This window comes from Fibrobacter sp. UBA4297 (assembly GCF_002394865.1).
In the GTDB taxonomy this organism is placed as follows: domain Bacteria; phylum Fibrobacterota; class Fibrobacteria; order Fibrobacterales; family Fibrobacteraceae; genus Fibrobacter.
Map to the genome: position 1 here is coordinate 1 of NZ_DGUZ01000018.1, position 57671 is coordinate 57671.

Below are 57671 nucleotides of genomic sequence, written 5' to 3' on the forward strand. Positions count from 1 at the left end.
ACCGGTCTTGTTAAGCGGGTCAACGAACCAAGCCTTTATAAAACTGAGAACGTCACTCCCCAGATGTTTGCTCTGAAAATCAAGGCTTATGCCGAGCCTGCCAATCATGACGGCCGGATAGCTGCTGTAAATCTTTTCGCGAGGGATGTTCTTTTCGACCTTCTTCTTACGGGACCCCGGAATTTTCTTGATGCTGTCATTGGAGAGCGTAAAAACCGCCACTAGTTGGGTCGGGTCTTCAGCAAGGGAAAAACAATAGTTCTTGCAAAGCAGTTCTTCGCTCTGCAAAAAGGCATCTTTTGTGAAGAAATCATCCAAGTCGTTGTCCCCGCACTTGAATGATTTGCATAGGGCGGCCTTGCCTTGAGTATAGAACCCAAAGCGGCAATTCTGTTGGAGAAAGTTCATTACTTAAATTCTCTAAAGTCGGCCTTGGAGAGAATGTCTCTAGCCTGTTCAATTTGCTTGGAAAAATCAATGGAACCGCGACGCTTTTCGCTTTCTTCCATCATGAGGTCAAACCTGTCCGACGCTTCGCCGGTCAGTATCGGTACCGATGCGATTGCTAGTGCCATGATGACCTCCATTGTTGAATTGAACTGTAGTCAATATACATTTTTCCTCGTGCTGGTGCAAGTGGTGAAACTTGGGTCAAATGGCTTATTTGAGGAAAATGAAGCCTTTTGACCGTACTAGAGCAAAAATATATTTCTAGTGTGTCATAAAATGACAAAATGGAAAAGAAACGGAATTTTGTCGTTTTTCACTATGCGTTTTACGCATACTGAGCATAAAAAAAAGGTATTTTGCGGGATTTGCGCATTTATTTATATTAAATGTGAAAATTTATAAGGAACAAACCATGAAACTAAGGACGATTATGACGATGCTTGGTATGGGTGCGGTGCTTGCCGCATGTGATTGCTGCCCGCAGGGCGAGGCAAAGGCGCTTTCGCAGGACAAGGAACTGCGTGCCGTGATGGACAACTTCACGCAGAACGAGGTTCCGGCGGCGACTCCGCTTGTAGAAAAGCGCGAGGTGGAGTTGATTCGCCTGGTGTCGCTTGTGACGCAGCAGTCGGGCGCTCTTTTGCAAGAAGAAGTGGCGACGGCGCTTGCGCAGGGGCTTACTCCCAAAGAGATTCTCGAGGCGATTTACCAGTGCGCCCCCTACACCGGGTTCCCGCGGACGGTGGATGCGGTTGAAATTGCCCGCAGCGTGTTCAAGGCGAAGAACGTGAAGGTGGACGAAAACCGTGCGACGGTGACGACGCAGTCCCGCTTGCAGGCGGGTGCCGACGCGCAGGGAACGCTGTTCGGCCAGACTTTCCGCGACATGGCGAAGAACGGCAAGAGCGGTATGCCGACCATCAATTACTTCCTTGCGAGCAACTGCTTTGGCGATTACTACACCCGCAAGGGGCTCGACCTGAATACCCGCGAACTCTTGACGATGGCGATTCTCGTGAACCTGGGAACGGAGCCGCAGCTCAAGGCGCACATCGGCGCGAACCTCAAGATTCGTACGGCCGAATACGTGGAACAGGCGATTTACAACTGCTTGCCGTATTGCGGTTATCCGCGCACGCTGAATGCATTGCGACTGCTCAAAGAAGCGGTGGCTGAGACGAAGGTCGCTGAGCCTGTCGAAGCGACGGCGGGTGCGGTTGGCGCGGCGGTCGCAAAATCCATGCCGGGCAAGGACTGGAGCGTGTTCCCGGTGGGCAAGCCGAACGACGCCTACGCCAAGTATTTCGTGGGCAAGAGCTATCTCGACATGATCAGCAAGGAACAGGTGGGTGTGGGGAACGTGACTTTTGAACCGGCGTGCCGCAACAACTGGCACATCCATCATGCAAAGAAGGGCGGTGGCCAGATTCTCATCGCGACGGCGGGCCGCGGCTACTACCAGGAATGGGGCAAGCCGGCAGTGGAACTGAAGCCCGGCGACGTGGTGAACATCCCGGCTGGCATCAAGCATTGGCACGGGGCGGCTCCGGATTCCTGGTTCCAGCATTTGGCGATTGAAGTCCCTGGCGAAGGCGGTCGCAACGAATGGCTTGAGCCCGTGAGCGACGAAGACTACGGGAAGTTGAAATAAAATAATTTTCACATGAGTCATTCTCCAAAGGAGAATTCATACAGCCTGCGACTTTTTTATCCGCAATGGAAATGGTGTATAATGGAGAAAATTTATGAAGTTCGCTAAACTTTTATCTTGTGCAATTTTGTGGTTCTCGGCGGTGCCGCTTGCGGCGGCACCTGCGCCCGACGGCTTCGTGCTTATCAAGGGCGGGACTTTCAACATGGGAAGCCCCACAAACGAGGACTGGCGCGTCAACGACGAGACGCTCCACAAGGTGAAGGTCTCCGATTTTTACCTAGGCAAATACGAGGTGACGCAAAAGCTTTACCGCGAAGTGATGGGCGAAAATCCCTCCAGTTTCAGGGGTGACGACTTGCCTGTCGAAAACATCACGTGGCTCGAAGCGGCTCGTTTTTGCAACAAGTTAAGCGAACGCGATGGGCGCACTCCCGTTTACGCTATCGAAGGCGATGCGGTCAGCTGGAATCGCGAGGCGAACGGCTACAGGCTCCCTACCGAAGCGGAATGGGAATACGCGGCCCGAGGCGGCACGACCACGCCGTTCTACACAAAGAAGGCTCCCGGTGCCGACGACGTGAATTTTTACGGGCATTACCCGTATCAAATCGAGCAGAACTATTTCAACGACGAGGTCCTGGAAACACGCCCCGGCGTTTACCGCGGGAACACGCTCCCCGTGGGTAAGTTCAAGCCCAATCCCTTCGGGCTTTACGACATTTACGGGAACGTGGGCGAATGGTGCTTTGACTTTTACGGTGATTACGGTGTTTCTGCGGGCTCGACAAGCGTGGCGGTCGATCCGGCGGGCAAGCCTTCGGGCACAAGGCGCGTGCATCGCGGTGGCGGCTGGAACGATTTCGGTAAGAACCTCCGCAGCGCCTATCGCGGAGCCATGCAGCAATCCAGCAAGAGTTACAATGTGGGGCTCAGACTCGCCATGAATGCGGGTGCAGGCGTCAAGGGAACATTTGTGACTCAAGAAGCGGCGGGCTTTAAGGGCGAAAAGGCGCAAGCGGCGTCGAACCCGAAAGGCACTTCCCGCGCGCTAATCGTTTTCTATTCCTGGAGCGGGAATACCCGCGGCGTGGCCCGCGAAATCAAGAAGCAGACCGGTTTCGACATGGTGGAACTTGAACTCGTGAAGCCCTATTCCGACGACTACAACACCGTCTTGAAGCAGGCGCAGAACGACCAGCACAAACAGGCGCGCCCTGCCCTAAAGAAAAAGCCCGACGCAAAGAAGTGGGCCGATTACGAAACGATTATCATCGGTTACCCCAACTGGTGGGCGAGTATCCCGATGCCTATTGCGACTTTGCTCGAAAGTTACGACTTTACGGGCAAGCGGATTCTGCCATTCTGCTCCCACGGTGGCGGGCGCTTTGGCCAGAGCATCACCGCGATTGCGAAACTCGCGCCCAACGCAAAAATCGGCGAAGGCCTTTCGGTGCATTATTCCGGCGGTTCGAACCTCTCGAAAGATGTGGCCAAGTGGCTCGAGAAAAACAGCGTGAAGACGAAATAATGTATATTCCCTAATATGCCTATTTCCGCCAAAATCCGTATGCCTCTTGATATCGCGATGACGGTCGCGACGCTCATGCTGATGGGCGGCAATTACTTCTTTGAATCGACGGCCGTTCACGAGATTCTGGGCGTGGTGCTGCTCGCTTTGTGGGCGGTGCACATCACGCTGAACCGGCGCTTTTTTCTTTCGTTGTTCAAGGGCCGCTACAACGCATTCCGTATTCTGCAGGCGATCGTGAATTGCGGGATTCTTTTGTGCGCAATTTTCCTGATGGTGAGCGGAATCATGCTTTCGAACCATGTGTTCGCATTCCTCGGAATTGAATCGGGCGCAAACTTCGCCCGCACGGCGCACCTGCTCGCAAGCCACTGGTATTACGTGTTCATGTCGCTCCACATCGGGCTGCATGTGAGCCTGATTGCAAACCGTTTGGGACTTGTGGGTGCATTCAAGTTAAAGACAGCCCTAATTGCAACTCGCGTGGTTACAATTCTTGTGGCGGGTTACGGAATTTACGCCTTCGCCATTCGCGGGCTTTGGAAATACTTGTTCTTGCAACAGCCCTTCTTCTTCTTTGATGCGGAACGCGGCTACGCCCTCTTTTTCGCGGACTATATCGCCATCGTCGTGCTGTTCGCCGTTGCGGTGCATCTCTTTAATGCAATAATTTCAAGCCGACAATCCCGGATAAAATAAGCAAAACGCAAATGGCTTTCGGGATAGAGAAATGCTCCTGAAATAGATAAACGCCCAGGGCGAACGTTCCCACCGTGCCTAGTCCTGTCCATATCGCATAGGCGGTGCCGAGCGGCAGTTTCTTTACGGCGAGCGACAAGAATACGGCGCTCAAAAGGAAACCGATTACCGTGATGACTGAAGGGACTGTTTTGGAAAAGCCCTCCGAGTATTTCATGGCGCAGGCCCAAACCACTTCGAGAACGCCCGCCACAGCAAGCATAAACCATTCCATTTCTTTACCTCCAGGAATCTTTATCTTCAAAGACCTAACGATAAAGAATGCGTGTTCCCCCATTACCCGGTGGCAATAGGGCGCGGTTCAAATTATGGAATAAAGATAGCTATTCTCTTTAAAAAATTCTATCTTACTCACCGATGAAGCCCGTTAAACAAAATATTCTTTCGATGATTGCAGTCGCGTTGTTCGCGATTCTTGCTGCCGTTGTCGAGGGTTCTTTTGTTTACGATTACGGAACCGAAATGGGGCGGGCTTCGGAATATGGCAAGGTCTCCGCCGACAATGTGCATGCCGAAAGTCCGCTGTTCCTGTTGCGGGAATCGACTGCCGAGGCCATGCAGTTTACACGCAGGTCGGGCCAGCAGGTGTCCTTGCGTGCATCGCGCGGCAACGGCCTTCAAGGCTATGGCGGGCGCAGTTCGGCAACGCCCAAACAGGGTACACCGTTTGCGACTAAGATCGCGCGACCAACTGTTTGCGCCCAATGCGGCTTCCCTTTGCCGCTAGTTTATCAGAAATCAAAAGAGTATTACGTTTATACGCTAGAGCGAATGCTCTGTTAGCAAGTTCTTTCTCCGAACACTCAGTCACAGGTAAATTGCCGCGGCCCCTGCCGGGGTGCGCGATTACATTCATTTTAAAAAAGAGAAAGAACATGGAAAACATTTCCAAGATGGAGATGGCTAACGCCCTCTTCAACAAGCCCTATATCAAGACCGAAAAGAAGTTTTTCGGTTTCAAAACCAATGTCACCTACACTAAGACGAATTCACCCGTAGTGGGAACTTGCCTGGACTACAGCCCTACGGAGGGCCAAAAGGTCAAGGAAATTGTCGAGGCTTCTTCAAGCGCCTTGGACGCGGTCGTTCAAAAAACTGGCCATCCAAAAACAGGCGACAACGGTAACTTCCGCCTGAATCTCTGCTATTCGCAGGACCGCGAATTTGCGGCACTGCACCTGCAGCAGTTCTCGGGATTCGAGTACCATACCGTAGGTGAAATCCGTTTTGCCGAAGGTGAAGAAGCGCATAAACTTCTCGCCGTTTTCGTGAAATAAACGGACATGTCGTCAAAAGGCCCCCCTCGGAAAAACGAGGGGGCTTTGATGCCGATGCCGCTATCGCATAACCAATCGCATTAATCGCTTATTTGAAATCAATTCCTTCAAACACGATTTTGTCAACTTCTAGATAAGTTCCGCTTCTCATAAAAATGCTAAACAGACCGATTTCGTGAGAAATCTCTTTCCACTCCACTTGATAGGAGCTTTCTTCAAGAACTTCCCTACCGGGGTGCAAGATGATTTCATTCCAATTTTCAGCCGCTTTGGCCTTCCATAACGATTTTTTAAAGGTATTTTCTCCAACTTCACGGTAATGTTCCAAAGCGATATTCAATTCACAGTCGCCTCTTACCGTAAGGCGAATCGCCGTGAGATTGCTCAGGTCGAAAAATCCTGTATCAAGTCCTAGATGAGTTCCGAGCAAAACGAAGCCTGTATCTATTGCGAATTTAACAGCGAGATACTTCCCATGATCTTTATCTTCTTTTAATACGGATGAGAAACTTTCAGCACTATCAGGTATTGCAAAATTCGCTTTGCCAACAGCATTAAAATACCATCCGTAGTTAGGATAAGTTTTAGCGAGGTTATTCAAACTATCTCCATCGTCAAAGTCTTCGAAAACATACTCAACAGACTTTCCTGGAACAGGAACGAGCGTATCTGCGGATTCATTTGGCGCAAGCGCCACTTCTGCGATGGTCGAATCTCCAGCAACAATAGTAAAGGACCCTGCCGGCACATGCGCAAACACATACTCGCTACCGAAGCGGTTTGCAAAATAGGGGGTCGATTCCAGTTGAACATTTTCTAACAAGTCTTCGATTTCTTGGGTCGAAACGCCAGTACGTACAATGAGCGAAGCCGAAGGCAACAATGCAATTTCCTGAACCGAGGTATCTGCAAAATCGACCGGCGACCAACTCATGAATGCGGAATCTTTGCCCGCAAGGGCTTCTACAAAACAGCCTTGGTCTGTGCAGATGCCGAGTTTGTCATTAAAAGAAACTCGTCCGCTTGAATCCGAAAGGGCGCTATCAATGACCGAGAAGGCATCTTTTGAATACACCTTCATTTGTGCGCAAGCGAACGGCTTATTTAAACTGTCAACGACGTTGAAGGCAATTCCATTTGTCGTTTCACTTGTGGCACCTGCGGTGTTGCTTTCGGAACACCCTAAAAACAGCGACAGGCAAAGCATGCCGCAAAACGAAAGGTAAACCGATGTTTGTATACTTTTTTTCATCGTTCTTCCTTTTTCATCATCGGGAATAACTGAAAATTTAATTGATATACGCTGTCGCAAATTTGCGGAGGCATCGCATTGACAACGTTTATGATAGCTTTTCGTGTCTTGGCGAGGATTTCGCGTATCTTTTCTATTTGTTGCGAATCAAGCGCCATCGTAAGCGTACTGATATCGCGCTTTTCTTTGGGTGTGTTTTGGATGGATTTGCCAGCCAGATCCGCGATACTGCACTGATAGTCGCTAATACAAGCGCTCAGCCAGTGTTCCATAGTCTTGAGATGAGCGTCGGTCGGAACCACACGACCATCCTTGTTGGCGCGAGCAAGTCCGAGCTGCAACAAAGCATCGACAGCATTTTCCACCTGCGAGGCGGAAAGCTTCGGAATGCAACATTCTCCGAGAGCGCCTGCATCTTGCGGACCGCGGTAATCGAACACGTCAAGCGCAGAGCGAATCATCGGATAATACCATTGTTGAAAATAGCGATAGCATGCCTCATCAAGTTCTCGGCTGGCTGCAGGTCGCATTTTTTGAAGAGTCTCGAAATGTCGACGAACGTCCTCGTCGTTTTTAGCCTTGCTGTAAGCAATCATTTCACGGAAGTATTCTGCCTTGGCATCTTTGAAACGAAAAAATTTAACGAAAACATCTATACATTTCGGAGAAATATGGCGTTTCCCCTGCATTATTTTCAAAAGCAGACTTGCATCCATGCTAACCGCAGCAGCAAACACTCGGTAACTGAACGAGGGATCCAGTGATTTTTCGAGTTCATAGAACTCCTGCAAGAACTTGCGGTAGTCTGAATAGTCATAGATGTTGATTTTGTTTTTTGCAAACATAAAGCGTCTCGCCAGATATAAAAATGCTCTACCTAAAAATCGTTTCTTTCACAGGCGTTTCATAAAAAAAATATACAATTCGTAGACATTTTTGTCCACACCATTCGAAAAAAATAATTGATAAATATACTTGGGGAATATAATTTCGTGAAATGGAGGAACCCTAATGATTAAAAGAAAAAACTTCCTTATTTTGATTCTTGCTCTTTCGAGTATGGCATTTGCAACTAAGTACGAAGCTGAAGCAGCGACTCTTTCCGGAGGAGCAAAAAATGTCAACGCATCCGGAGTTTCGGGAACGGGTTATGCCGACTTGCAAGAAGGTAATATTTCTTTTAATGGTGTCACCGCACAGAGTGCGGGCAAGTACCAAGTGACCATCCATTACAAGGCCGGAGATTTCAAAGCAAATTACCTAAAAGTAAACGGCGCAACCGCAGGCACCATCGACTTTAACGCCACCACTTCGTGGGCGGATGTCACGACAGTCGCTACACTTAAAGCCGGGACAAACACAATCTCTATCGAGAAATACTGGGGCTGGATTAGCGTGGACTATATTGATGTCGAACCTTATCAATCCTCCCCTTTCAAAATATCCGCAACACCGGTTACCCCGAACGCCACCGAAAGCGCTGTCAAGCTCTACAGCTTTTTGCGTGAAAACTTTGGCAAAAAGACGATTAGCGGCATGATGACCGGAGACATGAACGGTTTCTCTTTGGGTGCCGATTTTAAGACGCACGACGATGTAAAATACACATTCACTCGTACGGGAAAGTACCCGGCTCTTGTTGGGCTTGATTTCTTGTTTGCGAGCGGCCCGAAGGCAAATGAAAGTTGGAACAAGGAATACACGGACAAAGCAATTTCCATTGCAAAAGGCCTTTGGAAAGCGGGCGGCATCCCTGCATTCACTTGGCACTGGAAAGATCCGCTAGACAAAAAAGATGCTTTCTATATTCAAAGTGCAGCAAACGGAGGCGAATACACCGATTTCGATTTCTCTACAGGTTTCAAGCCAGGCACCACTGAATGGAATACCGAAAGTGCTGCTTACAAAGGAATCGTAGCCGACATTGACCTCATCGCCGATTACTTCCTTGAATTGCAGAAAGAAGGTGTAGCGGGAATCTTCCGCCCCTTGCATGAAGCTGGCGGAAAGTGGTTCTGGTGGAGTATTAATTCCGGAGAACAGTTTGCAGCCCTCTATCGCCTCGTCTATGACCGCATGGTCAAAGTCAAGGGTGTAAGAAACATGATTTGGGTCTATAACCCTGAAGGAAGTACCGTAAACTCTTGGGATCCGGGTAGCGAATACTATGATGTTCTCTCCATCGACATCTACAATAGCGCAAACGACCATTCCAGTAACGCAAGCGCCTTTGACAAATTCAAAAACGCATCAAAAAGCACGAAAATTATAGCCCTCAGCGAAAACGGCCCCATTCCCGATGTGAACAACATGCATACCGACGAAGCCGTATGGAGTTGGTGGATGCCGTGGTACAGCACCTGGAGCGGAACTTGGCCCGGCCAAACAAAAGATGGTGTATGGAAAAGCAACATGAATGACGAGCGTATCATTACTCTCGAAGACATGCCAGGTTGGGACAAGTACATAGCAATAATCAAGCCTGACACAAGTACCACCAGTATCGCAACCATGCCACGCATGGCCGGGACTGCAACCACCGTCGGGATTTTTGACATGAACGGTCATTATTTGGGCATCAGCATGCGAGAACTTCCGCAAGGGCACTATGTTGTACGTAGAAAGATTCAAGGACACATTGTGAATACGGTGTATTTCAAGAAATAAAATTATTGGGCGGCGTAACAAAAAAAGCATTACGCATTCACGCTAAATCGGATGTCGAAAACACGACATCCGTTTCTCATTTCACCATCGCCTTGACAAGCTGTTTCTCATTCCCTAACAGCGGATACTGTTCTACGACTTTCCCGCGTTCCATGCGTATCACGGATTGACAACTATTCAAAATAAATTCAGGGTCATGGGTAATTACGAGCAAAGTTTTTCCGCTTGCAGCAAGCTTTTTAAGCGTTGCAGAAACAGCAAGCATTTGTCTATAATCAAGGCCACTTGTCGGTTCATCGAAAACAACAATTTCGCAGCCGCTTGAAATTCCGCTCGCTACAGCGACACGCTGTTTTTGCCCGCCCGAAAGCGCCATCGGATGTTCATTCGCATATTGCTTAAGATTGAGTCCATCAAGAATTTCAAGAGCAAGTTTTTCATTTTGCGGTTTCATGCCCAGCAAGACTTCATCCAGAACGCTTTCGGTAAAAAGCTGGTGGTTCACGTCTTGCATAATTAGGTAAGTACCACGTTTGCGTGCTGCACGCTTTTGATGCCAGCTTCCCTGCAAGCCGCACAGCACTTGGGCAAGCGTCGATTTGCCAGCACCGTTATGACCTATCAACGCTGTAATTTGTCCGCACGGGAGCTCAAGATGGTCAATATCGAGAATTGGATGCTTGCGATGGTAAGAGAAAGTGAGATTGCTAAAAATAATAGATTGCTTCGCTTCGCTCGCAATGACGTCACAAGGCTGGTAATCCCGTCGCAATTGTGAACACGAGAGATAATGGATCCTATCGCCTTCGGCTCCAGGATGACTTCAATCTGTGATTTGCCGTCAGCTGTTTTGTACAATAAAATATTTCCGATAGCTTGAGAATAGGTTTTACCCTAAAACCAGCCCAAAATTGCACCGTGGAATTGCAAAGTAGCTAGAATAATTTATATTAGGGAAGATTTCTAGCTAGGTGGACAAGATGTTAAAAACTGCTCTTCGGTTCGTTTATCTTTCTATTTTCTCGCTCGCAATGTTGCAGGCGTGTGGCGATGATAGTGGAAGTTCCAGCAATCCGAGTGATTCCGCGTATGAATCAGACCTTGTTGTGGCGACATACGATGACCTTCCGGTGTGTTCCTCCAAACGCGAGGGTGCAACAGCTTATGTGAAAGACGAAAAAACCGCTTACGTATGTGAAAACGGTAATTGGAAGGATGATTCAGAGAAGGACACTGAACCTGCTAAAGTATCTAGTAGTAGCAAAGCTAAATCTTCGTCGTCTTCGAGTAAAAAGACATCTTCGTCCTCTTCTGTCGCTCAGGGCGATGCGAAACAATCCAGTTCTAGCGAAAAGACAGGGAAGTCTAGCGGCAGTGTGAATGCGGATTCGTCGAGTTCGGCAAAGTCTTCGGCAAGCATCACACCTTCATCGTCATCCTGGAGCGAGGCGATAGGATCCAGCAGTAGTTCTACGAGGTCTTCGAGTTCTAGTGTCCAAAAAAATTCGTCCAGCAGTGAAAAAGCGAAGTCTTCGTCGTCGAAAGATGAAAAGGAAATCAAGACATCGTCGAGTTCGGTAAAGTCGGAATCTTCGTCTTCTGTTGAAAAGCCTCAGTCGTCCAGCAGTGAAAAGGAGGAATTCTCGTCATCAAGTGAGTCTAGTAGCAGTTCCGTAGAGGTGCAGCCGACATCTAGCGAAACAGAGTCAAGTTCTAGTAACGGTGAAGACAAGATAAATTGTTCGGCACTCTTGGAAGGCAAAACGGGTTGGAGCTGGGATGTGCCGAAGGAATGCCGTTTCAATCCTGATATTGACTATGGTTCCATGACCGATGAACGTGACGGTAAGGTTTATAAGACGGTGAAGATTGGCGACCAAACCTGGATGGCGGAAAACCTGAATTACGCCGACAGCGTGAAGACAGCAAGCCTTAAGGGCAGGAGTTGGTGCTTCAACAAAGTGGCGGCAAACTGCGACGTGGCCGGTCGCCTTTACAGATGGGCGGCGGCAATTGATTCGATGAAATTGGCGAACGATGTGGATAACCCGCAGAATTGCGGCGACGGCATGATTTGTACCCTGCCTGCGAGGGTGCAGGGCATTTGCCCCACGGGCTGGCATCTACCCAGTCAGGCGGAATGGAACGTCCTGATCACGGCGGTGGGCGGTCAATCGACCGCTGGTAAGGTTCTCAAGTCGCAGAGCGGCTGGAATAGCGACGGCAACGGTGGCGACGGCAACGGTACGGATGCCTTCGGGTTCAGCGCCTTGCCCGCCGGCTTCAGGACATCCGTCGATGTCAGATACACCTCCGATGGCGGCAACGTGAACTTCTGGTGTTCTACTGAGGGCGATAGCAGCGCCGCGTACCGCATGTACATGGCCCGCAACAGCAAACAAGCGACCCTGGGCTCCCGCTACAAAGACTACGGATTTTCAGTTCGTTGTCTCAAGGACTAGCAATGAGGCGAGTGCAGCACAGAAATGCTTGCATTTCTCATTGTCGAGGCATCTGCACTACGAAGGGCTCTATCAAGCGCCAATCATCGTCTTGATAAGTCTTTTTTCATTTCCGGCAAGCGGATATTGCTCTACGATTTTTCCGTGTTCCAAGCGAACAATCGACTGGCAAGAATTCAAAATAAATTCAGGGTCATGGGTAATTACGAGCAAAGTCTTTCCGCTTGCAGCAAGTTTTTTAAGCGTTGCAGAAACAGCAAGCATCTGCCTATAATCAAGGCCACTTGTCGGTTCATCGAAAACAACAATTTCGCAGCCGCTTGAAATTCCGCTCGCTACAGCGACACGCTGCTTTTGCCCGCCCGAAAGTGCCATCGGATGATTTTCCGCATATTGCTTAAGATTGAGTCCATCAAGAATTTCAAGAGCCAACTTTTCATCTTGCGGTTTCATGCCGAGCAGGACTTCGTCCAAGACGCTCTCGGTAAAAAGTTGATGGTTCACGTCTTGCATAATTAGGTATGCGCCGCGTTTGCGTGCTGCACGCTTTTGATGCCAGCTCCCCTGCAAGCCGCACAATACTTGGGCAAGTGTCGATTTGCCAGCACCGTTATGGCCAATCAGTGCTGTAATTTGTCCGCATTGAAGTTCAAGACGGTCTATATCGAGAATCGGATGCTTGCGATGGTAAGAGAAAGTGAGATTGCTAAAAATAATAGATTGCTTCGCTTCGCTCGCAATGACGTCACAAGGCTGGTAATCCCGTCGCAATTGTGAACACGAGAGATAATGGATCCTATCGCCTTCGGCTCCAGGATGACAGACTGAATTCAACATTTTCAGATTCATGCAGCGCAGTCCGAGGCTTGCCGCATATTCTAGGCCTTTGGCTTCGAGTTCCGCAGGCGTCCACTCTTCTGCAATTTGCCCGTCTTTCACATAGCAAATTCTGTCGGCGACATCACGCAAATAGTAAAGGCGATGCTCCACGATAACGACCGTCTTCCCCGCCTTTTTCCATCGCGATACAATTTCCTTCAAATCCGCAATCGTCTTGAGATCCAAATTCGCAGAAGGTTCATCCAGCACAAAAATTTCAGGCCCCGTAGCAGAAACAGATGCGCACGCAATTTTCTGTTTTTCGCCGCCCGAAAGATTAAAAATGCTACGGCCCAGCAAATGCTCTAAATGAAATTCCTGAACAACATTCTCCACGCGCTGTTTGATTTCTTCGGGATCCATTCCCAAATTTTCGCAACCAAAAGCAAGTTCGCAATCCGTATCGATGTTGAAAAATTGCGAACGCGGATTTTGGAAAACAGAACCCACGACTCTTGAAATTTCGGCTAGCGTCATATCGGAGGTATTCTTGCCACCGAGCAACACATCGCCATCCATCGTTCCCGAATGGTAATGCGGAATCAAACCGTTAATGAGCTTTGAAATCGTCGTCTTCCCGCAGCCCGACTCCCCCGCCAGCACAACACACTCGCCCGAACGAATTTCCAGATTCAAGTTTTTGAGAATCGCATCGTCAAGGGAATCAGAGTAAGAGAAGGAAATGTTTTTTAGGGAGATGTTCATAAGTTGGGAAAGACAATTAAGATGGATTGCTTCGCTACGCTCGCAATGACGTAACAGCACTAATTACGGAGTAAAAACATTACAACAACTACAATACAATAAGCGCACACAACAAAATCCGCCCAGCGGAATCCAATCGTTGCAATGCAGGTGCGTTTTGTTTCTGCCGAGAGCCCACGCGTCACCGCAGCAATCGAAAGTTCATCACCAATTTTCGTAACAGATACCAAAAGCGGAACCAGCCGATATTCAAGAAACGCCACTGGACTTTTTAAAGTTCGCAAACTGAACAAGCGAATTCCGCGCATTCTCATGGCATTGCCAATCGCACGGGATTCATCATACACCGTCGGGAAAAATCGAATCATCACAATCAAGGGTATCGTCACCTTGTTCGAAACATGCATTCGCGACATGCATGCCAAAAATTCATTGACCTTGGTAGTTGTTATCACATAATAAAGCACAGCGCAGGCCGGCATAATACGGTACATCAAAAACAACGACGCAAGAATTATCGTACCCGAGGTACCAATATCCAATTTTTTCACAAAATCAAAGAAAAAGCCAGCAGTCAAATAAACAAAAAAGAAAGCGCAAACAAATTTCCATTTTTTTTCAAGCAATAGCAAAATAGATGTCGCAACAACCATCAACAAACTATAGAATAGTGGAGCGGTAAAAACCATGCCGTTTGCCACCACCGCTAATAACAGTTTTGTGCGCGGATCTAATGCAAACGCAAGATTCCTAGATTGCTTCGTCACTTCGTTCCTCGCAATGACGCCATTTTGCAAGTCCGATGCGTTCAAAATGCTTTTTCATCATGCGACGAGCAATAAAGCCACCCACCACAGCACCTGCGGCACCAAATCCAAAAAGACCAATCAAAGGCCAATAGCTGCTAGAAAGCTCCGCCAAATGAGCAATATAAGCCTTATCACAAATAGAACTGCAATACGCCAAATATTCTTCGGTCGAAGACCAAAGTGGAATCATCATCGAAGAAGGTACAAAACTAATCATCACATTAGCAAGCAGACATCCCACAAAATTCTTGTGGAACAGCTTTAAGCAAAGGCCCGCCAAAACGCCATACACCACGCAAAGCAAACCAAAAGAAATTCCGTGACCAGAGATTGTCATGACAATTCCGAAAAGCGTGCAAAGTAGCACACAGCAAAGTAAAGGTCTTTCGACTTTCGAAAAGAAAAGGAATAGCGGGACGCTCGTCACCAAGCTCACTACGCATGTGGAAACCACAATAAACGCAGGAATAAAACCGATACTCGCTCCAAGTCCAGAAAGAACAAGGTAAAGTGCACCAAAAATGCCCACGTTCACGAGGTCACGCACCAATGTATTCGAAGATTTTTTACCAGTAGTTCTCATAGCCGCCAAAACTTGAAAAATCTCACAAAAAAAGCTACTCCATTTAGACGCAGTTTAGCCCCGCTTAACTTTTCACACACATACTATATCAACCCTTGCTCCTAACGCGTCCGATTGGAGTAGAAAAGCATAACGTGTTATGTTATTTTCGGGCAAAATTTTGGGGAGGAAACATGCAAGTTTCTCGCGTTAATAAAGTTTTCGCCCGTCTGGGGCGTTTTCAAATCAAATTCCGTTGGCTGATTTTACTTGTAACAATTCTTGTAACTTTCATTGCATGTCTCGGGCTTCCGCAACTGCAAATGACCAGCAGCGAAGAAGAATGGTTTGACGATTGGGATAAAGTCAAAATCGACCAAGCGCACTTCAATGACATTTTCGGCAGCGATGACGGCTATATGGTGATGGTCCGTGCTAATGATGTTTTTGCGCCCGAAGTTTTAAGCGCCATCGACCGACTTTCAAAACGCCTCGAAAATGAAGTCCCTTACGCTGACCGCGTCGTTTCACTCACGCATAACTTATCCATCCCCATCGCAAATGATGAGGGCTTCGAAGTCATCGACCCATTCGAAAGCGGCATCCCGACAGATTCAGCACAACTCGCCGCCAAGAAATCGCTCATCATGAGCCGAGAATCGCTGGTAAACAACATCGTCTCTGACGACGCCAAAGAAACATGGGTCATTCTCTCGTTGAAATCATACGAAGGCGGCATCGATTTCGGCAAAGACAGCATCGCACCTTTCGCCCGCAACGTCATCCTCTCTGACGAATTCAAAAGTGACAAGTTCGAGATGCTCCCAACCGGCATGAGCTACACCGAAATGGAAGAGAACGAAGTTATCTCGCGTGAATGCGCCATACGCATCATCTTCGGCTTTACCGTCATGCTCGCATGCCTTATTTTATTCATACGCTCTTTGCGCGGAGTCATCGTCCCCGCCATAGCAACCGTCGGAGGAATCGCCTCAGTGCTCGGCGTAAACGCTTGGCTCGGCATCATCGGCGATGAAAGCATGGTCGCACTCCCCGTACTTTTGGGCATGGCGCTTTCGGTCGGCTATTCCATCCATTACATTAATTCATTCCGCATGCACTTTAGGCGCACGGGCAACCGCCGTGAATCTGTGATAAACGCCGTCGAAGAAACAGGCTGGCCGATTCTCTTCACTGTTATCACTACCGTAGCCTCGCTGATTTCGTTCCTGTTCGCAGGCATCCGCCCGATCCGCTGGATTGGCGGCATTTCAGCAGGCATCGTGTTCATGGTTTATTTATACGTCATCATCTTGATTCCGATTCTCATGAGCTTCGGTAAAAATACAAAGCCCGACCCAACGCAAGTGAAAACGGCAGGCGCCACCAAGGCCGACATTCTCTTTGAATTTTTCGGTCGCAAAGTTTGCAGGCACAGCGGCATCATCGCCGCAATTTCCGCCGCCATAATGTTGTTGCAAATTCCAGGCGTGATGAACATCGATGTAAACATGGACTACACAAAAACGATGGGCGAAAAAATTCCGTTTGTCACAAGGCTTATGGACATGCTCAGCGGAAAACTCGGAAGCCTTTACGATTTCAACGTGATGGTCGAATTCAACGAAAGCGACGCGCTTAAAAATCCCGCCAACATGAAACGCATCGAAGCCCTCGAACAAAAACTCGGCACGCTCCAGCTCGCAAAAATTTCAGGCGACAAGCCCCGCGTGCAATCCGTAACGCGACTTGTGAAAGAAATGAACCGCACGCTGAACAGCGACAGCACAGAATACTACAAAATTCCCGACGCGCAGGACATGCTCACGCAGCTGCTGTTCCTCTACGAAATTTCAGATGCCGACGCACTCTTTGAACGCATGGACGAAGACTACAAAACAACATTTATCCACATAGAACTTTCCGGATACGAAGCCAAGAAAATCGTAGAAGACCTCGATTCCGCAAAATCGTACGCCGCGCAAATTTTCCCGGACGCCAAAACTTCAATCGTCGGTGAAGTCGTGAACTACGCCGAAATGAACGGCAAGCTCGTGAACGGACTATTGCGTTCGTTCGGCGGTTCATTCGTGATTATCGCCATCATGATGATTCTCGCATTCGGGAGCATCAAGGCAGGCCTCATCGGCATGATTCCAAACGTGGCCCCCGTACTTTTAATCGGTGGAGTGATGGGCTATTCGGGAATGCCGCTTGACATGATAACAATGATCGTAATGCCGATGATTTTGGGCATCGCCGTTGACGATACCATCCACATGAACAACCACATCAAATTCGGTTACGAACGCACGGGCAATTACAAAAAAGCGCTGTTACTCTCTTACCGCGAAATCGGAAAGACGATGGGCATGACGACATTCATTCTCTGCGCAATGTTCTTCGTGTTCATCTTCAGCCCCATGGGCGCATTGCACAACGTCGGATTACTCTCCATCATCGGCCTTGCCGCCGCCCTCGTCGCCGACTACACGCTTACCACTGCGCTTGTGTACGTCACCAAGCCGTATGGAAAAGAGAAACGAAAGAAAGCTTAACAGGACGCACAACCGTTCGCGAGCATCGCTCGTCAGCATGTCATGCCCGCCTTGAGCGGGCATCCCCATCTAAAAAATCGCAAAAAAGGTAGCCTTTCGGCTACCTTTTTGTAAACATTTTGAGTTTTTTTTCGCTTTCGATTCGAAAAGCTCCGGTCTTCACTTTCCACAAATTTGTTCTTCCGTAAGATTGAATCTACGAACGAGAGTCTCTAAGGGAACCCCATCTTCATAAAGTCCCCTAGCCGTTTTAAGCATTTCTTCTTCAGCTTTTTTCCGTTCTTCGTCCACTTCTTTGCGAGCTTCAGCAAGCCTTTGACGAAACACATCACCGGCACTAACAAAGCCGTATTTTTGTCCAACACTTACAAATGCCATATCCAGCTCCTTGAGAACACCTTCATCAACGTACTCTTTCAAATATATGTTTATTTTTTGCAATAGACAAGACGCCTCATTACGGTGCATTTTTCGCAAGGAATCATGGAATTGAGGCAAGACCTCTAACAGCTTTTCCTTATTGAACGCATACTTCATTGCGACAACGCCCATTCCAGTTGCAACGTCTTCGCATGTCAAACAGTCGCTATCGGGTATATCCGCCATATTCACAAAAGCGCAATGGAAGGGCAATACAGAACCACGAAAATACTCCGGATAACCCTCTTCAAGTCTCTTAAGTGGATTCCAATTTTCCCGTCCATTATAAAAGATAATTGCCATCGTCGGAATTCCGCTAAATGCACGATTCTTATCATAAATCTTCATCACAGAATTGACATAACGAGCAATCTGATCAAGAACATTTGGATCCCGTCCCGATTTATGTTCTAACAGAATTCCAACCAAAATCGGAGCACCTGTCGACACATTCACACGAAACGCCAAATCCGCTTCACCCGTATCGTCAACCTCTGAATACGAATCTGGAATACGGACAAGAGTATCCATATTTATAGTCGATATGAATTCGCCAACATCAAGATTTACTTTGCCAGCAAGTTCCAATAGATTCCTAAGATGTCCAACATCAGAAAACAGCCAACGGAAAAACGGATCGTGGATTCGCCTCGTCGCATTATTTTCTTCGCTCATATAATTCCTTTCTCAAGAAGAGAATCAACACAAACACCTGAGTAAAAACTCAGACTTCATTTAGCAAAGGATATAAGAAAGGATATAAATAACGATATAATAAAAATCAGCCACATTTAATCGGCTGAAATCAATGTATAAAACTAAACAGATAAAAACAAGAGGTCAAAGAGTTTTTCGTTCATTTTGCAAACAACCGTTTGCAAAAGATTCTTCAAGCATCCATTTAACCTTTTACGCAACGTACAGAACAAGCATTTTCTTGACTAAAAAAAATAGTAATATAGATTCTTTACATCATCTTTGTACATACAAAGCGACAAACAACGCAAGAATCAACATTCCTCAATAATTACAACCGAATAAAATCAAAAAAAATATTCCCTAAAGCAAAGGGAATACTTAAATCAAGAAGGAGATTCCCGCTCGGAGGCGGGAATGACAGTTTTTTCGGGCATGACAAAAATTTGTGACGATTACGACACTTTCAGCTTTGTCATGCTTTTTGCACAGATGCCCATAGTCGATACGTTGTGCAAGAATGCAGACGTCGTCGGAGAAAGCAGGCCGAAGAATCCGCCTACAAGCAAACTTGTATTGAACGTGATGATAAAGCGGTAGTTTTTCATGATGCGTTCCATCAGCTTTTGGCTCAATAGGCGCAGTTCCACGAGGTCTTCGAGATTCTCGCGACGGAGCGTCACATCGGCGGTTTCACGAGCAATGTCACTGGCATCGCTCATGGCAACAGAGACATTCGCTGCAGCAAGAGCAGGAGCATCGTTGATGCCGTCGCCCACCATAATCACGCGCTTGCCTTCGGCCTTCATGCGTTCCACATAATGGTGCTTGTCTTCTGGCAAGACCTGCGCAAAGAACGTATCGATTCCCAGATGTTCCGCAACACGTTCTGCCGCATTCAAGCTATCGCCCGTCAGCATCACCACATTCTTGATGCCACTTTCACGCAGCCCGCGAATGGCATCCGCAGCTTCTTCACGCGGAGGGTCGCCAATGCAAATCGCACCCGCCAACTCGCCGCCAATGCCCAAGTAAATCACGGATGCGGCACCCGCCTGTTCGTCAATAATCGCTTGGTTCGCTTCAGAAACATTGACCTTTTCGTCTTCGATGACAAAGTGCTTGCTTCCGATAACCACGCGCTTGCCCTTGAGCGAAGTTGCGATACCATGCGCCACGATGTACTGCACATCGGCATGTTCTTCGGCGTGATTGATATTGCGTTCCATTGCCGCCTTGACAATCGCACGAGCCATGCTATGCGGGAAATGTTCCTCGATGCACGCCGCAATTTTCAAGATTCGCTTTTCGGAATATTCGCCGAACGGGATAATCTTTTCGAGACGCGGTTCTGCCTTCGTGAGCGTCCCCGTCTTGTCGAACACAATCGTATCGGCAAGCGCAAGCTCTTCCAAGTACTTGCCGCCCTTCACCGTCATGTCCATATCCGCCGCTTCTCGTAGCGCAGAAATCACAGAAATCGGCGTTGAAAGCTTTATCGCACAAGAGTAATCCACCATCAAGATAGAAACCGCACGCGAAATATTCTGCGTCAACAAGAGCGTAAGCCCAAAGCCAAGGAAGCTAAATGGTACAATGCTATCCGCCAAATGTTCCGCACGGCTCTGTACGCTAGCCTTCAAGTCTTCGCTACGGTCGATCAGTTCCACGATTTTCTGGATTTTCGTATTGCTGTTGACCGCATGGACTTTCACGAGAATTGCACCTTCTTCAAGAACGGTCCCGGCAAAAACGATTCTGCCGGCAGTCTTCATCACCGCCTTGGATTCACCCGTCATCGTCGATTCGTTTACAAAGGCTTCGCCTTCAATCACGCGACCATCCACAGGAATCATGCTCCCGGAACGGATGCGGACCAAGTCATCGACCTGGACGTCCTTCATATCCACCAATGTATCCACGCCGTCTTTTACGACCCAGACCTTATCGACCTTGACAGCGAGGCTACCCGTCAAAGCCGTGCGCGTACGCGCCTTGGTATAATCTTCCAGCAAGCCCGACACGCCCAAAAGGAACATGACCGTACCTGCGGATTCATAATTTTTCTGGAGCAGGCTAGCACCAATTGCAGCCCCATCCAAAACATCGACGGTGAGCTTTCCGCTCATGAGCGTCGAAATTCCGCGAGCCACATAGCGCAACCCGCGAACCACCGTAATTGCCGTGCGAATCGGAAGCGGTAAGAACCAACGCGACAAATAGCGCCTTGCAATCATTCCCGTGAGGCTTGCTTTAAAGCCATCGTCCAAAGCTTGCAACTGGTATTCCGTTTCGCCATCGCATTCAGGCAATTCTTTGGGGTTGAGTGCACTTACAAAATCAAGAATCTGCTTACGGCTCGTCTCGAAATCGCCCGCCTTGGCGGAATATTCAAAAAGGAGGCCGCCATTGACGCTACGCACCACAACACTTTTAACGCAAGGCTCACTTAAGCAAGCCTTGTGAATGCGCGCTTCATATTCACGTTCAAAAGCGTACGCCCCAGCACGCAAGCGAAGGCGACCCGGCTTATCGTAAACGATTCTGAATCTCATAAGCTTTCGCTTCTTACTTGTCGAGACCTGCTTCTGCCTTGGCGTCGTTGCAAATGTCGCTAGCTTCGTCCTTCATGTCCTGGAATGCGGCCTTGGCGTCAGCAGTGAACTTCATGCCATGAGCAAGTCCCTGAACAGCGAGTTCGCGGGTTTTCTTGGCCTTGAGCACTTTCTTTGCAACTGCGGAACCCACAGCACCAGCAATGACAAGCCAGAATTTTTCATTTTTGAACATAGACATATCATTCTCCTTATTAAAGAAAAATCAGCGGAGCACTTGCTCCGCATTTAAAAAATAGATACTCCCCTCTCCGTCTGCAAATTACAAATAAATTAATTACAAAACCTTTACAACCCCGCTCCTCAGTTAAGTTTCACGAGATTGACGCTAACATTGTTAGTAAACTTCTAACAATGTTAGACTCTCTAATTTTGTTAGAGAGTCTAACATCTCATGGATCATCGAGACTCAACAACTACGAAAGTGCAAGAACCTTACCGAGTTCACGGCACTTTTCCTTGCCAGCATCATCCGGAGCGCCTTCAATAGCGAGTGGATCATCAACAATAACAAGGCCCGCATTTACAGCATCTTCTTTCCACGGATTCATCCATTCGCCACCACCCCAGCCGTAAGAGCCGAACAAAACAACCTTCTTGCCCGAAATTTGCGTTTTCAGCTGATCATAAAGCGGCTGGAATTCACTATCCTCAAGTTCTTCGGCTCCCATCGCCGGGCAACCCAAAGCAAACTTGTCAAATTCCTGGGCCTTATCGGCAGAAAAAGCAGACGTATTGAAAAGCGTCACATCGGCACCTGCTTCCTTTGCGCCAGCAACCACTTCATTCGCCATAACTTCGGTGTTACCCGTACCTGTCCAGAAAATAACAGCAATTTTGTTCATTTTATGTTCCTTTTGTTATCGGTTAGTTTTCAAATCTTTTCTGTCATGCCCGCCTCCGAGCGGGCATCTCCTTTCATCAACTTGCAACTGTCAACTGCTCTAAAGTTTCACCAAGTTCAAATCGTTCTCGTAAAATCTTTTGGCATTTTTTGTATACTTCAAAAATATGCATGGAATTCGGCACGTCGTTATAAACCTTCCAGCAACCAATCAACTTGTAATTTTTACCGCCATACGTAATAAAATCTTTCACATCGTCAAGTGGGTAGCCCAAAAACACGCCCACTTCGTGCGGAAAGCACACCGAGCGCGTCATGCGAACCTGAAAAAAATTCAATAGCGATTCAGCATCAAAGCAACTGTAGCCAAAACCTTTCAAAAAATTACGTACTTCGCAAGAGCATCCCAAATTCTGTAAAGCGCTATTCCGATAAACATAAATAAAATAACGTCCACAGCGTTCAGCAATCACGCGAGCAATAACGCCCTTAGGGTTCAACGCCTGATTCCAACGAGCAAGGATATTGCAAAGTAAAACACCATCCGCAACATCAACACAAAAGAGATTGCCCAACTTGTGCCCCGCAAGTGTCGGGGCACATTGTCGAACCAAGCAGGAATCAAGGTTTCTATCCATGAACAACCTAAGATTTAGTATAAAGTCAAAAATCCCGCCGTTAGCCTTCGCCACGGCGGGATAACCTATCTAGCATATATGAGGTAACGAAATCTATATGCTAGCCGAGCTTCTATGGCAATAGTCTCTGAGATGTATTTTAGAATTTTTCATTCTCTATCTCAACTCCAAATAGACTCAAAACAATCCTTAAAGTTAGATTAATCTAATAAAATTTGTCTATACAAAAATCCCGCCCACGACATGCATCGGAGCGGGAAGTTTTATCCTATGGCAAAATCTTAGAATGCGAACACAGTTTCGAGACCGAAGCCGAGGCCCGTGTCATCGCCAGCGTCGTCACCAACAGGGATGTCGAGCTTAGCAAAGCCAGTTACTTCAAGGCCTTCAACCGGAGTGAAGTAAGCACGGACACCTACGTTGAACGTAGAAAGGTCATCGTCCTTATCAAGAGTGTTCGTATGGAATTCCAACGGGAGGCCAAGAGCGATGGCGTCGTTAATCTTCACACCCGGTTCGCCATAAACGAAGAAGTATTCAGGAATTTCTTCGCCATGGACGGTCGGATGCTTGTCGTCGAAAATTGCATAGAGCACAGAAGCCTTGACATTGAACGTGCCGAGATCAAGAGCCGGTTCGAAAAGCAATGCGTGAGTTGCCTTTGGAGTCTTTTCGCCAAGGGCATCAATATGTGCACCGTAAACGAAGTGGAATGTGAAAGCATCGAACTTCAGGTTAGCATCAAGACCCGTGTGCAATTCATTGTGCTTTGCTTCCTGATAAGATTTGTAATCAAAGAACGGACGCAACACATGTTCGCCAAGGCCGAGTTCGTAAGCGAGGTGGAGGTCATAGGCAACACCTACGCATTTTTCTTCACCTTCTTCTTCAACACAAATCTGATTGTCGTTGTCGCCGCGACCAAAGCCGAGGCCAAAAACAAGTCCGTTAAAGTCAATTTCAAATCCTCGGATATCGTGTTCAGCCATACCAGCGGCGTTATCAGCCGGGTCGTCATAATCGTAGAAGTTGAGGAAGGCGCCTTCCGAGAAGGTCAAGTCACCGAACTTCACGGCAAACTTGTCATTCGGAGCATACTGGACAAATGCGCCATTGTAAATAGCAGCCGGGTCCGTCGTTTCACCATCAGCTTCCAACTGTGCAGATGCAGACCACTTTTCATTAAATTTAACATCTACGTTCAAATCAAAAGTAGAAGCGTAGCTATGGCTCTTTTTGTCTTCATTAACTACGTCGCCCGTATATGCATCAAATTCTACTTCACCAGAGAACTTGACTTCCGGGCCCTTAGATGCAGCTTCAGCTTCCTGAGCGAGTGCCGGAACGGCAAGGATAGATGCAGCAGCAAGACCAAACAAGAGGTTGGATGTTAAACGAGTCTTCATTTTTCACTCCTATGACGGATTCTTTTGATTTTTTGTAACACTCCGTCAAGCGTTTTACATTTTGTGTTACAAAACTCTAGGCTTTTCGCCCTTTTTACTCTTCTTAAAGCAAAGAGCGTGCCAATTATTTTTCAGTTCGTTCCATTCAGAATCATTTTTTTCTGCGCCCATTGTTAGTTTCTCCTATCTTTGTTAGTTTAGTCTAATTAAGAGCGTTTAATTAAGGGCTGGCAGGTTTCGGGCCTACCAGCCCTTAATAATGATTCTTGACTCAAATGCAATTAGTCTTCGAAACGCCCTTTCTTATTTGCGCTCATACCAAAGAGCTTAAGGAACACGAATGTTGCCACAAGCACGATGATCGAGCTTACAATCCAGAATACATTGCCACCGACCGGCACCTGGTAGAGGAGCACCGCGACAGCCCAAGCGAGGATTGTCTGTACCACAGCCATCAACACACCAAGTCCAAGGCCGATTTCGCGAACCACGACACCCATCGCAGCAAGGCACGGCACATAGAGCAAGATGAAGATGAGGAATGCAAACACCTGCCAGTTAAATCCATCGACCGGGTTTCCGTTCTTGTCCGGGTTGTGGAAGTAAGAGCGGAGGTTGGCATAGATGTCAGCCGTTTCGCTCAAGTCGCCTTCTTCGAGAGCGCCGATTTCATCTTCGCTCAGCGTGAGGCCTGCGGCGGCAAGCTTTGCAAAGACTTCTTCGCGAGCCTTGTCGGCACCTTCATCTTCGCTGAAGGTTTCGATAGAAGCGTATTCTTCGCAAGTAATCGCTTTTGCATCAAGAATCTTATCAAGCGTGACCTTCTTGAGTTCTGCGGCATTCTGCGCTTCGAGTTCACCAGAAGTTCCGAGAATGTCCGTGAGAGAGCCGAAGACTTCACTCAAGTTTTCCGGAATCGTGCCGAGAGCTTCCTTGAATGCACCGAGAATATCCGGAGCACCACCTTCTTCCTCTTCTTCGGCAGGGCATTCGTCCACGCCAGCGATGAGGGGCTTTTCTTCAGCGACCTTTTCAGCAGCTACTGCACTGTCTGCAACAGCAGAGTCAGCAGCGACTACATCACTTTTCTCGTCTTTCGTCTCTCGTCTTTCGTCTGCAATGGGGCGTTGCGGGGTGTCCCCGCTAGAAGGGGTAGCGGACGCCGCGTCAGAGGCGGGAGCGAGGGGAAGGCTTTCCCCTTCAACCACTCTTTCGTCTTTCGTCTTTCGTCTCTCGTCTGTAACAGCATCGCCAGGGCCAGCCATGGAGTACAACGAGTTCATCGTACCAATCACAGCTTCCTTAGCAAGGAGGCCAGTGAAGAGCGACACAGATGCAGGCCAGTTGTTCGATTCCACACCGAACGGTTCAAAAATCGGAGTAATCGCCTTGCCAATTGCAGAGAGCAAGCTGTTTTCGGAATCCCCATTGCCCGCAGTGAATTCCGTTTCCGTCTTAATCTTGGATTCGTCAATCACGACACCTTCAGGGATCGGCACTTCCTTTTCGTCCTGCACCATGGCGTAGCCTTCTTCGCTCTTCACGATTTCGGTCTTTTCGCCATTGATTTCGGTGTAGAGTTTGTCCACAAAACCAAAGCTGTTGAGGAAGCCAAGTATTGCAACCGCAATCGTAATCACCTTACCGGCGCGAATCACGTAGTCACGCAAACGGAGCCAAGAGTGGATCATGAGCGACTTGAACTTCGGCAAGTGATAAGGCGGCAGCTCCATCACAAAGTTGCTAGCCTCACCCACAAACAAGGAGCGACGAAGAATCAAGCCGTACACGATCGCAAAGAGAACGCCCGCGAGGTAGAGGGCAAACACGACCGTTCCTGCCTGCGTTCCGAAGAACGCTGCCGCAAACAACGCATACACCGGGAGGCGAGCGCCGCAGCTCATGAACGGCACAAGGAAAATCGTGAGGAAACGTTCACGCTTGGATTCAAGCACGCGAGAGCCCATAATGCCCGGCACGCCGCAACCAAAGCCAACCATCATCGGCACGAATGCACGGCCAGGCAGTCCGAGGAATCGCATAAAGCGGTCCGCAACAAACGCCGCGCGAGCCATGTAGCCCGAGTCTTCCAAGAACGAAAGGCAAAGGAACATGAAGAAGATGACCGGAATGAACGTCGACACCGTCTGGATACCGGCACCGATACCGTCGGCAAGAATTGCAGACACAAAACCCGGTGCATGGAGCACATCCGTAAGCAAGTAGCCAAGGCCATCCACAAAAATGGCGCCAAACAGCACGTCAAAGAAATCAATGAAAGCAGAACCGATCGTCACTGCGACCCAGAAGACCAGGTACATGACCAAGAGGAAAATCGGGAGAGACGCCCAGCGGTTCAAAAGCACAGAATCGAGCTTGTCAGACCAGGTTCTCTTAGAACGGTTCGAAAGAATCGTCTTACCTGCAATTTCGTGAGCCAAGCTGTAACGTGAATCCGCCATCGCAAATTCGCTTTCTTCGCCGAGAATCTGCGTGACTTCGGCCTTGTTAATCTGCACCTTGGCTTCGGCAAACTTGTCCGCATAGCTCTTTTCGTTGCCCAAGTACATGAGCGAAACCCAGCGGGCATCCGCATCCAAAAGCTTTGCAACCGGCTCAACCTTCGGTTCCAAATACTTCACGGCATTTTCGACATTCTCACCGTAATGGATCGCCTTAGGAGTCATCTTTTTGCCAGCGACAACATGAGCCATTTCGCTGATGAAGTTCGTGATGCTTCTTTCGTTCACGGCAGAAAGCGGAATCACCGGCACACCGAAACGTTCAGCGAGGATATCCAAATCCAAATGCAAGCCGCGCTTTTCCGCGATGTCGATCATGTTCGCCGCAATCACCATCGGGATCTGCATATCGACAAGCTGAGAAGTCAAGAACAAGTTACGTTCAATGTTCGAGGCATCAATGATATTGACAATGAGGTCCGCTTCGCGAGTGAGCAAGTAGTCCACAGCGGCACGTTCGTCTTCGGCATTCGCGAAAAGCGCATAAGTACCCGGCAAGTCCACCACGCGGATATGCTGGTTACCGAGTTCAAAAAAGCCTTCCTTCTTTTCGACAGTCACGCCCGGCCAGTTACCAACACTCTGGCGAGCACCCGTAAGGGCATTAAAAAGAGCCGTTTTACCGCAGTTCGGGTTACCGGCAATTGCAATAGTAAAAAGCTTCGGAGCCATTAGACCCTCTTCAATTTAAGAACGTTCGCTTCTTGTCTGCGAAGCGACAAACGGTAAGAAAGAACACTCACCTCAATCGGATCACCGAGAGGCGCAATCTGCAAGACTTCAAGCGTTACACCACGGACAAGTCCCATCGACAAAAGCTTGGACTTGTAGCGGGCATCGCCCTCATTGTAGCCGACAATTTCAACCTTGTCGCCCTTCTTGAGATCCGAAAATTTCGGTTCCAAATTCCACTTTTTAGTTTGCGACTTACCGCCGCAACCACAATTACAACTCATACATTTCCTTTATTAGATGGCTTTACCTTTTTAGCCAGCGGAGCCATACCCGCTGACTTCATAAAATCTTCAATCTTTCCGAGAGTCTCAGCCGAAAGGATATGCTCCATACTGCAAGCGTCCTTATCCGCAGCGCCTTCTGACACACCAAGCTTGATTAGGAAGCCCTTCAAAAGAATATGCCGGTTGAGAATTTTGGCGGCCATCAGCTCGCCTTCTTCCGTAAGTTCAACGCCACTGTAAGGCTCCTGAGTCACAAGTCCCAGCTTTTTAAGCTCCACCATCGCCTTCGCAACAGACGGCATTTTCACCGATAGAGCCGCAGCAATATCCCTCACGCGGGCAATCCCGTTCGCAAGGCGCAGCATGTGCACCATCTCCAAGTAATCTTCCAGACTCTGACTCAGCTTCGTATGTTCCATTAGACGCCTCCGATTCAGGCCAAATCACAAAACATTCGTGCTTAAAATTCGTTAGACAAGGCTAATATAGTTTTATACAGCTAATTAGTCAAGGCTAAAAATATTGAAAAACAACAACTTTTTTAGATATGGCTAATTTTTAGGGGCGGAGGCGCAAAAAGAAAAGGGTGAACTTTGACGTCCACCCCTTTTTACTTTTAAAAAGGAAGAATTTTTCGATTAATAGTAGATGTAAGGAATCTTAAGTTTGCACTGAACCCCGATGTTACCACGATCGCAACCACCGCCATCAATCTTGACATACACGCGGGCAGAATCACAATCAATGAATTTGCAACCAGCTCTTCTAAAAGCATCGGTCACATCTATATAACCATGCTCCTTCCCTCTTATCGTCCCGTACACATCGTCACGAACATACGCCGTATTGTCAATTATAGGCACATTTGCAGCCTGGAAAATAAATTTACGAGGAACTTCAATTTTTTTACGAAGCTGAAGCTCGGTTTTTCCAGCACCCCGACCACCTTCGTATACGGTGAGAGTCAAAGCGACGATAAACGAGCCATCATTGAAATTTACAGGTTCCACACAAACTCGCCATCCTGTAGTCTTTCCGCTTTTCGTGTTAATTTCAGTATCCTGTTTTCCCCCATTCAGTTCATTATAATTCACACAATCATCTTTTCCACGGTATTCCGCAAACGGCAAAATCATCGTACCATATTTGCAATCCGCAAAGGCAACTCCATTATCCCTATAGTATTGACTAATGGCATTCTTTACCATAGCAGCCGTTACAGCATGGCCTGCCGGAATAATCTCATAAAGCGGAACAATTGTTCCCGGGACAAAATCCGAGAAAACAGGATCCTTGCAAGAATCTACCCACTTTTCATACTTACTTTCATTGCTCGGGTCCCTGGCAAACATACTTCCGTAGCCAGTATTACCACCAACAACGTTAACTTCAACCTTAGAATTTTCTGTTTCAATGTCCGATGTATTGGTAGAAGTTTCTTCCGTCAACACAGAGCATGAGCCACCGGTTCCTCTAGGAGCATCACCAGTTTTATCACCAGCCGGCTTTGCCGTATTTTTTGCAGAACTATTTTTTTCTTTTTCAATTGCTACAGCCAATTCCTTGATGACTTGTGCGTCTGTAGCGTTTTCAAGTTTTTCTTGTAAAACTTGAAGATGTGTTTTTGCAGGAGCTGATTTTTTCTGAGAAGGCAATCCCGTTGTGCTAAATTCAAAGCTGGTCGATGTAGAAATACTTGTTGTTGACGTTTCTTTAGAAACAGAACGGTCATACATGTAGTTATAATCTGCACGATAACCCATATATACACCCATCAATACATGGGTGCCGTATTTTTCAACAATTTTAGCAGCGCCAATACGATCCAAATCCTTCAAGAAATTAGGGTTAAGGAACGCCGCAACAACAGCAGAATCTGGATAGCCTTCAATTTTATACATCTTCTGACGCATAGAATCACGAGAAGTCTTAAACGCACAAGTTCTTGTTTTACTGGTGTTCTTTTTGGAGGTAATCGATGTTTGATGGCTCAACGTCGCTCCAAACGCACTTGCAGAAGCCTTAATTTCAAGTTTCTTGGAAACATCAGAAGTATATTCTTCAAAGGTTTTACCTTCTTCCACTACAGAAGTAGTTTTATTAACCCTACTTTCATTAATTCTTCTGTATGTATTCAACGCTTTAATATCCATCACCGGATCTTTACAACCATCAACACAAGCATATTCACCTACACACATGTCATAGCCATGTCCAAGGCAATCCATCACTTCATCGGATATTGTTGAAAGTACACTATTCGTGCCATACGTTTTGGGCAAAGTCCCTACAGATGAAGCCTGATCATCAACAACAGTAACAGTGGTTTCTTCCGTAACGATTTGCAAAGGAATGTTCAAAACACCCTTAACACCTATATTTCCGGCTTTCGTAAGTTCATTACCACCATCATCAATCTTGACAAGAAATTCACCATAATTAGTCTTTAAAGGAATCCATGATTGAGGCCTGTTCGACGGAGCACGACCACCATACCATGCAGGATCCAACTTTGAACCCAAATCAATAGGATACCATCCATGCTTATTATCTTTTGTATTGTAGTAATCCGTATAAAAGGCTTCTGGACAAGCAATCAGTTTTGGAGTTGCAACTGTTGTAATTGTAGAATTGCCTTTGCTTGTAACGCTTCTGGTATTCAATCGAGCAATATTGATGTCTTTCGTTGCTACAAAGTAAAGACAATCACTATTTTTACCGGGCTTTTTAAAATAGCTTGATTCCCAAACTTGATATCTAACGGTCAATCTAAGGACATTATTATTGACCTGGCTCATATTAGCCGTTGCGCTGACAATAACCTTGCCGCCATCACCGGTTTTGATATCGCCATCGCCCAAATTGCAGTTGTACTTATAGACCTTAGCGTTACCCACGTTTCCGCGGAAATCAAACGTTTCAGTTAACGTGAGCCTACTTGGATATGTTCTTTTTGTTGTCGTTGTACTCATTTTTTTCCTGGATCTGTTATTTTTGCAGCTATTTCAAAAGATCAGCAACCGATCCTTTAATTGCCTTTTTGCATAGCCGCCTCTTTTATTCAACTTGTGAATAAAATTTCTATAACAAAATTACAACAAAAAGAACACAAATAAAAAAAGTAAAAAAAACAATACACAAAATATATGCAAAACGATATAAAACAAATTATCAATACAAACTAATCTACAAACCAAATGCAGTTTTTCAATCAAAGTATTTTAAATTCAAAACAAATCAAACATAAAAATTCAAGACAAAATCAAAATAGTATAACTTATTAAAAATACAATCACTTATCACATACATCATATTGATATCTATTTTTTACACACTTCCAAAAACAAACATTCAAAACACAAGCCTAGTCCCGCGAGGGGCTAGGCTTTCTAGATTCTGAAATTTCAATCAGGACGACAAATCAAGTAGACTGCGCGGCACCCGGCGCGACTTTTTCCGGCGCATTTTCCTTTGTATTCCCCGTTGCATTTTCAGCACTTTTGCCCACTTCCGGTGAGACTCTAGTGCGAGCGTCATATAAATCTTTGGAAATGTGCGTAAACGCTTCGACAACGACGGGGTCAAAATGCTTGCCCGCCCCTTCGGTGATAATCGCCATCGCCTTTTCGTACGGGAATCCTTTCTTGTACACGCGTTCGGCGATAAGCGCGTCAAAGACGTCGGCAACGGCCATGATTCGCGCGGAGAGCGGGATTTCCTCGCCCTTGAGGTGTTCAGGGTAGCCCGAGCCATCCCATTTTTCATGGTGATAGCTAGCCATTTCGATAGACACGTTCAAGTAGCCCGCATCGAATGTGTCGCCAGCATCGTGCACAATCTTCTTGAGGATTCGCCCGCCTTCTGTCGTGTGGCTCTTCATGATGGTAAATTCTTCGTCGGTGAGTTTACCATTCTTGTTCAGAATCAAGTCCGAGACCGCGATTTTACCGATATCGTGGAGCGGTGCTGCCTGTTTGAGTTTGCTGATGTAGCCATCGTTCAAGACGCCCTTGAACTTGCCTTCGGCACGCAATTCCTTCGCAATCGCTTCGACATATTCAGCGGTCTTTTTGATGTGGTCGCCAGTATTCTTGTCACGCGCTTCGACGAGTTCTGCGAACTCCGTAATCATCACGTTCTGCATTTTCTGGATTCTAAGAACCTGGTTACGCACCTGTTCAATAAAACGCCGTGTATCCTCGGTCATTGAATTGAAATGGTCATACAGCTGGCCAATTTCATCACTCGAATCGATTTTAAGATCATTAACATACGCAACGGCATTCTGAATTAACGAAAGGTCCAGCCGTCCCATTTCAAAGGCCATCGCAGTACGCATTGTCGCTCCAGAAATTTTCATAGCCGCATGAGACATTTTGTCCACAGGCGCCACAAAGCCATGTTTCATCACCTCGATAATTACCATCATAATAATCAGCGAGAGCCCAAAGAACAGCGACAACAGCTTAATAAAGAATATCGCTTCGTCACGCACGATGGACTCCATGGAAATGTCCGCGGCCACGTAAGCAACGGTCTTTCCGGCGGCATTTTTGATGGGCCTATACACCGTGAGGAGCCAGCCAAACTGGTCATCCGAAATAATCGGCTCGACTTCCTCGCCGTTCAAAAGCTTCGGCAAAAGCTCTTTAAATGACGGGTCAAAGGCAACGACATCGCCCGGTGCGTTAGCCGGCACGCCTTCGGTATCGAGGTCAAAAACCACATGGCAGCCATCAGGCAAAATTTTGTACACATATATATACTTTGTCTGCGAGAAACTTTCTCGGATGCCTGAAAGAACTTCGCGCGTGCGCTGGTAGCCTTCGACCTCGTAACCCCGAGCCAGGTAATCATCCACCTTTTCGGCATCGATAGCGATTGAAGCCGCTTCGGTCACTCCCCTTGCGATACTCACAAAGTTCTTTACAGAGTTATCGCGGTACAAGAAAAAACCAATCGTACTCGCAAGCCCGCCCAAAAGCACCTCGGCCACAATCACCATAATCACAACCTTGTTCAGCAAGGAATGGCGAATTGTTTTTTTATCCGAAGAAAATCCCCTCTCGGCATTTTTTTGCAGAAATAGCGGAGCGTCTTTCAGTGCATTTTTGATACGGCTTGGGATATAGCGGTAAACAAGCGCCGACAAAAGAACAACAACGCTTTTATCAAAAACATCGATTACAATATCGGCAACGAGTTGCGCATTAAAGCGGTTCCAATGCAAAACATCGTGGAACGCAATCGCAAACGGAGCCGAAATTCCCTCGCCAAAATTGAATCCGTACAAAGCGTAAGTAAAGATGGACCCTATGCCTCCGCCAATCAGCGCAAAAAGCAAGATGACAACGAGCAATTTCCAAATGTTGACAAAGAAACCGCGTCGGAAGAGAAACGTTGCAAGAGTCGCAATCAAGATGCTCAAGACGCCGTAATACATGGCGACCGGCTCTGAAATTCCGTTGATGGCGTTCACGCCAAAGCCGACGATGACTGCAGGCAGGTAACCGCCAAGCATGGCTGTAAGCACGGTGCCGATGCAGTCCAAGAATAAAGGAATTCCGAAGAAAATAGCAAGCCTTGCAGGGATAACGTTCAAAAGCAAGCCAACGGTCATCAGCAGAAGGATGTTCCTAGACCGCGAGAAAAACTCCCTTACAGCGCCCCACTTTCTTTTCAGGCTCAGTTTCAATTTCAAAACATACTTTCTCATACCCAAATTCTTCCTTTTTACTTACATAAAATAAATAAAAAAAAGAAAGCCCGCGCGGAAGCGGGCAACAAAAGATCAAAAAAAAGATTAGCGGTATTCGAATTTGGCCTTGAACAAGTGCTTACAGTTGTTGTAGTCGTTGCCCCAATGGTCCGAGGCCCCCGCAAAAACGTGGATGCCAAGGTCAGCAGCCCCTGCCACCAGGCGGCTCATGCCGGCAATGCGCCAAATGCCACGAAGGATATCGTCAGCTTCTTCGCGAGTAAGATCCGCCCCATCGATAACGCCCTTGCACATATAAAGTCCATCGTGAATGAACGGCGCCGAATTGTACACGTCGTTGCCCTCCTTGATGCTCGGGACAACAAACCGCGCAAAAGCCGGAGCAGAAGCACCATCCGTCATAAAACCGCGCTTGAATAGGCAAGTCATCAAAAAATCACGAGTCTTGCCATCGGCCTTGGTGTAGCGCGAGCCCTTGACGTACACGTAGCGGTTGAGCTTAAAGAAATACATTTCGCCGTTGCCGTCAAACACCAGCGGAAAGTCAATCGTGACATCGTCCACGGTAATGGAATTGCGTTCTTTTTGCAGATAGGTTCGACTCTTTACCTTGTCGATATACATTTTTAAGTTAGCCATAAACTCCTTCACAGTGCAACGCTATTGTGCACACGAAGTAAAAGATATAAAATTTATTCAGCATGCAGGGCCATTTTACCCGTGCATTTGGGGATTTACAACGTTGTGCACATTTTCAAGGTAATTCTTCAGCGGAACCATTTTATCGCTGAACACTTGAAGATTTTCGTCAAACGGATAATCGTTCACCACGGTCATGGTAGTTATATCACCGTTTTCGCAGACGTAATCCAAAATCTGGTTCAAAAATTCCAGCTGGTCCGAATTGAGCACATTTCCATCGAGGAACTGGTTGAATCGTTGCAAAGCGATTTTGGATTTGTGTTTTTTTAATAGAGGGTTCATGAACGACCATATTCATTACCGGTTAAGTTAAATATATCCTTTTTAACTCCTTCTTGAAGTTTGCGAAGAAGCTTTCCATGCAGGCATTGTCGTAGGGACACCCCGGTGCGCTCATCGAGGGCGTTATCCCGTTCTCCGAGAGCATCGTGCGGTAGCCCATGCTACTGTACTGCACGCCACGGTCGGAATGGAAGATAAGCCCATCGTGATGGCCGCGTTGCATGATGGCATTGGACAACGCGTGCTTGACAAGTTCGGTATCGATGTTCTTGCTCACGGCGTAGCCCACCGCCTCCTTGTTGCATTGGTCCAACACCACGGCAAGGTACACCCAGCCAAGCGTTGTCTTGACGTAGGTGATGTCGCCGGCCCAGACGGCGTTCAGGCTGTCGGGATCGAACTTACGCTGCACTAGGTTCTCGCTGTACATGGAGTCGCATTTGCCCTTGCGGTAGGGTTTTCATTTCCTGAGTGTGACTGGATAGAGCCCGTTCTCGCGGCATGATGCGGCGCAGTTTGCAGGGCTTTCCACACCTTTACCTCGACACACTTGTCATGGAGTGCCGCCTGCATCTTCGGGCAACCGTACACGCGGTGGTTTTCGTCGAAGGAGTCGTGGACCTTCTGGACAAGCCGTTCTTCGCGGGCCTTGCGTTCGGCCCTTGCCGTTTCCTGTTTCAACCACTCATGGCTTCGCCATAGTTGACTCGTCGGCTCGGAAATAGGCCTGCAAGCAGTCCTGCTTCACTCGCCTCCTTGTCAATGGTAGTAAGAACACTGCGGTATTCCTAGGGCTCTGCACATCTTGGCACAAGTGCCTAACACTGGGCCTCAACCAAAAAATACGCAAGCGTATTTTTCGGCACTCGGCCTTTGGTTAGTCGTGTGGTCGCATGATGCAGGCATTTATGATTCTCCTATTTTTATGGATTAATAAAACATTCAGCGACAATGGCCCTCGTACCATCATCAAGACGCGCCTTGGCGATAGATTTTGCATTTGCATTCGGCAGGCATTTCATCAAGACCTTCGACGTTGCAGAATCGAGCAGTTGGAAACGCGGAGGAGCCCCGCTCACAATCGGAATTTCCGTCTGCGAAACATACAGAGAAAGCCGTGGCGTTTTCTCCACACATACAAACTGCACAGGATCATCGGGCCTTAGCGAATCATTTATTTGCAAATTGCGTTCAGCATAAACACCTGAGACACAATAGCACCACCTCAATTTCTTTGTCGGTACCTTTACGGTACATATAAGCGGTTTCTTAGGAACAATCTGGAGTTCCAGCGCGAATATGACCCCAAACATGCGCTGTAATTCCGGCATGGACTCTTTTTTACGCCCTACAAAACAAGGTCCCGTTTCAGGAGCAACAATCGCAACCGGAAACTCGTCATGGGCAATTCCATCAAAATTGGTTACATTCCAAACATCAGCAATGGACGCTTTCACATAAAAGAAAAGCGTTGTTTCCTTCGAAAAAGACGTCGCCGGCGCCATAAGCCGAACTTTTCCATCGTAAATACGGCAAAGGGCATCTTCCCTCTTCAAGATTTCAGCGGTTTCAGGCGAAGGAGTGACTTTAAAGCCGCACGAGCTTCCGTTAAAATACTCGTGGCAAAGCGACACATCTACAATTCTTGCATATTCCATTATAACAATCCCAGTTCTGAGTTTTCAGGAAGCCGAATCACATACGGCTGGTAATATGAGTAGTTACCGCTAAGAGCCACAGTCTTTAAGCGATAAACTACCGACGGAACATACTTTGCTCCAATTGTACCCCACAAATTGTTCAATTCCTGCATATTCAGGGATTCCATATCAAGCGCTATTTTCTCAAGGCCCTCCGGCATATCTGGTGAACTTGTACGTTCAAAAAAGGAATGGTCCATAAAAAAAGCCACGGCTCTTGACAAATACCGCAACGAATCCACGTAATTTCCACCTTTAAAATTGGCTGCAATAACGAAATGAAGATTTAAAAAGACTTTTTTTGACGGCACAACAGCTCGATCGCCACGCAATTCAGGGCCAGCAAGGCTTTGCATCATGCAGTCTCGCTCCATATTCACAAGGAATATATTAAGCTTGTTTATCGCCCCTTCGCACTCCTTGCCATCATTTTCAATCATTCGAGAAACGACAACAAGATCTTCACGAATCGACATGATACGCCGCAAGTGAAGATTCAGTTGCATAGCCAAAAACTGCAACGAGGCTCCGATCATAACCTAAAAAAAAATACACCTTTACATTGTATATACGCATTTATGCGTATTATTACATTTAAACTCATTAGATTTCAACTCGACAATATAATTATAAGTTAAGACTTTTGTAAATTGTAAATAAAATTTTTCTAAAATATGCTATTTTTACAGATAAAACATCTTTATTACAAATCAATAAATGTAATACAAGCATTTTGTATCAAAATCATTTATTTAATTTTTTACAAATTATCTTTTTCGCATTATTACTTTGCATAAACATCAATTTCACATGCAATATCAGAAAAAAAACACTCAAAAAATCGATTATTTCATAGTTTTATTCTATACGTATCATAATATGATACAGCTTTATAATACAAATAGTGTAAAAAGACCTATTTTCAGAAAAAAAATCACCATTTTTCACGAAATTTTTCACTATAGAAACCGAATTTTTCAAAAAAAATGCAGCATTTAGACCTTAGTTCCATATATATAGGCACTACATTTTTTTAAATTGCAGTCCATGTTTGAGCAAAATAATAAGCCTGAGTTAACCTCTCGCCAAAAAGAGATATTAAATCTTTTGCGCAAGGGGTTAACAAATAATGAGATATGCAAGACTTTGAACATATCCCCGAATACGGTCAAAGCGCATCTTGCCCACATCTATAAGATTCTTGAAGTCACAAATAGGACCGAAGCCGTTTCGTCAAAAATCAACGAGACCGTCAACGATACAGACCTTCAGAAAGACCTCATTATCCTTTTCTTGAAGCAGAACGATCTTACGGCCTATCCGAAAGCAAACGGGCTCTACTATTCACTGATGGAAGCTCTCCATCAATACCGCATTTTCCGACTTCTGGACACAGTCGACCCCAAAAATGAGCCGGCATTCACAATTGACGTAACCGCCGCCAAAGACAAGGACGAGTCCCTGTTCTTGTCAATCAGGATCGGTTCGACACGCGAAATACTTTGGACAACCTCAATCAAGGTAAATTCAGACAACATTTCTGAACTCGCCCAAAAGACAGCCATGTCCCTTTACCGGAACTTCAAGCTTGCGACGGCCAAAATGATCCACACGCCTCAAAGCCCAGTTCCCTACTGGTGGTTCGCCACAGCCCATTGCGCCATCAAGTTCGAAAACCGCAACAAGGAAACATTCAACTACTGCAAAGACATGCTTTGGCCCCTCGCCTCCGGCGAAATTTACAGCGAACAAGCAATTTACACACTTTCCCTGGGCTACTACTTTGCGATTCTTAACAACTGGGGCAACACAGAAGCCTACACAAAGCAACTAGCAGAATTTGCACGCAAAACAATGTCCAATGCGCCCTATTCCATATATTCACAAATGATCATGGCGCTCTACAACATCGTGGTTGGCGACAAAGCCGAGGCTATCGCCTATTTCAACCAAGTTATCAAGACAAACCCACAAACAATTACGGCACGCCTGCTTTTAATCCAGATTTACATGCTGACAGGCCAAAACGACAAAGCCCTTGAGCTCACCGACGAAAGCGAACGACTCATTCCAGAAAACGCCTTGCAAGCCTCCTTCAAGCATGGCAAGGCTCTCATTTTGCTGTTGCAGGGCAAATACGAGGAATGCATCAATCTTTCAAAACAGATTCTGCTTTACACCTCCAAAACGCCCGTTTTACGACTGTTCATTATTTTCTGCAGCAACAAGCTCGACCGCACAGACGAAAGCAAAGCCCAAATCAAGGAACTCTATAAGGAGAACCCCAATTTTGACAAGACTTACCTGGATCAAATACTAAAAGGAGTATGTCCACAGCTGCGCACGCTCTTCATGGACAATCTGCAAAACCTGTTTGAAAAAAAATAACCCTCAAAACCACCCAAATGGGCTATTGCAACAAGCCCAAGAACAATGTAATTTTGGGTTGAGTTTAGAAGAGTTTAACACCTCAAACATAGTGCTGCAAGAACCAGAAAAAGGATCCACCTCCCCAATTCAGGGCTCTTGCAGCATTTTTTATGCGCTAACGCCATTCACGCTAGCGCAAGTCATTACGACTTGATTTTTTCGCACTTGAACGAGAGCTTGCCGTCTTCGACGCCCACGTAAATCGTGGAGAAGTCCGTCATCGTCCCGAGCAAAAGGCCTTCAGCGATTTCGTCTTCCACCAGATTCTGGATGGAGCGACGAATCGGGCGTGCCCCCAGCGAAGCATCGTAATTGTGGTTTACGACAAATTCCTTTGCTTCCTGGCTCATTTCCAAGAGGATACCGCGGTCGGAAAGGTTCTTCTGCAAGAATCCCATCTGGATGTCCACGACAGAAACGAGGTCTTTCTTCGATAGAGCGCGGAACACAATCTGTTCGTCCACGCGGTTCAAAAATTCCGGAGAGAACACGCGCTTGACTTCTTCGCGAATGGCGGTTTCCATGCGTTCGTAATCGTCCGTCTCGCCCATCTTGGTAAAGCCCATGCCACTGCTATGGCGGACTTCACGGGCACCGGCGTTACTCGTCATGATGATAATCGTATTCTTGAAGTTGATCTTGCGGCCATAGCTATCGGTCAAGATGCCATCGTCCAAAATTTGGAGGAGCAAGTTGTAAATGTCCGGATGAGCCTTTTCGATTTCGTCGAGCAGCACCACAGAATACGGATGCTTGCGCACCTTTTCGCTCAGCTGGCCACCGCCATCTTCAAAGCCAACGTATCCTGGAGGAGCGCCAATCAAGCGGCTCACACTATGCTTTTCCATGTATTCGCTCATGTCGATACGTACAAGCGAATCTTCGCTACCGAAAAGCTCCTTGCAAAGCACCTTCGCGAGTTCCGTCTTACCGACACCCGTCGGGCCAAGGAACAAGAAGCTACCCATCGGGCGCTTGTTGTTGCGGATGCCTGCACGGCTACGGCGGATGGACTTCACAATCGCATCCACAGCCTGGTCTTGGCCAATCACGCGCTGTTTGATTTCATCGCCGAGGTGGATGAGCTTCTGAGCTTCTTCGCCACCGAGTCTGCGGACCGGGATTCCCGTCATCTTGCTGATGACGTCACGGATAACGTTTTCATCGACAATCGGCGTTTCGGATTCTTCGTTCTGCAACTGCTTTTTGCGTTCGGCAATGCTGTTCTGCAATTCTTCTTCACGGGCGCGGAGCGCTGCAGCCGAAGTGTAATCCTGGTTAGCGACAGCCTCTTCCTTTTTCTGGAGGCATTCGCCAAGCTCGTCTTCCATGTTCTGCAAGTCCTGCGGAATCTTGATGGAATTCAAGCGCACGCGAGCGCCCGCTTCATCGAGCACGTCAATCGCCTTATCCGGCAAGAAACGTTCGCTGATGTAGCGTTCACCAAGTTCAACGGCCGCACGCACGGCATCCGGCGTGTAATGGACGTTGTGATGTTGTTCATACTTCGGGCGCAGACCATCGAGAATCTGGATGGAATCTTCGACCGTCGGCGGATTCACAATAATCGTCTGGAAGCGGCGTTCAAGAGCCGGGTCCTTTTCGATGTACTTGCGGTATTCATCAAAAGTCGTAGCACCAATGCACTGGAGTTCGCCACGTGCAAGAGCGGGCTTAAAGATGTTCGACGCATCGAGGCTGCCTTCAGAGCCGCCGGCTCCTACAATCGTGTGGAGTTCATCGATAAAGAGAATCACGGAATTGCCCACGCGCTGGAGTTCCATAATGAGGCCCTTCACACGTTCTTCGAACTGGCCACGATACTTTGTACCAGCCACCATGGCAGCAACGTCAAGCGTCACCACGCGCTTGTTCGCGAGCAAATCCGGAATCTTGCGCTGTACAATCTTGAGAGCCAGGCCTTCAATAATCGCAGTCTTACCTACGCCCGGTTCGCCAATGAGCGCCGGGTTGTTCTTTTTGCGACGGCAAAGAATCTGGATTAAACGTTCAATTTCAGCTTCACGACCGATAATCGGGTCAAGCTTGCCTGCGCGAGCCATCGCCGTGAGATCACGACCGAAGTGTTCAAGAATCGGAGTCTTGGAACGCGACGGAGCCGCCTGACGCGTTTGCGTATAACGTTCACGCGGTTCATCGTCAGACTGACCATCATCCATCGGCTGACCATCGGCCTGACGCTTGATTTGCATCAGCATTTCCTGATAGTTTTCAAACGTCACGTTGTACGTCGAAAGAGTCGCCGCAGCCGGAGAATCGGTCTGCTGCAAAATGGCAAGCATCAAATGTTCCGGGCCAATGAACTGGACGCCTTCTTCCTTGGCAATCTTCGCTGCATTGTAAAGCACCGCCTTGCACTGCCCCGTAAACGTCAAAAGACCGCCGTGGGCATCGCCACCGACCGTCATAAGGCCACCGTTCGTGCTCAACGCGCGCTGAATCGTCTCGCTGAGTTCTGCCAAGTTGACCTTTAAAGCCTTGAGCGTTTCCGAGGCAACACCAGAATCCTCGCGAACAAGACCAAACAAAAGGTGTTCAACCGTTACGCAGTCGCTCCCTAAATTGCGGGCCGCAATACGTGCCGCCTGCAGCGCTGCTTTTGCCTTAGCTGAAAAAATACCGTTAATATCTGCCATAATTACTTTTGTCACTCCCACCGCTGAGCGGGAATCTCCTATTCATTTTCAAATCACGCACATAAAGATAGTTACTTATCTATAGTGATTAGTGGTTAGTAGGATGTAGGTTACAGGTTATAAGTTTTAGTGATGAATGCAATAAATTTTCCAGCTAGCATCGGGAAGAAGGCTTCGCTGAATAATCTTAGTGCGGCAAAGCCGCGATTATAAATCCTAATACCTAACACCTGTTACCTAAAACCTCTATTGAATCACTCCGTTATGCATGACAACTCTGCGCTTTGCAAACTGCGCAAGCTTTTCATCGTGCGTCACAATCAAGAACGCCTGATGGAACTTTTCATTGAGTTCGCCAAAGAGTTCGTTCAATTTCGCCGAATTCGCCTCGTCCAGGTTTCCGCTCGGTTCATCTGCAAACACGAGAGACGGGTTGTTCATGAGCGCACGCGCAATTGCAATTCGTTGGCGTTCACCGCCCGAAAGTTCTCGCGGCAAATGCTTGAGGCGTTCCTTGAGGCCCACCGTTTCCAAGAGCATTTCGGCGCGTTCACGACATTCCTTTTCGGGAGTCCCGAGAATACGCCCCGGCACGCAAACATTTTCAATCGCCGTAAACTCGCTCAACAGGTGATGGAACTGGAACACAAATCCCACGTGCGAACGGTGGTACATATCGCGCTCTTCGCTATTGAACTTGCTAAGCGGCTTGCCCTTGAACAAAATCTCGCCCGAAGTCGGAGTATCGAGCATCCCGACCAAGTTCAAAAACGTTGATTTACCGGAACCCGACGAACCCGTGAGAGCCACAAGCTCGCCAGCATCCATCGAAAAATTCACGCCCTTGAGAATCTCAAGAGATTCACCCGTCTCGGAGAAAACTCTGCGAAGGTCGACTGTTTGGAGGAGAGGAGAGACGAGAGACGAGAGACGAGAGATATTTCCTTCTTTGCGCGAAGCACTATTTTCACCTCTTTCGTCTCTAGTCTGTAGCGAGTTTACGAGCGTTCTTTCGTCTAAAATACTCATATCTTTACCTTGCAGGTCTCCTTTTCCATCAGAATCTGAGCCATTTCAAAGGATTCCTGAACCATCGCGCAAAATATACAAATTTTGAGCATGATATAAGGGGGGAAGAATCCCCCTCGCTACAGCCTTGGCTTCGCGCAAGTCTTCCGCTCCCCCCACTGCGGGGAGATCCCCGCAACGCCCCCCAAAAATCGCACTTAATCCTTTAGACAACGAACGGAAAGCCCCGTGAACTTATTGTTGTATCCTAAATCCGCACCATAGCGGTCATGGGACAAGCCCATGATGTAGGCCCACTCGTCATTCATCTGCGTGGCACTCCAGAAAATGGCGTATTCGCCAATCAGGTCGAACTCGACATTGAAATCACCGCGGCCAGCAGGGAGTGCAGAAAAGCCAAAGTAGTCTTTGCCATTGCCATGATTATACCAACCAGTCTGGGATTTAAGAAAATTACCAGCGAACGATTGTCCGCCCACGGCTGTGAACAGAGTGATCCATTCTGCTTGTGTCGGCAAGTGCCAGCCCAGCGGGCAAACTCCATACACCGTATCAGGCAAGCTACAGGTCTTACCAACACCACATTCAATGGACTTATCCTTATAAAGCTTGACAGAATCAATCGCTGCAGTCCAAGTGTAAAGGCGACCGTATTTGGTGCAGTTGGTGTCATTATTTTTGTAACAGTAGCTGTTTGCCGTTTTGTAGTTCAGGTTTTCAGCCATCCAAGTCTGAGAACCAATTTTGACAGTCTTATAAGTTTGCCCATCGCGAGAGTCGGTTATGGAACCCATCTCTACGCTTCTGGATGACGATGACACTTCGACAGGCTCAGTGACCTTATTGCTGCTAGAAGAAGCGACCTTCACACTGCTACTCGATTTTGCAGAACTGCTACTGGATACCTTCACTTCGTTCGAGGATGACAAGGCCGAGGATGACGCTGCAACTTTCTGGCTGCTACTAGATTTCGGGTCGGAGCTCGGAATGACGGAAGAAGAGGATTCGGCCTTAACGCTGGATGAGGAATTCGTCTTGCCATTACTGCTGCTAGATTCCGAGTCGGAACCCGGAGTGACGGAAGAGGAGGATTTGCCCTTGGCGCTGGAAGAGGATTTAGCTTTACCTTTACTACTGCTGGATTCCGGGTCAGAGCCCGGAATGACGTCGGAGTCAATAACCCAGTCGCCGTCTTCGCACACATAGGCAGTCTTTTCGTCTTTTACGTAAGCCATCACACCTTCGCGCTTGGCAGTACAGACAGGCAAATCATCAAAAGTATCGGCCATAATGTCGGACACGGTCGATGAGCTTGCCGAATCATCGGTAGGCTCAGTACCCTTGCTACTACTGCTGTCGTCACCGCATGCCGAGAGAAGAATCATGGACCCTATCGCCACTGCGTGGCTCAAGGGTGACAACTTTGCGATTGTCATTCTGGAGGGGCGCAGCCCCGATAGAATCAAGAACAACGTTTTTTTCATACAAGTTCCCTGTTTACGGACTATGCCCTAATCACTAATCACCAACCACTGTTTACTGCTACTCATGTCTAATCGCCCCTACAGGATCCAATCGGCTAGCTTTCCATGCCGGCAAAAGCGTCGCGGACACGCACAAAACAATACCAATCACAAAAATCAAAATTACGTCAATCGCATGCACCGAAATCGGGAAATACGGAATCACGTACACATCGCCCGGCAGCTTGATAAAGTGGTAAGCCTCTTGCAATTTGCACAAGATAAGCCCAATCGAGCCCCCCACAATCGTTCCGCCAACGCCAATGAAACTTCCCATCAGCATAAACACGCGCATCACCCCCGCCTTGCTAAAGCCCATGCTGCGCAAAATGCCAATTTCCTTTGTCTTGTCAATCACGACCATGATGAGCGAACTGATGATGTTGAACGCAGCAACCAAAATAATCAAACAAATCACCGCTGCGACAATGAACTTTTCGTAGTTCATCCACTTGAGGAGCGTGATGTTCTTGGACTTCCAATCCATTCCGTAGTACGGATAAGAGAGCCAAGTCGCCATGCTATCAACCGCCTCGCCCGCTTTCCAGTGATCCTTGATGCGGAACTGGATGCCAGTCACAGTGTTCCCCATGCCGAGCAACTTCTGCAAATCCGAAATGCCGACATACGCAAGGTTGCCGTCATATTCGTAAGTGCCTGTTTCGAAGATGCCACTCACTACGCACATCATCATCTTCGGACCACCTGCAGACATCGCCTCATCTGGGCTCTGGAACGTCTGCAACACGAGTTTATCACCAACGACAACGCGCAAGCGCGCCGCAAGCCCAGTCCCGAGAATAATTCCCGGACGAAGCTTACCGCTCATGTCCTCAAGACTATCAACAGAATACTCGCCCCACTTGATGTACTTGTGGATGTCCGTCACGCCCTTGGCTGTCGCCGGGTCAATGCCGTAAATGACAATGCCATCGTTTACCTTCTTGGAGCTGATGCCCACCTTGTAAACGATAAACGGCGACGAAGCGACTACGTCAGGCACGCGCTTTTGCACTTCCTGCGTGAGGCTATCGTACGGACCAATCGGATTGCCATTGTACGCCATCAGTTCAAAGTGAGCGTCCTTCCCAATCATCTGGGCCGTGACCTCTTCTTCGAAACCATTGACCGCCGCAAGCGCCACCACCAGCGCAAACACGCCAATGGAAACGCCAAGCATACTGAAAATACCAATAAGCGAAACAAAGAGACTCTTGCGTTGAGCCCCCAAGTAACGCCAAGCAATGAGGAGTTCTAACTTACTAATCATAGACGAGAGACGAGAAGAAGTGGTTAGTGGTTGGTGGTTAGTGGTTAGGAATTCGCGATTAAGACTTCAAAGATCGTCGAACACATCCATCTTGTTTCTGTTTTAAACTAGCAAGCATTTTTCCGACTTCATCCAAAAGGGATAACGCATTTACAGAATCATCTTTTGTTACAAGCCCAATTTTTTCACACAAAAGCATTTGTGTTTCTAATTCGGCTTTTGAACCTAAGGCGATTCCTAAAAAATGAGCAAACTCTTTTTTAGACTTGCGTCCTTCCCCCTCGGCTATGTTACTTGCAATAGACACTGCAGCTCGTCTCATTTGTGAAGTCAATCCAAACATTTCATCTTTCGGAAATGTTTTTGTCATCTGATAAATTACGACAGACAAATCCATCGCTTTTTGCCAAACGACTAAGTCCTTGAAACTTTGAGCCACAGCGCTTTCCCTTGCAATTCCTGTTTACTAACCACTGTTTACTAACCACTAAACGTAAGCTTCGCTTACGTTTCCGGCTTCATCAGCGGGAAGAGCTGCACGTCGCGGATGGTCTGCTGGTTCGTGAGGAGCATGACCATGCGGTCGATGCCAAAGCCCACGCCGCCCGTCGGCGGGAGACCGCTTTCCACAGCATGCATGAAGTTTTCGTCCATCGGGTGCGTTTCACCTTCGCCACCACGACCACGGCGGACCTGGTCTTCCAAAAGTTCGCGCTGGCGAATCGGGTCGTTAAGTTCGGTATAAGCGTTACCGAGTTCCCAGCCGTTAGCATACGGTTCGAACTGTTCAATGAGGCCTGCGATGGTACGGTGCTTCTTGCAGAGCGGCGTGCTTTCCGTCGGCATGTCCTTGATAATCGTCGGCTGGATGAGCTTGCTTTCCACCGTGAGGTCGAAGAGTTCCAAGATGCCACGGCCACGAGTAAATTCACCATCGAGGTGACCACCGAGTTCTTCCATCTTGGCCTTGATTTCGTCATCGCTCATGTCATTGACCTTGATGCCACCGAACTTTTCAATGGCTTCAATCATGCTGTAACGCGGCCACGGGGCCTTGAAGTCGATTTCCTTGCCCTGGTAATTGATCTTGGTCGTACCGTTAGCGGCAATGCAAGCGCGTTCGTAAATGTTTTCGAAGTGAACCATCATGTCGTTGTAGTCAGCATAGGCTTCGTAGAATTCGAGGCCAGTGAATTCCGGGCTATGCGTACGGTCCATACCTTCGTTGCGGAAGTTCTTGCAGAACTCAAACACCTTTTCCATACCACCAATGATGCAACGCTTGAGGTAAAGTTCCGGAGCCACGCGCAAGTAGAGCGTCATGTCAGCGGCATTGTGGTGCGTCGTAAACGGGCGGGCGTTTGCGCCACCGTAAATCGGCTGCAAGGTCGGCGTTTCGACTTCGATGAATCCCTTTTCGATAAGGTATTCGCGGATTGCCTGCATGATCTTGAAACGCTTGATGAAAACTTCCTTCACGTCGTCGTTCAAAGCCATGTCGATATAGCGCTGGCGGTAGCGGGTATCCACGTCGGCAAATTCGTTGAACACAACCTTGTTGCCGTTTTCGTCGACCTTTTCCTTGGCGACCGGGAGCGGACGCACAGCCTTCGAAAGCATCGTCACCTTTTCGGCACGCACAGAGTATTCACCGCTCTGCGTTTCGAACATCGTACCGTTCACACCGATGAAGTCACCGAGGTCGGTCATCTTCACGATTTCGTAGTTTTCTTCACCCACTTCGTCACGGGCAACCACAACCTGCAAGCGGCCATAGCGGTCCTTGAGGTGCATAAAGCACATCTTGCCCTTGCGATTGAAACGCACCACGCGGCCGGCAAATGCAACCGGTTCCTTAGAAGCCATCAAGGCATCCTTGTTATCCTTCAAAACCTTGGAATCATGGGTCCTGTTAAACTTGTGCGGATAAGCATCCACACCCATTTCCTTGAACTTGTCGAGCTTAGCCAAGCGAGCCATCACCTGGTCATTCATATCTTGCATTGCCATATTGTTTTACCTCGTGAATATATCACGTCTTAAATTTGAACGGGTAAAATTTAGAAAAATAGAAGGAAGAACTAAGAACACAGAGCCTATAATAAGGCTAGAGACGCGAGCAAAAAGCAATCTTACAAGCCATTTTTGCCTGTTTTATTCAACCAAAAATCTTTAAAAAATCCATTTTGACACTTTGTGACAAAATGGGAATGTATATTTAATGGTGTAGTAATCTTGCGTTTTTTTGGCTTGTAACGCAAAGGAGTTGATGATGAAGGAAGCGAAAAGTGTCACATAAACTTGCTGATGGAACCTGGTCGCAAATTGCGACCGGTTCCAATTTTTTTACGGAGGTTGACAAGTAATAAAAAGTAATATATATTTATTATGTACAATATTTTCATGTCGAGAAGAGTCTCTCGGGCAGTTTCCGCAATGCCCCAAAAACAACAAGAAAAACTGGCGTTGCTTGTTGACGACATACGGATGAATGGTCCCGTCAGAACAAATTGGCCAAATTATGGAATATTGGCAGGAACGTCTACTCATCATTGCCACCTTTCCCACAAATGGGTGGCAGGAGGTTACTTATGCAGGCAGTCGTGGAAGCGCCCCCTATGCAGAACACTGATGAACCGGTGTCTTTCAAGGTTTCGGGAAAGAATATTCCGAAACCAGTCATTGCCTTTTTGGACGCGCTGTTCCCCGATTCCGTCCGTATCGAAGACGACGATGATGTTCTCAAGCCAGTGGAAGACATGGACTGGTACAAGAAGGCGAAAAAAAATATTAATCCCGCCAGGACGTTGAAAATAATGCGTGTAAATGCGGGACTTACGCAGGCGCAGTTGGCCCAAAAAGTTGGTCTTGCAAAACAGAATTACAATTCGCTTGAACGGGGTGCCAGACCCATTTCTATGCTCATGTCAAAGAAGTTAGCCGATGCGCTCGGGACATCTTATTTGATGTTTTTCCGCGAAAATAAAAATCGGTCACAATTTAATCAATAAACAGCATTTACTTCCCGAAAAGGCCCAAAGAAATGTTTTCCCAAAACAATGTAATAGCACGTTCTATCATAGCCATTCAAAAAATCAATATATAGACTTTCTTCATACTTCACGACTCCGATTACTCTCTTGATGCCGTGAAATTCGGCCATCAAACGAATGGTATCCTTATCAAGAACTTTCAATTCATTTTTCAAGAAATAACGGTCTTTTTCTGTAAAGCAATAATCAAAGCAGTCCGTTTCAATCTCGACAAAAGACGTGTTCATTGTAAACGATTCTTTCATCGGTGATTCATCGTGCATCACATAAAAAATAAACACCAAACACACTAGCAAAAAGCTAGCGATAAAAGCAAATACGATTTTGATTATCTTTTTAAAGCTCATCTTTAATAGCAATCCGACAAATCAATATTATTTTGCACGTCATCCCAAAATTTGGAACTTAAGCCATTTTTAGCCGCCGATTTTGTAACAGGAATTTTAGAGTTGCCTGTTTCTGATGATTTCTTCTTTTCGGCTTTTTCTCTTTTTATTTTTTCGACGCACTTTTGCGGATCCTCGACTTCGCGCAAGTCATGCCAATTGGTACAGGCGTAACCCACAGAAACATAGCTGCCATTTTTCTTTTCAAGCAGCGGAACTAGGAACCGCACCGACTTCATTTTTTCGGCATAGAGGTAAGTTTTCGTAAAGAGGTCACCCGTCCCCCACAACTCCGAAACAGCCACAGAATCAACTTTACCCTTCAAAGATTTTATTGGAACGACATCAGCTGAATCTAGAGTTTTTGTTTCGCCCGGATCTTCATACGATATATGGAACGTACGAATTGCATCGTTGGATTTCAACTGGACAACGCCATCATAATCAACAGATTTCTGTATCGGGAACAGCACATTCACATCGCTAGTGATTACGTTATCATTAAAAGAAAACTTGAATCGTTCTGGAACATTCTTTTGATTAAAAGTAATATCCACATTTAGCAATTCGAGGCAAACATATTCACGAGCCTGCACGCAGGCAACGCAAAGAAGAAGACAAAGTAAAGGTTTCATGCATTCAATATATAAAAAAGCCGCCCGCAATAAGGCGACCATCAAAAAGAGATGCCCGACTGTCATCCCGGACTTGTTCCGGGACGGGCATGACAAGTTTGAAAAATCTCTCGTCTGTAGGCTCGAAGAGCCGTTCTCTCGTCTAAACTTACCCCTGTGAAGTTTCTGCAAAGCTCAAGCGTTCGTAGTTTTTGAGCGCAAGGTTCAGGCGGTACTCATTCGGGAAGAGACACACAAGATTGCGTTCCTTGTCCATCATGCAGTCGCCGGCGTATTCTTCGGCGAACTTGCCCACGTCAGCTTCGGGGCCTTTCACCCAGCGGATGCAATGGGCGGGCACGCGGTCGAGCTGCACGTCGGCGCCATATTCGCTCTGCAAACGGAACTTGAGCACGTCAAACTGGAGTTCACCCACAACGCCCACGACAGGCACTGCGGACTTGAGCGGTTCATAGAGCTGCGTTGCACCTTCTTCCGAAAGTTCGGCAAGACCCTTCGCCATCTGCTTAGACTTGAGCGGGTTCAAAAGCGTCACGCGGGCAAAGTGTTCAGGGGCAAAGTCCGGGATGCCCGTGAAGTTCATCTTTTCGCCGTCCGTGAGCGTATCGCCAATGCGGAAAAGTCCCGGATCGTTGATACCCACGATGTCGCCCGCCCAGGCGTGGTCAATGACTTCCTTGTCTTTCGCGAGGAAGGCAGTCGGAGCAGCCAAGCGGATGTCACGGCCCGTACGCACGTGGAAAACCTTTTCGCCACGGGTAAAGCTGCCCGAGCAAATGCGGAGGAATGCCGTGCGGTCGCGGTGTTTCGGGTCCATGTTGGCCTGAATCTTGAAGACAAACGCGCTGAAAGCGTCTTCGTCCGGCTTGACCGGGCGCTTGTCCGTATCGCGGATCATCGGCGGCGGAGCGAGTTTTGCAAAAGCGTTCAAAAGCTGGCGCACACCGAAGTTGTTCACGGCAGAACCGAAGAACACCGGACACATTTCGCCCTTCAGGAACTTTTCGTGGTCGAACGGATCCATACCGCCCGTGACCATTTCATATTCTTCGCGGAATTGCGCGACCCAGTTTTCACCGCAGAGTTCAACGAGGCGCGGATCGTCCGGACCTTCCATCTGGATAATTTCTTGCTTGCCATCGTCCGGGTTGAACGTGTGGAACGTATTTTCAGCGATGGAATAGACGCCCTTGAAAAGCTTACCGACGCCAATCGGGAGCGTAAAGGGAGCCGTCTTAATCTGCAAAACGCTTTCAATCTGGTCGAGCAAGTCGAGCACATGGCGGCCATCCAAGTCCATCTTGTTGATGAACGTGATAATCGGCGTGTGGCGCATGCGGCAAACATTCATCAAGCGAATCGTCTGCTTTTCAACACCGTTCACGCTATCGATAAGCACAAGGGCAGCGTCCACGGCGGTGAGCGCACGGTACGTGTCTTCGCAGAAGTCCTGATGCCCCGGGGTATCGACGAGGTTGAACATGCAACCTTCAAACGGGAAGTTCAACACGGAACTCGAAACAGAAATTCCACGCTGCTGCTCAATCTTCATCCAGTCACTAACAGTGTAGCTCTTGTTGGCCTTCGCGCGCACGTGACCAGCCTCGCGAATCACATTCCCGTACCACAGGAATTTTTCGGTGATGGTGGTTTTACCGGCGTCAGGGTGGCTGACAATGGCGAAAGTGCGGCGTTTTTCAATTTCTGGATTCATGGAGCAGTAATCAGTGATTAGTGGTTAGTGGTTAGGACGCAACCATTTTTACGCGGACAAATATAGTAACTTTGAGGGGTAAGTTCAATGTGTCAGGATAGTGGTTAGTGGTTGGTGATTAGTAAACAGTAAGCGTTGGGCTATGGGGTCGTGCCGGAGTTTCCCCTGAGTTACATCGAAGGGGCACTTTGGGGTAAATCTTTCTATTTTTCTTATAGCATGGCAACAAAGAAGTCGCAAACTAGAACAGCAAAGAATACAAGGACTCGGGTAACACACGAGTTTCCCGCACTTTTCGACGCCAATTCGGAAGTTCTTTTGCTCGGTTCCATCCCCTCACCCAAATCGCGCGAACAGGGATTCTATTACGGGCATCCACAAAACCGCTTCTGGAAAGTTCTCGCAAGCGTCCTAAGCGAACCACTCCCCGAGACAATCGATGAGAAAAAAGCGATGCTCTTAAAGCATCACATCGCCCTTTGGGACGTTCTCGACAGTTGCACCATCATTGGCGCAAGCGACACGAGCATCGAAGACGTGGTGCCGAACGACATAGCCTCGCTCCTTGCGAAAACAAAAATCAAGCGCATCTTTTGCACAGGCGCCACCGCCCACAAGCTCTACGAAGAATACTGCGAAAAAGCAACAGGCATCAAAGCCATAAAACTCCCCTCCACCTCCCCCGCCAACTGCGCCGTCAAATTCGAAAAGCTCGTGGAAGCGTATAGGGTAATTAGACGAAAGGACGCTACTACGTAGCTACAGACGAGAGACGAAAGAGGCGAATGCTGCGGGGCTGCTTGCAGACCCATAGTTGAGCCGACAAATCTAAGCTTGAAGAGCAAAGACGAAAGTTTTTTTATAGGCGGCGATGCCGCGATTATTCTTCTTTCGTCTACCAGCGAAGCGGTCTCTCGTCTTTCCACTAACAACTAAAAACGCCCCGCGGCTTTTAACCACGAGGCGTTCTTTATTTTACAAGGAAATCCTTATTTCTTTTTCTTGTTAGCGTTTCCGCCGCGGACGTCCTTCGGCTTGAACTGGACGCTGATTTCCACGTTCGTCACCTTGGAACCGAGTCCTGCCGGATCAAACACCTTGTACGTAAATTCATCGATTCCAGAGAAGCCCTTGTTCGGGGTGTATTCAAAAGAACCATTCGTTTCATTCAAGATGATTCGACCATTGCGCGGTTTCATCACCGTCTTCACAGACTGAAGTCTGTCGCCATCCGGATCCTTAGCTGCAGACATAAGACCAGTAGAAGCAGGAACCTTAAGCGTTTCACCTTCGCGAGTCTGGTAAGAGAGCGGCTTCGTTTCCGGAGCGTTGTTCACAGCGATTACCGTAAATGTAGCCGTCTTGTGAGCCGTAGCTCCTTCCGGGTCAGTAACCGTGAAGGTAATGCGTTCCGGCTTGCCCTTCCAGTGAGAATACGGCTGAGCCACAATCACAGTTTTCTTAGCCTGGTTGTAAGTCACCTGCAACTGCTTCTGACCCGTGAATTTCCACTTGAGGTCTTCGAAGTTGTGGTCCTTATCGCGGGCATACTGGTCAAGCTTAATCGTTGCAATCACGCCTTCATTCTGATTTTCCCTGATGGTAAAGTCAGGAATATCGCGCATCACTGGAGCCGCATTCACATGCTTCACAATGAACTTCACGACAGACTTGTCCGAGGCGCCAGCCGGGTCCGTTGCGGTAAAGATGATGGTTTCATCACCGAACCAGTTGTCTCTTCTCGGCTTGATTTCGGCAACGCGATTGGCGTTGATTCTCACGTCGAGGTTCTTAGCACCAGAAACCTTCCAGCGGATTTCATTCTTCTTGTGGTCCGGATCCGTTACGAAGTCATCGAGGTTGATGGACTTGAAAGCCTTGCCTTCAAATGTCGTCTGTCCCGGAATTTCCTTCACAACCGGAAGGTCGTTCACAGACTTCACCGTAAAGCGCACTTCAATAGAAGCCTTTTCCTTGCTCGGGTCAAACACATTGATAGTCACCGATTCGCTACCGTTCCAGTACTTATTCGGAACTTCAACCGTAAGGATACCCTTTTCGCTGATGTTGTACTTCAGTTCATGCTTAGCAAAAGTCGGTGCCGGAGCATCTTCGTGCTTCTTAGCCTTCTTTTTCTTCTTGGCCTTCTTGTGCTTTGCCTTTGCAGGTGCAGCAGCGGCAAACGGATTTTCACCATCGATAGACCACTTGAGTTCATCGACGCCGTTATCCGGGTCCGTCACGAACTTCGTCAAGTCAATCGCCGGGAAGGTCTTCTTTTCTTCGATGACCTGCGGCGGAATCGGCTTGAACTTCGGCGGATCGTTCACCGGAATTACTTCGAACGTAGCCTTGGCAGACTGCTTGTCGCCAGCCGGGTCCATAACAGTGAAGGTAACCGTTTCCTTGCCAAACCAGTTCGGATTCGGAGCCGTAACAGTCGCACGACTGTTCTTGATATCAATATCGAGGTCCTTGTTTCCAGAAACAGACCACTTGAGTTCATTCGGCTTGTTATCCGGGTCATGAGCAACTCTTGCAAGGTCCACCGGAGTAAACCTTTCCTTTTCCTTGATTTTCTGGTTGCCAATTTCCTTGGAAATCACAGGCGGATCGTTCACCGGAGTCACTTCGAATTCAATCTGCTGAGAAGCTCTTGCACCTTCCGGGTCCGTCACATCGAGACGGATCTTTTCAGAACCGTTCCAGTACTTGTCCGGAGTCGTCACCACGAGCTGCTTCTTGCTATTGATTGTAGCCTTAAGAGCGCGTGTCGGAGCCACTTCGAACTTCAAGGAGCTCGTCGGATGATCCGGGTCAGAGACGAACTTCGTCAAGTCAATCGGTTCAAAGTGTTCCTTTTCCTTGATTTTCTGTGCAAGAATCGGTCTAATCACCGGAGCATCGTTCACAGATTCCACAACAAAGTTAACAGTCTTGGAGTCCGTTGCGCCAGCCGGGTCCTTCACCGTGAACACCACATTGCGTTCGCCATGCCAGTACTTGTCAGCAATGTCAATGTGAGCAAGGCCACCCTTGTAAATCACGACGCTGAAGTCATCCTTTACGGTTTCCTCTTCTTCATCGTCATCCTTCTTGCCTTTCTTCTTATCCTTCTTGCTCTTCTTGGCGTGTTCGGATTCCGGCTTTACAACCTTGACATTCCAAGAAAGCTGTTCCATCGTATTATCCGGGTCGCGAACAAACTTGCTCAAGTCAATATCCTTGAACTGTCCCTTTTCACGAATCTTCTGCGGCGGGATATCTCTCAGAACCGGAGGATCGTTCACAGAGACAATTTCAAACGTAATCGTCTGAGAAGTCTTAGCACCATCCGGATCGCTCACTTCGAGCACCATCAATTCCGGAGCGCACCAGAAATCCTTATTCGGAGCAGTCACGGTAAGCATGCGGCTTGCAGAGATTTCAGCCTTGAGCTGCTTTGCACCCGTAATTTTCCAGCGAAGTTCATTCGGCTTGTTGTCCGGGTCCTTCACGAATTCATCAAGCTTGATCGGCTTGAAGGTTTCCTTTTCCTTGATCTTCTGGTCCGGAATTCTCTTCACGAATGCAGGAGGATCATTCACGCGAGTCACTTCAAAGAGCATCTTGTGGCGAGCATAAGCACCTTCCGGGTCCGTCACGGAGAACGTGAGGTTTTCCTTACCGCTCCACTGCTTGTCCGGCACAGAGACAATCACAGTGTTGTCCTTGCGGATATCCACCTTGAGATCCCTATTGCCAGAAACTTCCCATTTCAAGGAAGATGCCGGATGATCCGGGTCTTCAGCGAGAGTCGAGAGGTCGATCGTCTTGAAACGGCCTCCTTCGAGAATCGTTTCGCCCGTCGGAGCGTTAGCAGCAATCACCGGAGCATCATTCACAGAACGCACTTCAAAGCGAGCAGTCTTGCTTGCAGAAGCGCCTTCCGGGTCCGTTGCGGTAAACGTGATGTTTGCAGCACCGTGCCAGTACTTGTTCGGGATAACAATGTTAGCCACCTGGTCTGCACCCACCTGGACGCGGAGCGTTTCACCAGCAGGTTCATCACCGCCCTTCTTCTTCGAAGAGCCCTGGCTAATCGGGCTAACCTTGAATGTCCACTTGAGTTCGCTAATCTTGTGGTCCGGGTCCTTCACGAAGTCAGCAAGCTTAATCGGCTGGAAGTGCTTCTTTTCATCAATGGACTGGTCGCGGAGGTCACGGACAAATTCCGGAGCGTCATTCACAGAAAGCACTGTAAAGGTCACTTCCTTGCTGTCGCTTGCGCCATCCGGGTCGGTCACGGTAAAGCGGATCTTTTCGGAACCGTTCCAGCTTGCGTTCGGCGGAGTCACCGTCACCTTGTGCGTTGCATCCATAGCGACACGGAGTTCCTTGTTGCCTTCCATCTTCCACTTGAGGCGGTTCTTCGGATGGTCAAGGTCTTCAACAAAGTTGTCAAGTTCAATCGGCTTGAACGATTCCTTTTCCTTGACAGTCTGGCTTGCAATTTCCTTCATGACCGGCGGGTCATTCACAGAAACAACCGTAAACGTTGCAGTTGTACGAGCCTTAGCACCAGACGGGTCAGTAACAGTGAATGTCACCTTTTCAGAACCGTTCCACATCTTGTTCGGAGCCTTCACAGTCACAATGCCAGCCTTAGACATATCGACCTTGAGTTCCCTATTTCCAGTAAAGTCAACCTTCAGGCTTTCAAAGTGGTCATCCGGGTCAGACACGAGTTCAGACACGTTGAACGGAGTAAATTCACCCTTTTCCTGAATCGTCTGATCGGCCACCTGCTTGATTTCCGGGAGATCGTTCACAGATTCCACCGTGAAGAGAGCCGTAGAAGAAGCCTTTGCGCCTTCCGGGTCCGTTACGGTGAACGTAATTTCTTCGGCACCATTCCAGAACTTGTTCGGAATCACAATCGTTGCAACCTTATTTGCATCAATATTGACCTTAAGTTCAGATTCTCTCTTCTTGGAACCTGCAGCCGGCTTGCTGGAAACAGAGAACGTGAGATCAGAGAGCTTGTTGTCCAAGTCCTTCACCATGTCAGCGAGCTTAATCGGCTGGAACTGGCCCTTTTCGCGAATCGTCTGCGGCATGACCTGCTTCACAAACATCGGAACATCGTTCACAGATTCCACCGTGAAGTTCGCCGTGCGTTCGTCGCAAGCGTTATCCGGGTCGCAAACCTTGAAGGTGAGAGTTTCGGCACCATGCCACTGCGGAGACGGCGGCGTAATACGGACAACGTGAGCGCCATCCATAGCCACCTTGAGTTCCTTATTACCCGAAATCGTCCACTTGAGGCGATTCTTGGCATGGTCAAGATCTTCAACAAAGTTATCCAGTTCAATCGTCTGGAATTCGCCCTTTTCCTTGATAGTCTGTTCGCGAATGTCCTTCATGACCGGAGGATCGTTAATCGCCTTTACCGTAAACTTGGCAGAAGTCGTTGCGCGAGCGCCTTCCGGGTCTGTCGCCGTAAACATCAATGTTTCGGTACCGTTCCACTGGTCGTGCGGAATCTTCACAGAAACTTCATGAGATTTAGAATCAATATTGACTTTGAGGTCACGATTACCAGTCACTTCGACCTTAAGCTTCGAGAAGTCGTGGTCAGCATCGCTCAGGTAATCATCCAAGATGAACGAAGTAAATTCGTTCTTTTCTTCAATAGCCTGGTCCGCAATCTTCTTGAATACCGGCGGGTCATTCACAGAACGCACATTAAGAGCGACATCCTGCTTAGCGGAACCACCTTCCGGGTCCATCACCGTAAACGTGGCAATCGTGTTACCAAACCAGCTCGGGTCCGGAATTTCAACCGTAGCCACATGCTGATCGTCAATATTTACGTTGAGTGTACCGAGTTCCGGCATCGGGCCCTGGTGCTTGACTTCGACATCCCAGGAGAGTTCGGAATTCTTGTGGTCTTCGTCCTTGACAAAGTCATCAAGCTTGATCTTGGTGAACTGTTGCTTTTCGTTGATGTTCTGATTCGGAATCGGGCGAATAAACTTCGGCAAGTCATTCACGGAATTGACCGTAAACATGGCTTCGCATTCTGCAGAAGCACCTTCCGGGTCCGTAGCCTTGAACTTGATGGATTCAGAACCATTCCACAGTTTGTTCGGAATGCGGATTGTAGCGACACCGCCAGAAACAGAAACCTTCAGGTCCTTGGCGCCAGAGACCGCCCACTTGAGCATTTCAATGCGGTGATCCGGATCCTTCACGTACTGGCCAAGCTGAATCGGAGCAAATTCCTGCTTTTCATCGATGGTCTGATCCGGAATGTTTTGAACAAACTCCGGATGATCGTTAATAGAGCTGACCTTGAAGAGCACATCCTGTTTTGCAGAAGCACCGGCGGCGTCAGTCACCGTAAACGTCACACGTTCCTGACCATTCCAGTTTTCGTTCGGGAGCGTCACAATGGCAGAACCATAATTGTCGATTTCAATTTTAAGGTCCTTGTTGCCCGTCACCGTCCACTTGAGCTTCATCGGATCGTCATCCGGATCCGTGACATAGTCCGCAAGGGAAAGCATGTCGAACTGGTTCTTTTCTTCAATCACCTGGTCAGGAATTTTCTTTGTCAGTACCGGAGGGTCATTCACCGGTTGCACCGTAAATGCGGCAGTCTTGTTATCGCTACCGTAGTCCGGGTCATTTGCAATAAACTTAATTCTGGCGGCACCATACCAGTGCTTATCAGGAATTGCAATCGTCGCCACGCGGTTTGCATCAATCGTTACAGACAAATCACCATCAGCCTGCGGGCCACCAGCCGGGACAACTTCCGTATCCCATGTAATCTGGTTTTTCTTGTGGTCTGGGTCATTCACAAAGTCATCCAAACGAATCTTTGTAAACTGCTGACCTTCCGTAATGACCTGGCTTGCAATC

The 57671-nt window shown here is 47.8% G+C and carries 46 protein-coding genes (1 of these 46 running past the window's edge); 11 read left to right on the plus strand and 35 right to left on the minus strand.

Features of this window, described 5'->3' with window-relative positions; all coding sequences use genetic code 11:
* Both B3A20_RS09870 and B3A20_RS09875 read right to left on the minus strand, forming a co-directional pair.
* Positions 1-408, minus strand: a 408-nt coding sequence (locus B3A20_RS09870) for an N-acetyltransferase (RefSeq protein ID WP_290764176.1), incomplete at its 3' end; no start/stop codon positions are given.
* Positions 408-575: a hypothetical protein gene (locus tag B3A20_RS09875; protein WP_173319863.1), complete on the minus strand. Its 168-nt coding sequence runs from the start codon at positions 573-575 to the stop codon at positions 408-410. The genes B3A20_RS09870 and B3A20_RS09875, both read right to left, overlap by 1 nt.
* A gap of 287 nt (positions 576-862) precedes the next feature.
* Here B3A20_RS09875 and B3A20_RS09880 point away from each other — a divergent pair, with 287 nt between their 5' ends.
* The 3 genes from B3A20_RS09880 to B3A20_RS09890 all read left to right on the plus strand — a co-directional run bounded on the left by B3A20_RS09880 (position 863) and on the right by B3A20_RS09890 (position 4331).
* The gene (locus tag B3A20_RS09880; RefSeq protein ID WP_290764179.1) at positions 863-2101 is read left to right on the plus strand and encodes a carboxymuconolactone decarboxylase family protein; all 1239 of its coding nucleotides are present in this window, start codon (positions 863-865) and stop codon (positions 2099-2101) included.
* Positions 2102-2195: 94 nt separating this feature from the next.
* On the plus strand, positions 2196-3632 hold the full coding sequence (locus B3A20_RS09885; protein WP_290764182.1) for a flavodoxin: 1437 nt from the start codon (positions 2196-2198) through the stop codon (positions 3630-3632).
* A 39-nt stretch (positions 3633-3671) separates the two neighbouring features.
* Positions 3672-4331, plus strand: a complete 660-nt coding sequence (locus tag B3A20_RS09890) for a DUF4405 domain-containing protein (protein ID WP_290764183.1) — start codon at positions 3672-3674, stop codon at positions 4329-4331.
* On the opposite strand, the gene B3A20_RS09895 is transcribed toward B3A20_RS09890, so the two are convergent.
* Positions 4291-4605, minus strand: coding sequence for a DMT family transporter (locus tag B3A20_RS09895; protein WP_073318870.1), 315 nt, complete (start codon positions 4603-4605; stop codon positions 4291-4293). The genes B3A20_RS09890 and B3A20_RS09895 overlap by 41 nt on opposite strands.
* A 143-nt stretch (positions 4606-4748) precedes the next feature.
* On the opposite strand from B3A20_RS09895, the gene B3A20_RS09900 reads away from it, so the two are divergent.
* Positions 4749-5174: a hypothetical protein gene (locus B3A20_RS09900; RefSeq protein WP_290764189.1), complete on the plus strand. Its 426-nt coding sequence runs from the start codon at positions 4749-4751 to the stop codon at positions 5172-5174.
* 92 nt (positions 5175-5266) lie between these two features.
* Positions 5267-5668, plus strand: a complete 402-nt coding sequence (locus tag B3A20_RS09905) for a hypothetical protein (RefSeq protein WP_290764191.1) — start codon at positions 5267-5269, stop codon at positions 5666-5668.
* 88 nt (positions 5669-5756) lie between these two features.
* On the opposite strand, the gene B3A20_RS09910 is transcribed toward B3A20_RS09905, so the two are convergent.
* Both B3A20_RS09910 and B3A20_RS09915 read right to left on the minus strand, forming a co-directional pair.
* A complete protein-coding gene (locus B3A20_RS09910; RefSeq protein WP_290764194.1) occupies positions 5757-6980 on the minus strand; it encodes a hypothetical protein in 1224 nt (407 codons plus the stop codon).
* Entirely contained in the window at positions 6917-7765 is an 849-nt protein-coding gene (locus B3A20_RS09915) for a TIGR02147 family protein (protein WP_290764197.1), read from the minus strand. The genes B3A20_RS09910 and B3A20_RS09915 overlap by 64 nt, the downstream gene beginning before the upstream one ends.
* Before the next feature lie 166 nt (positions 7766-7931).
* Here B3A20_RS09915 and B3A20_RS09920 point away from each other — a divergent pair, with 166 nt between their 5' ends.
* A complete protein-coding gene (locus tag B3A20_RS09920) occupies positions 7932-9587 on the plus strand; it encodes a glycosyl hydrolase (RefSeq protein WP_290764203.1) in 1656 nt (551 codons plus the stop codon).
* Positions 9588-9663: 76 nt separating this feature from the next.
* Here the strand turns inward: B3A20_RS09920 and B3A20_RS09925 are convergent, their stop codons facing one another.
* Positions 9664-10359, minus strand: a complete 696-nt coding sequence (locus B3A20_RS09925; RefSeq protein ID WP_290764206.1) for an ATP-binding cassette domain-containing protein — start codon at positions 10357-10359, stop codon at positions 9664-9666.
* 208 nt (positions 10360-10567) lie between these two features.
* Here B3A20_RS09925 and B3A20_RS09930 point away from each other — a divergent pair, with 208 nt between their 5' ends.
* On the plus strand, positions 10568-12049 hold the full coding sequence (locus B3A20_RS09930) for a fibrobacter succinogenes major paralogous domain-containing protein (protein WP_290764210.1): 1482 nt from the start codon (positions 10568-10570) through the stop codon (positions 12047-12049).
* Between the two features lie 72 nt (positions 12050-12121).
* Here the strand turns inward: B3A20_RS09930 and B3A20_RS09935 are convergent, their stop codons facing one another.
* The 3 genes from B3A20_RS09935 to B3A20_RS09945 are packed head-to-tail and all read right to left on the minus strand — an operon-like array spanning position 12122 to position 15025.
* The gene (locus B3A20_RS09935; protein WP_290764213.1) at positions 12122-13633 is read right to left on the minus strand and encodes an ABC transporter ATP-binding protein; all 1512 of its coding nucleotides are present in this window, start codon (positions 13631-13633) and stop codon (positions 12122-12124) included.
* A 59-nt stretch (positions 13634-13692) separates the two neighbouring features.
* Complete coding sequence (locus tag B3A20_RS09940; RefSeq protein ID WP_290764216.1) at positions 13693-14400, minus strand: energy-coupling factor transporter transmembrane component T; 708 nt, start codon at positions 14398-14400, stop codon at positions 13693-13695.
* A complete protein-coding gene (locus tag B3A20_RS09945; protein ID WP_290764221.1) occupies positions 14384-15025 on the minus strand; it encodes an MptD family putative ECF transporter S component in 642 nt (213 codons plus the stop codon). Before B3A20_RS09945 ends, B3A20_RS09940 begins: the two co-directional genes overlap by 17 nt.
* Positions 15026-15327: 302 nt before the next feature.
* Here B3A20_RS09945 and B3A20_RS09950 point away from each other — a divergent pair, with 302 nt between their 5' ends.
* Positions 15328-17562, plus strand: a complete 2235-nt coding sequence (locus B3A20_RS09950; RefSeq protein ID WP_290764224.1) for an efflux RND transporter permease subunit — start codon at positions 15328-15330, stop codon at positions 17560-17562.
* A gap of 159 nt (positions 17563-17721) precedes the next feature.
* Here the strand turns inward: B3A20_RS09950 and B3A20_RS09955 are convergent, their stop codons facing one another.
* The 16 genes from B3A20_RS09955 to B3A20_RS10030 form a co-directional block, all read right to left on the minus strand.
* Positions 17722-18657, minus strand: coding sequence for an Rpn family recombination-promoting nuclease/putative transposase (locus B3A20_RS09955; protein WP_290764227.1), 936 nt, complete (start codon positions 18655-18657; stop codon positions 17722-17724).
* A 476-nt stretch (positions 18658-19133) separates the two neighbouring features.
* Complete coding sequence (locus B3A20_RS09960; RefSeq protein WP_290764230.1) at positions 19134-21233, minus strand: heavy metal translocating P-type ATPase; 2100 nt, start codon at positions 21231-21233, stop codon at positions 19134-19136.
* A 13-nt stretch (positions 21234-21246) separates the two neighbouring features.
* The gene (locus B3A20_RS09965) at positions 21247-21474 is read right to left on the minus strand and encodes a DUF1490 domain-containing protein (RefSeq protein WP_088660100.1); all 228 of its coding nucleotides are present in this window, start codon (positions 21472-21474) and stop codon (positions 21247-21249) included.
* A gap of 235 nt (positions 21475-21709) precedes the next feature.
* Positions 21710-22138 (minus strand): flavodoxin, encoded by a 429-nt coding sequence (locus B3A20_RS09970; protein WP_290764235.1) that lies wholly within the window; start codon positions 22136-22138, stop codon positions 21710-21712.
* 76 nt (positions 22139-22214) lie between these two features.
* Entirely contained in the window at positions 22215-22775 is a 561-nt protein-coding gene (locus tag B3A20_RS09975) for a DUF3793 family protein (protein WP_109573072.1), read from the minus strand.
* A 281-nt stretch (positions 22776-23056) separates the two neighbouring features.
* Positions 23057-24181: a hypothetical protein gene (locus B3A20_RS09980; RefSeq protein ID WP_290764241.1), complete on the minus strand. Its 1125-nt coding sequence runs from the start codon at positions 24179-24181 to the stop codon at positions 23057-23059.
* A 281-nt stretch (positions 24182-24462) separates the two neighbouring features.
* Positions 24463-27375, minus strand: coding sequence for a ferrous iron transport protein B (gene feoB, locus B3A20_RS09985; protein ID WP_290764244.1), 2913 nt, complete (start codon positions 27373-27375; stop codon positions 24463-24465).
* The gene (locus B3A20_RS09990; protein ID WP_290764247.1) at positions 27375-27659 is read right to left on the minus strand and encodes a FeoA family protein; all 285 of its coding nucleotides are present in this window, start codon (positions 27657-27659) and stop codon (positions 27375-27377) included. Before B3A20_RS09990 ends, feoB begins: the two co-directional genes overlap by 1 nt.
* A complete protein-coding gene (locus tag B3A20_RS09995) occupies positions 27656-28081 on the minus strand; it encodes a metal-dependent transcriptional regulator (protein WP_290764250.1) in 426 nt (141 codons plus the stop codon). The genes B3A20_RS09990 and B3A20_RS09995 overlap by 4 nt, the downstream gene beginning before the upstream one ends.
* 219 nt (positions 28082-28300) lie before the next feature.
* Positions 28301-30634 carry an MAC/perforin domain-containing protein gene (locus tag B3A20_RS10000; RefSeq protein ID WP_290764253.1) on the minus strand — a complete coding sequence of 778 codons (2334 nt, stop codon included), beginning with the start codon at positions 30632-30634 and terminating at the stop codon, positions 28301-28303.
* A 449-nt stretch (positions 30635-31083) separates the two neighbouring features.
* Positions 31084-33378, minus strand: coding sequence for an HD domain-containing phosphohydrolase (locus tag B3A20_RS10005; protein ID WP_290764256.1), 2295 nt, complete (start codon positions 33376-33378; stop codon positions 31084-31086).
* Between the two features lie 87 nt (positions 33379-33465).
* Entirely contained in the window at positions 33466-34020 is a 555-nt protein-coding gene (locus tag B3A20_RS10010; RefSeq protein ID WP_290764258.1) for a DUF1353 domain-containing protein, read from the minus strand.
* A gap of 75 nt (positions 34021-34095) precedes the next feature.
* Complete coding sequence (locus B3A20_RS10015) at positions 34096-34365, minus strand: type I restriction-modification enzyme R subunit C-terminal domain-containing protein (protein ID WP_290764260.1); 270 nt, start codon at positions 34363-34365, stop codon at positions 34096-34098.
* A 22-nt stretch (positions 34366-34387) separates the two neighbouring features.
* Positions 34388-34795, minus strand: coding sequence for an IS3 family transposase (locus B3A20_RS10020; protein WP_290764262.1), 408 nt, complete (start codon positions 34793-34795; stop codon positions 34388-34390).
* 493 nt (positions 34796-35288) lie between these two features.
* The gene (locus B3A20_RS10025; RefSeq protein WP_290764263.1) at positions 35289-36023 is read right to left on the minus strand and encodes a hypothetical protein; all 735 of its coding nucleotides are present in this window, start codon (positions 36021-36023) and stop codon (positions 35289-35291) included.
* Positions 36023-36571 carry a DUF4255 domain-containing protein gene (locus B3A20_RS10030; RefSeq protein WP_290764264.1) on the minus strand — a complete coding sequence of 183 codons (549 nt, stop codon included), beginning with the start codon at positions 36569-36571 and terminating at the stop codon, positions 36023-36025. The genes B3A20_RS10025 and B3A20_RS10030 overlap by 1 nt, the downstream gene beginning before the upstream one ends.
* A 541-nt stretch (positions 36572-37112) precedes the next feature.
* On the opposite strand from B3A20_RS10030, the gene B3A20_RS10035 reads away from it, so the two are divergent.
* Complete coding sequence (locus B3A20_RS10035; protein WP_290764265.1) at positions 37113-38453, plus strand: LuxR C-terminal-related transcriptional regulator; 1341 nt, start codon at positions 37113-37115, stop codon at positions 38451-38453.
* Positions 38454-38638: 185 nt separating this feature from the next.
* On the opposite strand, the gene B3A20_RS10040 is transcribed toward B3A20_RS10035, so the two are convergent.
* From B3A20_RS10040 to lysS, 6 genes are all read right to left on the minus strand, one after another.
* Complete coding sequence (locus B3A20_RS10040; protein ID WP_290764267.1) at positions 38639-41152, minus strand: ATP-dependent Clp protease ATP-binding subunit; 2514 nt, start codon at positions 41150-41152, stop codon at positions 38639-38641.
* 246 nt (positions 41153-41398) lie between these two features.
* Positions 41399-42181 carry an ABC transporter ATP-binding protein gene (locus B3A20_RS10045; protein ID WP_290764269.1) on the minus strand — a complete coding sequence of 261 codons (783 nt, stop codon included), beginning with the start codon at positions 42179-42181 and terminating at the stop codon, positions 41399-41401.
* 197 nt (positions 42182-42378) lie between these two features.
* Complete coding sequence (locus B3A20_RS10050; protein ID WP_290764271.1) at positions 42379-43665, minus strand: fibrobacter succinogenes major paralogous domain-containing protein; 1287 nt, start codon at positions 43663-43665, stop codon at positions 42379-42381.
* A gap of 58 nt (positions 43666-43723) precedes the next feature.
* A complete protein-coding gene (locus tag B3A20_RS10055; RefSeq protein WP_290764273.1) occupies positions 43724-44974 on the minus strand; it encodes an FtsX-like permease family protein in 1251 nt (416 codons plus the stop codon).
* 58 nt (positions 44975-45032) lie between these two features.
* Positions 45033-45413: a four helix bundle protein gene (locus tag B3A20_RS10060; protein ID WP_290764275.1), complete on the minus strand. Its 381-nt coding sequence runs from the start codon at positions 45411-45413 to the stop codon at positions 45033-45035.
* Positions 45414-45478: 65 nt separating this feature from the next.
* The gene (gene lysS / locus B3A20_RS10065) at positions 45479-46984 is read right to left on the minus strand and encodes a lysine--tRNA ligase (RefSeq protein WP_290764277.1); all 1506 of its coding nucleotides are present in this window, start codon (positions 46982-46984) and stop codon (positions 45479-45481) included.
* A gap of 581 nt (positions 46985-47565) precedes the next feature.
* Here lysS and B3A20_RS10070 point away from each other — a divergent pair.
* On the plus strand, positions 47566-47985 hold the full coding sequence (locus B3A20_RS10070; protein ID WP_290764279.1) for a helix-turn-helix transcriptional regulator: 420 nt from the start codon (positions 47566-47568) through the stop codon (positions 47983-47985).
* On the opposite strand, the gene B3A20_RS10075 is transcribed toward B3A20_RS10070, so the two are convergent.
* The 3 genes from B3A20_RS10075 to B3A20_RS10085 form a co-directional block, all read right to left on the minus strand.
* The gene (locus B3A20_RS10075; RefSeq protein ID WP_290764281.1) at positions 47979-48272 is read right to left on the minus strand and encodes a hypothetical protein; all 294 of its coding nucleotides are present in this window, start codon (positions 48270-48272) and stop codon (positions 47979-47981) included. The two genes, B3A20_RS10070 and B3A20_RS10075, sit on opposite strands and share 7 nt — an antisense overlap.
* A gap of 104 nt (positions 48273-48376) precedes the next feature.
* On the minus strand, positions 48377-49048 hold the full coding sequence (locus tag B3A20_RS10080) for a hypothetical protein (protein ID WP_290764283.1): 672 nt from the start codon (positions 49046-49048) through the stop codon (positions 48377-48379).
* A 148-nt stretch (positions 49049-49196) separates the two neighbouring features.
* Positions 49197-50762, minus strand: a complete 1566-nt coding sequence (locus tag B3A20_RS10085) for a peptide chain release factor 3 (RefSeq protein ID WP_088629577.1) — start codon at positions 50760-50762, stop codon at positions 49197-49199.
* Positions 50763-50981: 219 nt separating this feature from the next.
* On the opposite strand from B3A20_RS10085, the gene B3A20_RS10090 reads away from it, so the two are divergent.
* Entirely contained in the window at positions 50982-51521 is a 540-nt protein-coding gene (locus B3A20_RS10090) for a DNA-deoxyinosine glycosylase (protein ID WP_290764286.1), read from the plus strand.
* Between the two features lie 230 nt (positions 51522-51751).
* Here the strand turns inward: B3A20_RS10090 and B3A20_RS10095 are convergent, their stop codons facing one another.
* Positions 51752-57671 carry the 3' portion of a tandem-95 repeat protein gene (locus B3A20_RS10095; RefSeq protein ID WP_290764289.1) on the minus strand. The gene runs 473 nt beyond the window's last position, so the window shows 5920 of its 6393 coding nt (coding positions 474-6393); the start codon falls outside the window, past its right edge; its stop codon occupies positions 51752-51754.

Bases quoted from the DNA above. Each gene is read 5' to 3' on its own strand.
- B3A20_RS09875 (WP_173319863.1), bottom strand. From the start codon at position 575: ATGGCACTAGCAATCGCATCGGTACCGATACTGACCGGCGAAGCGTCG.
- B3A20_RS09880 (WP_290764179.1), top strand. From the start codon at position 863: ATGAAACTAAGGACGATTATGACGATGCTTGGTATGGGTGCGGTGCTT.
- B3A20_RS09885 (WP_290764182.1), top strand. From the start codon at position 2,196: ATGAAGTTCGCTAAACTTTTATCTTGTGCAATTTTGTGGTTCTCGGCG.
- B3A20_RS09890 (WP_290764183.1), top strand. From the start codon at position 3,672: ATGCCTCTTGATATCGCGATGACGGTCGCGACGCTCATGCTGATGGGC.
- B3A20_RS09895 (WP_073318870.1), bottom strand. From the start codon at position 4,605: ATGGAATGGTTTATGCTTGCTGTGGCGGGCGTTCTCGAAGTGGTTTGG.
- B3A20_RS09900 (WP_290764189.1), top strand. From the start codon at position 4,749: ATGAAGCCCGTTAAACAAAATATTCTTTCGATGATTGCAGTCGCGTTG.
- B3A20_RS09905 (WP_290764191.1), top strand. From the start codon at position 5,267: ATGGAAAACATTTCCAAGATGGAGATGGCTAACGCCCTCTTCAACAAG.
- B3A20_RS09915 (WP_290764197.1), bottom strand. From the start codon at position 7,765: ATGTTTGCAAAAAACAAAATCAACATCTATGACTATTCAGACTACCGC.
- B3A20_RS09920 (WP_290764203.1), top strand. From the start codon at position 7,932: ATGATTAAAAGAAAAAACTTCCTTATTTTGATTCTTGCTCTTTCGAGT.
- B3A20_RS09930 (WP_290764210.1), top strand. From the start codon at position 10,568: ATGTTAAAAACTGCTCTTCGGTTCGTTTATCTTTCTATTTTCTCGCTC.
- B3A20_RS09935 (WP_290764213.1), bottom strand. From the start codon at position 13,633: ATGAACATCTCCCTAAAAAACATTTCCTTCTCTTACTCTGATTCCCTT.
- B3A20_RS09945 (WP_290764221.1), bottom strand. From the start codon at position 15,025: ATGAGAACTACTGGTAAAAAATCTTCGAATACATTGGTGCGTGACCTC.
- B3A20_RS09950 (WP_290764224.1), top strand. From the start codon at position 15,328: ATGACCAGCAGCGAAGAAGAATGGTTTGACGATTGGGATAAAGTCAAA.
- B3A20_RS09955 (WP_290764227.1), bottom strand. From the start codon at position 18,657: ATGAGCGAAGAAAATAATGCGACGAGGCGAATCCACGATCCGTTTTTC.
- B3A20_RS09960 (WP_290764230.1), bottom strand. From the start codon at position 21,233: ATGAGATTCAGAATCGTTTACGATAAGCCGGGTCGCCTTCGCTTGCGT.
- B3A20_RS09965 (WP_088660100.1), bottom strand. From the start codon at position 21,474: ATGTCTATGTTCAAAAATGAAAAATTCTGGCTTGTCATTGCTGGTGCT.
- B3A20_RS09970 (WP_290764235.1), bottom strand. From the start codon at position 22,138: ATGAACAAAATTGCTGTTATTTTCTGGACAGGTACGGGTAACACCGAA.
- B3A20_RS09975 (WP_109573072.1), bottom strand. From the start codon at position 22,775: ATGGATAGAAACCTTGATTCCTGCTTGGTTCGACAATGTGCCCCGACA.
- B3A20_RS09980 (WP_290764241.1), bottom strand. From the start codon at position 24,181: ATGAAGACTCGTTTAACATCCAACCTCTTGTTTGGTCTTGCTGCTGCA.
- feoB (WP_290764244.1), bottom strand. From the start codon at position 27,375: ATGGCTCCGAAGCTTTTTACTATTGCAATTGCCGGTAACCCGAACTGC.
- B3A20_RS09990 (WP_290764247.1), bottom strand. From the start codon at position 27,659: ATGAGTTGTAATTGTGGTTGCGGCGGTAAGTCGCAAACTAAAAAGTGG.
- B3A20_RS09995 (WP_290764250.1), bottom strand. From the start codon at position 28,081: ATGGAACATACGAAGCTGAGTCAGAGTCTGGAAGATTACTTGGAGATG.
- B3A20_RS10000 (WP_290764253.1), bottom strand. From the start codon at position 30,634: ATGAGTACAACGACAACAAAAAGAACATATCCAAGTAGGCTCACGTTA.
- B3A20_RS10005 (WP_290764256.1), bottom strand. From the start codon at position 33,378: ATGAGAAAGTATGTTTTGAAATTGAAACTGAGCCTGAAAAGAAAGTGG.
- B3A20_RS10010 (WP_290764258.1), bottom strand. From the start codon at position 34,020: ATGGCTAACTTAAAAATGTATATCGACAAGGTAAAGAGTCGAACCTAT.
- B3A20_RS10015 (WP_290764260.1), bottom strand. From the start codon at position 34,365: ATGAACCCTCTATTAAAAAAACACAAATCCAAAATCGCTTTGCAACGA.
- B3A20_RS10020 (WP_290764262.1), bottom strand. From the start codon at position 34,795: ATGTACAGCGAGAACCTAGTGCAGCGTAAGTTCGATCCCGACAGCCTG.
- B3A20_RS10025 (WP_290764263.1), bottom strand. From the start codon at position 36,023: ATGGAATATGCAAGAATTGTAGATGTGTCGCTTTGCCACGAGTATTTT.
- B3A20_RS10030 (WP_290764264.1), bottom strand. From the start codon at position 36,571: ATGCAACTGAATCTTCACTTGCGGCGTATCATGTCGATTCGTGAAGAT.
- B3A20_RS10035 (WP_290764265.1), top strand. From the start codon at position 37,113: ATGTTTGAGCAAAATAATAAGCCTGAGTTAACCTCTCGCCAAAAAGAG.
- B3A20_RS10040 (WP_290764267.1), bottom strand. From the start codon at position 41,152: ATGGCAGATATTAACGGTATTTTTTCAGCTAAGGCAAAAGCAGCGCTG.
- B3A20_RS10045 (WP_290764269.1), bottom strand. From the start codon at position 42,181: ATGAGTATTTTAGACGAAAGAACGCTCGTAAACTCGCTACAGACTAGA.
- B3A20_RS10050 (WP_290764271.1), bottom strand. From the start codon at position 43,665: ATGAAAAAAACGTTGTTCTTGATTCTATCGGGGCTGCGCCCCTCCAGA.
- B3A20_RS10055 (WP_290764273.1), bottom strand. From the start codon at position 44,974: ATGATTAGTAAGTTAGAACTCCTCATTGCTTGGCGTTACTTGGGGGCT.
- lysS (WP_290764277.1), bottom strand. From the start codon at position 46,984: ATGGCAATGCAAGATATGAATGACCAGGTGATGGCTCGCTTGGCTAAG.
- B3A20_RS10070 (WP_290764279.1), top strand. From the start codon at position 47,566: ATGCAGGCAGTCGTGGAAGCGCCCCCTATGCAGAACACTGATGAACCG.
- B3A20_RS10075 (WP_290764281.1), bottom strand. From the start codon at position 48,272: ATGAAAGAATCGTTTACAATGAACACGTCTTTTGTCGAGATTGAAACG.
- B3A20_RS10080 (WP_290764283.1), bottom strand. From the start codon at position 49,048: ATGAAACCTTTACTTTGTCTTCTTCTTTGCGTTGCCTGCGTGCAGGCT.
- B3A20_RS10085 (WP_088629577.1), bottom strand. From the start codon at position 50,762: ATGAATCCAGAAATTGAAAAACGCCGCACTTTCGCCATTGTCAGCCAC.
- B3A20_RS10090 (WP_290764286.1), top strand. From the start codon at position 50,982: ATGGCAACAAAGAAGTCGCAAACTAGAACAGCAAAGAATACAAGGACT.